This window comes from Sorangium sp. So ce834, assembly GCF_051521425.1.
Taxonomy (GTDB): Bacteria; Myxococcota_A; Polyangia; order Polyangiales; family Polyangiaceae; genus Sorangium; species Sorangium cellulosum_D.
This window is the reverse complement of sequence record NZ_CP150351.1, coordinates 10357777-10415447: the sequence shown is the minus strand read 5'-3', so window position 1 is coordinate 10415447 and position 57671 is coordinate 10357777. Positions and strand designations below refer to the sequence as shown.

Here is a 57671-nt window from a genome sequence, read left to right as displayed (position 1 = left end):
TGGTCGCCGCCACGAAGCGGAGATCGATCCGCCGGGGCGTGCGGCCTCCGATGCGGAGCACCTTCCGGTCCTCGAGGACGCGGAGCAGCTTCGCCTGGAAGGCGAGCGGCAGCTCGCCGATCTCGTCCAGGAAGAGCGTTCCGCCGTGGGCCGACTCGAGGAGCCCCGGGCGCGCCTGGCTCGCGCCCGTGAAGGCGCTCTTCTCGTGGCCGAAGAGCTCGCTCTCGAGGAGCGACGGCGGCAGCGCGGCGCAGTTCAGCTCGACGTAGGGGCCGCTGGCCCGCGGCGAGCGCGCGTGGAGGGTCCGGGCGAGCACCTCCTTGCCGACCCCCGTCTCGCCGAGGATGAGCACGCTGATGAGGCTCCGCGCGGCGCGGGCGGCCTGCTCGTACAGCGCGAGCATGGCCGGAGCCCGCACCACGACGCCCGCGGGCGCGCAGCAGTCGGGCGCCGCGGCGGCTTCCGCGGGCGCGCGGCCGACGACGATGGTCGTCGCGCCCAGGTTGAAGCGCTCGCCGATGCCGATCTCGGCGCTGTCCCGCGACAGGCGGCGCAGCCGGTGGGTCCGCGCCGTCATCCCCGGGAGCTGCTGCTCGCCGACGAAGGTGCCGTTGGCGCTCCCGAGATCCTCGATCCGGAGCGGCGGGCCGACGTGGAGGACGGCGTGCCGGCGCGAGACCGAGCGGTCCTCGATGCGCACGTCGCACCCCTCGTCGCGGCCGAGGACGACGCAGCCGCGGGGCGGCAGGGGGGCGAAGGCGATCGTGCTGCCCGCCACGATCGCGAGCCGGAAGGTCGCGCAGGAGCCCCGCGCATCGCCGCCGGGAAAACCTTCGTCCACGAACACATCCTACGCGGGGCCGCGCACCGAGCTGCACGAAGATCTGCACGAATCATGCAAATCCGTGCAGATCGTTCGGATCGTGCAGGCGGATGCACGACCCGCGCGCCGGTCGCCGGAGCGAACGGGCGCCACCGCCGCAAATTGCTGGGTTCGTCGCCCGGCACGCGTCCTGCTCTTCGCTCAGCGACCGCTGAGAGCGGCGATGGCGACCTCGATCCACAGCGCGCGGAGCGCCTCCGAGCGGCCTCTGCGGCGGCGCGGCTCGGCCCCCGCGGATCGCGGTTCGCCACCCCACGGATCAGGAGCGATCATGTGCACTGAGCATGGATCTTTGAATCGCAGGCGTCTTCTCCAGGGGCTGGGCCGCACGGCGGCGGTGGCTGCGCTCGCGCCATCGGTCCTGTCGGCCCGGGTGGCCGAGGCGCACGCGCCGATGCATGCGCCGATCTACGACAGGCTCGTTCACGGGCGGCCCGAGGGCGTGGGCCTGAGCTCGGAGCGCATCGAGGACGTCTTTGCGCGAATCCAGCGCCGCGTGAACGACGGTCTCTTCCCGGGCGCGGTCGCCCTGATTGCGCGGCGGGGGAGGATCGTGGGGCACCGGGCGTTCGGCACCCGGGTCCGCGGCGCGCGCGAGCCGGTCACGCTCGACACGCTGTTCGACCTGCTCTCGATCACGAAGGTCCTGGCGACGGCCACGTCGGCGCTGATCCTCGTGGAGGACGGCGTCCTGCGGCTGCACGATCGGGTCGCCGACTTCGTGCCGGGATTCGCGGCCAACGGCAAGCGCCGCATCACCGTGCGGGACATGCTCCGGTACGTGGCCGGCCTGCCGATGGACGCCCCGTTCATGGAGGATCCAGACGACGAGCGCGTCTGGCGGCGGATGGCCGAGTCGCCGCTCGAGTACGTGCCCGGCACGCAGGTGCTCTACAGCGATCTCACCTACCGGCTCCTCGGGCGGGTGATCGAGGCCGCCGCGGGCGTGGATCTCGACACCTTCGCGAAGGAGCGCATCTGGGGCCCGCTCGGCATGCGCGACACGACGTTCAACCCGCCGGCGTCGCTGATCCGGCGGACCGCGGCCACGGGCTACTCCGAGATCAGGGGCCGGTGGGTCCGCGGCGAGGTGCAGGACGAGCAGGATTATGCGCTCGGCGGCATCGTCGGCTGCGACGGCGTCTTCTCGACGGCGATCGACATGGCGGTCTTCTGCCAGATGATGCTGAACGGCGGCAGGTACGGCGGCGTCCGCATCCTGAGCGGCCAGGCCGCCGCGGCGATGGTGAGCAACCAGACGCCCGAGGTCTCGGCGGTGGAGACCGATGTGTCCCCGCTGTCCAACCTGCTGTCGACGCCCAAGGGCTATGGCTGGGAGCTCGCGACGCGTCGCTTCTCCAGCGGCGGGATGCGCCTATCGAGGGGCTCTTACGGGAAGGCGGGCGGCGCGGGGACCTTCATGTGGATCGACCGCAGCCGCGAGCTGTTCGGGATCCTGCTCACCAACCACGGCCTGCCGAACCCGTTCGACGAGATCGGGTGGAGCCGGATGCTCGACGCGGTCGGGACCGGGGAGTTCTTCGACGGGATCATCCAGGCGGTCATCGACGAGTGAGGGGCGCGGGAGCCCTCGCGGTGACCCGTCCAGCGCGCTCTCCACCTGGGCCGGGTCGCGGGCGCCCTGTCCCGGGCGAGCTTCAAGGCTCATCGGTGGAGAGCTCGAACAACCCGCCTTCGATTCGGCGCCGGGACGCGCATCGATTCTCCCGCTGCGACCGTCTCCCGTGGCGGCCGCGCGCCATCGCCGCCGCCGCGACGAGCGACGTGATCCCCACGACGCCCGCGAGCGTGAGCACCGAGGGCTGCAGCCGCCGATCCAGGAGCTGCAGCAGGAAGGCGACCAACGGCGACAGGGACGTGATGAGAGAGGCCGTGATCGGTTCGGTGTGCTCGATGCCGAGCTGGATGAGGTACAGCGGCAGCGCGACCCCGATCCCCGTGATGACGGTGGCCGGGAGGAGCGCCGCGGCGAGCGAGGCCATCTCGCTCGTACCCGCGATGGTCCAGGTCACGGCGATCGTAAGGAAGAATCGGATCGCCAGCACCGATTCCGGGCTCTGCCCGGCGTCGCTGAGCCGCTTCGAGTAGATGACGCTGATCGTCGAGGCCAGGCCGCAGGTCAAGGTCAGGAGGACACCGATGGCGGCGTTGCCTGCGCCGACGTGACCGACGCCGCTCCGTCCGGTGAACGTCCCCCAGACCAGCAAGGCGATAAAGGCGCAGATGCCGAGCGAGGCGACCATCTCGGTGACCAGCACCGAGCCCCTCCGACGCAGCAGCGCGCCCAGCAGCACCGTGAGTGCCGGCCCGATCGCGAGGCTGACCACGTTCACCACGGCCGGCTCCAGATGCTTCAAGGCGACGAGCATAGAAAGCCAACTTGCCGCCGTCGACAGGTTGATCGCGGCGACGTCGCGGCGGCGGGTGCGCAGCGGGAGACAGGCGGCGGCCGCGCCTCGACGAGCGATGAGCCCGCCGAGGAAGAGCGCGGCGACCAGCGTGAAGGAGATCGCAGCCACGAGGATCGGGCTGAGCGCCTGCAGTCGGTTCCCGGCATAGATCTCCAGCGCGGCGGAGAACGCCGCGAAGAGGAGCAGCGGGGTCACCCCGCGAGCGATGGGAGGCGCGCGCCTGGAGACCATCGATTCACCGGCCTTGCCGCCGTGCGATCGTCGTCGGCTTCGAATCTGCGTCCCATGTGCTTCGAGTCGTCATGCGACCTCGCTGTAGCTGTCGAACATGCCGTAGGCCTCGTCCAGGAGCACCGCCATGCCCCGCTCGCCGATCTCGATGCCGAAATGGATCTCCTCCTCCGAGCCGCCTTCGAGCGCCTCCACGGCGCGGTAGAGATCGTTCACGTGCTCTTCGTCGACAGCGATATGCATATCGCCACGGCCCGATGGTCGAGCTCCGGTGTGAGGCGGCCCTGAGCAGGCCTCATGCCAAGGGCCCGATCGTCGAACGGCGCGAGAAGAGGCTGCGGTGCAGGCTCCCGAGGCCCCGGCGACGCTGGTCGGCGCGCAGTCCGTTGCTCGAATGAGCAAGAGCGCATTGCCTCGTCAGCCCCCGCCTCGTCGCTGGCGCCGAGGCTGCGTGGCTCCCCTGGCCCCGGCCGTCAGGCGATGCGCGCCGCGCCGCGCCTTCCGGCGGCCGGGCGGAGGCCGCCTGTCGTCAGCTCGTGCAGGACTCCCGCCAAGGACGAGTACGTCGACAGATCGCCGAGCTCCACGTCCACGAGGCTCCTGGCGATCTCGGGGCGCATGCCGACCAGGATGACGCGCGCGCCGAGCAGGGCGACCGCGCGGCTGGTCTGGCCCAGCGCGTGGGCGACCTGCGCGTCCACGGCCGGCACGCCGGTGATGTCGAGCAGCACGAAGCGCGCTTCATGTCGACCCACGCCCTCGGTCACGGCCGTGAGCACCTGCAGGGCGCGGTCCCGGTCGATCGCGCCGACCAGCGGCACGAGCAGCACGCCGGGCAGGAGCGGGATGAGCGGGCAGCCGAGCTCGCGGACCGCGTCCGAGAGCGTGCGCTCGGTCGCGTAGGCGGTCTGCAGCTCCTCGTTCTTCGCCGAGAGCGACTGGACGAGCTCGTTGCGCTCGAGGGCCGCGGCGAGCAGCGACGCCCAGATCCCGACCGTGCCCTCATCGCCGGTCAGCTCGCGGAGGGTCGGCCCCATGAGCGCCAGGATCCCCCAGTCGCGTCGGGCGGTGCGGATCGGCAAAAGGAGCATCATGAGCTCACCGCTCGCGACCGAGGGCGGCAGCAGATCCGCAGGCGGAAACGCCTCCAGGCGGCAGCGGTCGCCGATCGGGGGCGTCGCGCTGCCGTCGCGACTGTAGGCGCCGGCGATGACCAGCGTCGTCGCGTCCTCGTGGAGCGCGAGGCAGCCCCAGAGCGCGGTCGTCTTTGCAAGCCAGGAGAGCGAGAGGGATTCCTGCTGCGAGCCGCTGAGCAGCGACAGGCCCACCTCGTAATTGGACCTCACGAGCATCCCGAGCTGCGCCACGGCGTCCGTCTCGACCGTGAGCCGAGCCCGGGCGATCGAGAGATGCGCGCTGTCCAGGAACGCCGCGACCCGCTGCGCGGACGCCGCATCTCCGCCCAGCCGCTCGCGGCGCCGCTCGTAGGACCGGCGGAGCAGGCGGACGCACGCCATCAAGGTGCCGATATCGGGCGCGATGCCGATGGCCTGCTGGTAAGCGTGCTCCAGCTCCTTCGCCGGAGGGGGCGCGGTGCCCTCGATCGCCGCGGAGTACCCCTCGAGCACCACGGCGACCCCTGGCCACACCGCGGCGGGCGACGCATCGGGCGCGAGGCGCTGGGGCGCGAGGAGCAGCTCGACCATCCGCCGGTCCAGGTCGCCGGCCTCGTCCTCCCCGGACGACGCGTCCTCGTCGAGGAGGCTCTGGATCACGTCGCATCCGCACGAGAGCCGCTGGATCAAGGTGGTCGGCGTGAGCACGAGATCGGGCGGGGCGGTCTGGCCGGCGAGCATTGACACGACGAGATTGCACGCGGCGCTCCCCATCATCTCGAACCGCTGGCGCACGGTGGTCAGCGGCGGGTCCGTCGCTTGCGCGTCCGGCACATCGTCGAAGCCGACGATCGCCATCTCCTCCGGGATACGGACGCCCGCCGCCTTCAACAAGGGGATCATCCCGAGCGCGTTCTTGTCCGTCCCGAAGACCGCCGCCGTGCACGCATGCCGTCGCGCGAGGAGCTGCGGAGCGGCGTTCTCGCCTCCGGTATACCAGTTGTCGTCGCTCCGGATGACCAGCTCGGGATCGAACGGTATCCCCGCCTCCGCGAGCGTCTCTCTGTAGCCTTCGAAGCGAACGAGCACATCGGATTCATGGAAGCAGCCAACGAACGCGATGCGCCGGTGCCCGTGCTCGATCAGATGGCGCACCGCGCTCCGGATCCCGCTGCGGTTGTCCGGGATCACGGACGGGCAGTTGCCCTGGTGGACATGGGTGCCGACGACGACGAGCGGGACCCGCTCGCCGGCGAGCTGCTCGATGCCGCTCACCCCGATCACGACGATCCACCCATCCACCTGTTCTCGGGCGAGCGAGGGGGCCTGGAGCGTGGCGGGCGTGCCGCGCAATACCAGCGTCCGACAACCGCGCTGCCGCGCTGCCTCGTGGATGCCCGTCAGGACCGGGTTCCAGAACGAGCCGTCGAGATAGGGGGTGATAACGCCGATGGTGTATGCACGGCGCGTTCCATGGACGCCCGCTCCGCGGAGCGGTGGCGCAGCGGGGCGACCCGCATTGCGCGTCGGGCGACCGGCCTCTTCTTCCGTGGTCAGTCCTCCGGCCGCGCCATCTCCCTGGTCCGAGCCGCCGGGTTGGCTGCCCGGCGGCTCCGGCGGCTCGACGTCACTGCTCCGGCTAGCTTGAACCATCGCCCGCTCTCCCTGCTCACCCGTCCCACGGCTGCGCTGCCTCGTGCATCCATACCATGATCTGGACGGGGGCTTCCGCTACGCATCGGCGTCGAGAGCGCCGCGCGTGTGGCCCTCAGGGGCCGTCAAGCGACCGAGCAGCAGGTAGAAGAGCGACGCCATTTCGATAGCGTATCGGTCCCACCGACGGCCTCGAAACGAGCAGCGCGCGCGTGGCGCTGGTCGATCTCTGGCCCTACGGCGCGCTCCGCCCCGCTCCCTGCTTCCAACGCTGCGCCTTGAAGAGGACGATCGCGACGACGACCGTCATCGCGCCCATGCCGACCCACACCGCGGGGGGCGCGCCGCGCAGCAAGTCGAAGACCTTTGGACCGAAATAGGCGGTCGCCAGGAGCGGCAGGACGTATCCGGCCAGCGAGCCCCAGAAATGGGTCCAGAACGGCACCCTGGAGACGCCGAAGAACACGTGGAGCATGGGCGGCATCCAGAAGACGAGGCGGAGCACGAACACCGTGAGCCAGGCCCGCTTCTCCAGCGCCTCGTCGTAGGCGCGGAAGCGCGCCGGCACCCGCCTCGCCACCCAGTCGCGCGCGACGAAGCGCGCGAACGAGAAGCCCACGACGCTCGCCGCCATCGTCCCTGCCATGGAGAGCGCGAACGCCGTCGGCCACGGCCAGATGAGCGGCGCCGCCACGATGAACACCGTACCCGGCACGCCGAACGGCTGCAGCGCGGCGTACGCCGCCACGAACGCGACGTACCCCCACGGCCCGAGCTCCACGAGCGCCTGCTTGATCCGCGCGGGCTCGCCGAAGGTCTCGAAAACGCCGGCGCGCTGCGCGACCACGAGGAGGGCGGCCACCGCCGCCACGGCGCCGAGCCTCACCCCGCGAAGGGCGCGGGCGGCGGCGTCGGGCGGCGCCGGCGAGGTCAGGCCCGCGGCGCGGGCGCCGCCCGGCTCGGGCGCGCGATCGGCCGGTGAATGGGACTGCCGCACGCGACAGAATTGACACTAAGGGTCGATTTTGTCAAATCCTGGAAGATCGACAAAGTGACCTTCCATTGTCGATCTTGTCGTCCGTGAGCGAGACGAGCGCCACCCCGCGCGGCGTCATCCGCGCGGCGCGGCCCTCACGGGCCGCAGCCGGCGCGCTCCGCCCCGAGCGCGAGATCGTCGTACCACATCGTCTTGGCGCCGCCGTGGTACTTCTCGAACCCGAACTTGAAGAACTTGTAATCGTACGGACCCCAGTCCGTGACGTGCATCGCGTCCACCTCTTTGTTGTCCACGAACACGCGCACCTCCCTGCCCGGGCCGTCGTAGTGGAACTCGAGGCAGTACCAGGTGTTCGCGACGAGCTTCACGCCGCCGGAGCACGTGTACATCCCGCCGTTCGAGAGCTTCTCGGCGTCGTCGCTCTTGCGGTTCAGCTCGAGCTGGCACTGGTGCTCGCCGATGCGGATAGCCTCGCCGTCGTTGGGATCGCCGGTGCCGGACACCGCCGCGACATAGGTGTTGTGGCCCATCTGGATGTCGGTATCGCTCTTGAGGTAGACCCTGCCCCAGAACTTGCTCGGGACGGGGACGGCGAGCATCTGGCTGAAGCCCGTGCCAGACACCTTCACCGAGCTCGACCCGCTGTGACCCGTGCTGTCCAGCTTGACGTAGTTGCCCATCTCGCCGCGCAGGTATTCGGGGAAGAACTGGAGCTCGGAAGGCAGCGAGCCCCCCTCGAAGTCGGAGCAGAAAATGCTGCACCCATCGGAACCCGTGCTGCCGGTCGACGTGCTGGTCGTGACGTCGCTGCCCCCGGTCCCGGTCGTGGCGCCGCTGGTGCTGGTGACGCTTGCGGTGGTGGTGCTTCCGGTGGTGGCGCTTCCGCTGGTGACGCCGCTGCTGGTGACGCCGCCGCTGGTGACGCCGGAGGTGGTGCTCCCCGGGCCCGCGGGGCCGCCGCCGGCGCCGCCGGCGCCGCCGCCACCGTCGTTTCCGGAGCTCGAGGTACCGCCGCACGCGGCCGCCGCGGACGCAAGCGTAAGCGCGGCAAGGAAGGCAAAGGAACGAGCCGAGAAGGACATACTGGAGATCTCCTCAAAAAAGGGCGCAGAATGGCCCAAGCGATGCTTGCGACTCTACCAGTGAACCCTGCGCGTGTCAGGCACAACCGGAGGAGTGGACCGCGCCAGCGCGGTTGCGGGCGTGCAGGCGAGGCGGCGATGCGCGCGCCCGCGCACGCACAAGCGGTCTTCGCCGGGCCCGGCCGGCCGGCGTATGCGATCTCGCGCGCGCCGCGCGGCGGCGCTCCTCCCCGGCCGAGCTGATCCGGCGGTCGCGACATGCCGCCTGCTTCCCGGCCCCCCTTCGAGCTCACGAGCCCGCGCGTCGCGTGGCGTTACGAGGCCGTGGGCCGCGTCCTCGGGGGCGTCGCGCTGCTCCCGATCGTGGTGCCCTTCATCGCCAGCACGGTGGCCGTCGTCCTCGCCGAGGTGCTGGACGACGGGGGCCTCAAGAAGACCGCGTTCGGCGCGCTGGCCCTGGTCCTGCTCGGCGTGCTCCTCGCCTTCGTCCTCGCCCTGGTGAGCGCCTTGCTCAGCACCACCGCCTTTGGCCCGAGGCGCCCGGTGCGCGTGTCCGCCGGGGCGGCCGGGCTGCGCCTCGCCCGCGGCGCGACGGAGCGCTCGATCCCGCGCGCCGAGATCGTGTCGGGCCTGGTCTTGACCGAGCCGCGCGTCCGGGTCGAGCTCCACCTGCGCGGCGGCCGGGTGCTCGAGGTGCAGGTCGCGCGGGAGCGCGATGGCGAGCGCCTGCTCGCGGCGCTCAGGATCGGCCCGGCGGAGCGGCGCGTCGCGGTCTCGCTGGGCGGCGTCAACCGCGAGCTCGTGGCCGGCTGCGTCGGCCTGCCGGTCTTCATGGCCCTCTGGGGCGCCGCGCTCGCGGCGATCTCCAGGCCGATCTTCGGCAGCGCCGCGCTGGCCGTGGCGTGGCTGGTCCTCAGCCTGGCGTCCACGTGGCTCTTCCGCCGCGCCGTTCGCCGCACCGAGGTCGTGGTGGGCAGCGACGGCGTGCGCGTCGAGCGCCCGTTCGCGAGCGTCTGGCTCCCCTACACCGAGCTCACCGCGGTGCAGGCGCGCGGCGATCGGCTCGTGCTCTCGCGCCGGCGCGGCGAGGCCGCGGTCGAGCTCGCGACCGGGGAAGACCTGACCGAGGCGCTCGCGCAGCGCATCCGCGAGGCGCACGCCTCCGCGGTCGGCAGCGCGGCGCCGCGCGGCGCGGAGGCGCTGGAGCGGCGCGGCCGCGACCTCGCGGCGTGGCTCGACGACCTCCGCAAGCTCGTCTCCGCCGGCGACTACCGGGCCACGGCCCTGAGCCCCGAGGACGTGCTCCACACCCTCGACGACGCCGACTCCCCGCCGGATCGCCGGCTCGGCGCGGCCCTGGTCCTGCGCATCGCCGGCTACCCCGAGGCGCGGGCCCGCATCCGCGTCGCCGCCGAGGCCACGGCCGACGACGCGCTCCGCGCGGCGCTGGAGCACGCCGCCGAGGAGGAGGTCGACGACGCCGCGCTCGCGCGCGCGCTGCGCCGACCTTGACCGCGCTCGCGCGCGCGTTGCGCCGAGCTCGCGCCGTGGAGCGCTGGGCCAGGGGCGTTGAGCCACTCTGGGCCAGGCGCGCCAGAGGCTCCGGGCCAGGGCCGCTAACAGCGCGAACTCCGGGGAGAACAGGCGCTGTGCGGATGGCACATGCCGTGCACGATGCAGGCGTGGAGGTGTTCATGTCACGGTTCTTTCTTGTGGACGATGCATCCTTGTTGTCGCCGCGGCCCACGCCCCCGCCCCGAACGGCGGCCCTGGTTCGTGGGGTATCCCGCGCTGCCGCTGCGGCGGCGGCCGTCTTCGTGGTTGCCTGCGGTGCGCCGGTCGTCGAGGAGGGGAGTCAGGGGGACCCGGGCACCAACGAGCCTCAGCCGGAGGAGGGGTGTGGCGACGGGGCGGCGATCCCGCCGATGCCTCCTCCTCGGGGCGACGAGGGCGAGATCATCCCACCGATGCCGCCTCCGCCGCCGGGCGGCGAGGCGATCCCGCCGATGCCGCCGCCGATGCCTCCGCCGTGCGGCGACGAGGGCGAGATCATCCCGCCGATGCCGCCGCCGCCGCCGGACGGCGAGGAGGGTGAGATCATCCCGCCGATGCCGCCGCCGGTGCCGCCGCCGGTGCCGCCGCCGTGCGGCGACGAGGGCGAGATCATCCCGCCGATGCACCCCCCTATCGAGGAGGAGGGCGAGATCATCCCGCCGATGCCGCCGCCGCCGGACGGCGATGAGGGCGAGATCATCCCGCCGATGCCGCCGCCCGCGCCGTGCGCGTGAGCCGTTCGCGGGTCGTGCCGGTGCATCCCTTCACCTGATGAGGTCGACGATGGGCGAACGCGATCGCGAGCTGGAAGTTGCGCCGGAGTGGTGGCGCTGGGCCACGGAGAACCTGCTCCGCGGCGTGTCGGAAGGTGCGGTGTCGGAGCAGCTCCAGGCAGCGGGCGTGAGCCGCGCGCAGGCCAGCGAGCTGCTCTCGGCCATCGTCCGTTCGCCCATCTTCCTCGCTGCCCGGCCGTTCGCCCGGGCGGCGCGGCAGCAGGAGATGGTGGTCCGGCTACAGCAGAGGATGGCGTCGAACGCCCTGGATCCGACGGGGATCCCGCGGCGCTCCGGCGTGTCTGCCGCGGAGTTTCGCGACGTCTATGTCGCCGGGAACATCCCGGTCATCTTGACCGACGTGGTGACCCGCTGGCCCGCGTTCGGCCGGTGGACGCCGGCGTATCTGGCCGAGGCCTTCGGCGACGTCATGGTCGACGTCACGACGGGACGCCTGAGCGATCCCGATTACGACATGCACGCGGCGAAGCACACGCAGAGCACGCCGCTGCGCGATTTCGTCGCGCGCATCGAGGCCGCCCGCACGGAGACGAACGACTTCTACATGGTCGCCAACAACCGCGTCCTGGAGCGGACGAGGCTCGGCTCGCTGCTCGGCGACGTGGTCCTCCCGGACGGGTACTGCGCCGCGCATCGGCTCCTCGGCAGCTCGGCGCTGTGGCTCGGTCCCGCCGGGACCATCACGCCGCTGCATTATGACACGTCCAACATCCTCTTCGGGCAGGTGTACGGCAGGAAGCGATACCGCATGATCGCGCCGTTCGAGACGTCGCTGTTCGAGGGGGCGCGCGCGATGTACGCCGACCGGGATCCGGAGCAGGACGCGATGAGCCCGGTGCTCGTGAAGGACGTCGTGCTCGAGCCGGGCGAGGCGCTCTTCATCCCCGTCGGCTGGTGGCACCACGTCCGCGCGCTGGACGTCAGCATCAGCCTCGGGATCAACAGCTTTCCGTTCCACAACAACTTCGACTGGTACCGGCCGAGCAGCGTGGCGTAGCGGAGGCGGCGGCGATCGGCTTGCGGAGGATCCGAGGATCGGGCTCCTGATCGTCGCTCGACGATGCGGGCCTCCTTTCACCTCGTCGGTCCGCGGCGCGCTAGCGAAGCGCCTCGCGCACCGCGGTGTCGAGCGTGTCGACCACGAGGCGCACGCGCGGCACCTTCCGGAGCTCTCGATGGTATGCGAGGAAGATGGACGACGACGGCAGCTCCGCGTCGACCTCGAGCCGCACGAGCCCCGCGATCGAGCGCACCGAGGGGTCGGACATGAGCGCGATCCCCTGGCCCTGGAGCGCCGCTTCGAGGAGCGCGTGGTGCGAGTTCGACCTCACGACGAAGCGCTTCGCCCCGTGGGCCATGAGCCACGAGCTCTTCGCGGTCTGCGCCAGCGTCCCCTCGTAGCCGACGAAATCGTGGCGCGCGAGCTCCGCCGTCCGCAGCCGCGCGCCCCGCAGCCGCCGCTCGACGTAGCTCGGCGCAGCGTAGAGCCCGAACGAGGCCCGCCCGACCAGGCGATGGACGACCGCGGGCGACGACGACTTGCTCCCGCGAATCGCGACGTCCGCCTCGCGCCGCGCAAGGTCGACGAGCCGCGTCTCCGAGAGGATCTCGAGCTCCAGCGCCGGATACAGCCGCCGGAGCTCGCAGAGGCGCTGCGTGACGGGCCGCACGACCTCATCGGCCAGCGACAGGCGCACCGTCCCGGAGAACGCCTCGTCCCCTTCGTCGCGCCGGATCGCGTGGAGCCCGCTCTCGATGCGCTCGGCGAGCGCCACGAGATCGAGCGCGTCGGGCTCGACCGACGTCCCCCCGTTGCTCCGGTGCACCAGCGGCCGCCCGAGCGCCGCCTCCAGCGCGTCGATGCGCCGCGCCGCGGTGGAGGTCGAGACCCCGAGCGCCCGGCCCGCGGCGAGGAAGCTGCGGTGGCGGTGCAGCGCGAGGAGCACGCGGAGATCGTCCCAGAGCGGAGCACCTGCGGTTTGCATCCGTGGAAATCGGATTACCACCGATGCCCATTGTCGACAAGCGGGCCGGAGGCCATCTTCCCGTCATGAATGCTTTCGACTTCAAGGGAAAGACGGTGCTCGTCACGGGCGCCTCGATGGGCATCGGCGAGGCGTTCGCCCGCGAGCTGTCGCGGCGCGGGGCGACCCTGGTCCTCGTCGCTCGCAGCGAGGCAAAGCTCGCCGCGCTGGCCTCCGAGCTCGGCAGAGCGCATGTCGTCGCCGTGGATCTCGCCGCTCCGGGGGGCGCGCGGCGCGTCTTCGACGCCATCACGGAGAAGGGGCTCGACGTCGATGTCCTCGTCAACAACGCGGCCTTCGGCGTCTTCGGCGCCTTCGGCGGCCTCCCCCTGGCGACGCACCGCGAGCAGATCGATCTCAACGTCGGCGCGCTCGTCGAGCTCACGCACCTGTTCCTGCCCATGATCGAGCGGCGCCAGGGGGGCGTGATCCAGGTGGCGTCGACGGGGGCCTTCGTGCCTTCCCCGTACTTCGCGATCTACGCGGCGACGAAGGCGTTCGTCCTCTCCTTCGGCGAGGCGCTCTGGGCCGAGTACCGCCCGCGCGGCGTGCGCGTCCTCACGCTGTGCCCCGGCGCGACGGATACGCCGTTCTTCCAGCGCTCGGGCGACATCCCGGGGGCCGAGAAGCGGGCGCGGCCCGAGGACGTGGTGCGCCTCGGCCTCTCGGCCTTCGTGGCCGGTCGCGCCTCGGTCATCCACGGCGCCGCGAACAGCCTGAGCGTGTTTCTCGTCCGCTTCTTCAGCCGTGAGCTCCTCGTGAAGACGATGGCGCGGCTGATGAAGCCGCGGACGGCGGAGCTCCCCGGCGCCGCGGGTCGCGCGGCGTGACCTCGACGCGCGCGGCGCCCCGGTCGCGCCGCCGGGGGCGCGGGGGCGCTGCCGGGGTCGATGCGCGTTCCCCGGACGCGCGGCCCGGGGCGGCAGGGCCTCAGTCGACGCTGACGGTGGTCACGGCGGTCCAGTCGTTGCGGCCGTCTGCGGAGACGACGTGGAAGCGGAGCGCGTCCTCGTGGCGCGAGGTCGAGACGAGGGCCGCGCTGGCGCCGACGAAGTCGTCGCCGCGGCAGGTGTCTCGGAGATCGCCGCCGTCGTCGAGCACGCCGACGCGCACGGGCGCCGCGTGCCCCTGCAGGTACGGGGCGGCGATGAGCTCGGCCAGGGTCGACGGGGCGGGGACGGGCGCGTCGAGGTCCCAGAGGCGGAGGTGCTTCGCGTCCGCGAGGTGGGCATAGAGCCGCTCGACCTCCTTGCCGGAGTCCTCCTCGACGGCGAGGACGAGGAGGAGGATACGGTCGTTCTCGCGGGCGCGAGCGCGGGCCTTGAACGAGAGAGGACCGCGGAGGGTGAGCACCGCCGGGAAGCGGCCCCGGGGCGCGCTGAAACGCACGAGGGTGCGGCCGAGGGGGCGAGGGGGCGCGAGGCCGGCCGGCGCGGCCGGGGCAGGGGGCGGGGCGCCCGGGTCGGGGGGGACGAGCAGGTAGGCGGCGACGAGGAGGACCGGCTCGGGCGCGCCGCGGAGGAGGCCGTCGTGGCCGGAGGCGAGCTCGAGGGCGGTGATGCCGAGGCGGAGGCGGAAGGAGCGCACGCGCGGCGCGGGAGGCGCCGCGGGGGCAGGCGACGCGGAGGACGCCGGGCGGGGCGCGGAGGACGCGCCGCCCTTGCGGGACCTGGCTTTGCGCTTTCGGGACATCGGGCGAGCAGGAGATATCATGACCGGCGGCGCACGGGCGATCGGCGCGCGCGGCCCCGCCGGAAGGCGCGCGTGAGAGGACCGCTCACGCCTGCCGGAGCCCCATCGCGCGCGCGACGCCGTCACGGTACGAGAGCCAGGCCGCGTGCGCGGCGGCCACCGCCGACACGACTGCGTCCGCCGCGGGGCCCTCGTCCGGCACGTGCCCCAGCACCATCTCCCACGCGTCCCGACGGTGCCCGCCCTCGACCGCCCGGTGCGCCCGCACGAGGCGCATGCGCTCGGGCGGACACCCGTAGTGGCGCACGATCGGGTGCGCGCGCAGCGCCTCCTCGATCGGCGGCACCTCGCGCTGGCCGAGGAGCTCGGCGCGCTCGTGCACGCTGCCCTCCACGAAGATCGTGAGCACCGCCGCGCCCACGACCCACGGCGGCGCCGCGCTCACGCGGTCGAGCAGCGTCCGGTAGGCGCCGGCCTCGGGCTCGAGCGGGATGGACTCGTCCTCGACGGCCGCGCGCGGGATGCCCAGGCCGTCGATCATCTCCAGGAAGAGCTCCGGGTGGGGCGCGCCCAGGGAGAGCTTGCCGGTCTGCTCCTCGAAGAGGTTCTCCGCCAGGGCGCTGCGCACCGCGGCCGGCGGCGACTGGCCGAGCACGCGCGCGAGCAGCACCGGGAAGTCGCGCACGTAGACCCGGTACTCGTGCCGGAAGTGGACGGTGAGCTGGTCGCGCGTGAGGCCAGGGCCGGTGAGGTGCGTCCAGGCCCAGTGGTTCTTGCGATCCATGATCGCGAGCAGGCGCTCCTGAAGGCGACTCGTCATGCGGCAGCTCCTCGGCAAGGGGAGCCTTGGTTGTACAGCACGGGGGAGCCGCGCGCCCACGTCCTCCGGGCGAGGGGGGCGCGCTTCACGGCCTGGGCGCGAACCTCGACCGCATCAGGGCGAACTACGCCTCCTCCGAGGTCTGTCACCGAGCGGCGACGAGCGGCGCGATGTTCTCCGACGGCCCGCTGCGCGAGCTGGCCGTGGCCGTCCCTCGCGGGACGCCAGGCTCAGCGGCGGGCGGCGTTCGCGTCGTTGCGTCTGGCTGCTCTTCGACGAGACGCGCCGAGCGCCGTCGTCGCGAGGAGCAGGAGAAGCGCTGCGGGCGTGCGAGGGGCGCCGGGCACCGCGCAGCCGCAGCCGCTCGGCTCGCCGCCGGTGTCGCTCGCCGCGCCGGCCGCTCCCCCGCCGCCGTTTCCGCCGGCGCCCACGCCCGCCGTTCCCGCGCCTCCACCTCCTCCAAGGCCGCCTCCACCTTCGCTCGTGCTTCCGCCTCCGCTCGAGCTGCTCGTGGAGGCCGCGCTCGAGGCCTCGCCCAGCCCGCCCGGCGGCGACAGCGTGTACATGAGCGCCGCGCCGGCGGGGACGCTGGCGGACAGCGCGTCGCTCATGCCGCTCACGTCGGCGCGGCGCCACAGATCGCGGATCACCGGCGTTCCCGTGACGCCAAGCTCCGAGAACTGCACGGACATCGCCGTGTCCTGGTCTCCGTGATTGAAGAACGCCACGGCCTTGCGGTCGCCGCTCAGGTCACGGACCCAGATCTCGCCGCCGTTCACCGTCGTGCGGTGGCCGCGCGCGCCGAGCGCGTCCTGGTTCACGGCGAGCACCTCCTCGTTGGTGAGCAGCGCGAGCGTCCACGCGTCCGAGCCGAGCCGCGCGGGGTTGCCGCCGAACATGAGCGGCGACGGCAGCATGGTCCAGAGCGACATGATCGTGACCTGCTCGTTCTTGGTGAACGTCGTCTGACCGGACGCGTGCCATTCGTTGCGTGGGCCGAGGTAGCCGAGCGGCAGCATGTCGAGGTCGGGCCAGTGACCCGGGGTGAGATCGCCGACGCCCTGCCAGGTGCTCGCAGCGCGGAGCACGCCGGGAAGATCGGTGAGCGCGTTGAAATCCCAGAAGTCGTTCACGACGCGCCACATGTTGGCGTTGCTGTTCAGGTGGCCGGACGAGGTGATCAGCCACGAGGGATCGTTGGGACCCGGCGAGAAGCTCAGCACGATCGAGCGTCCCGTCTTTTCCACGGCCCTGTGGATCGCGTCGGCCTCGGCCTGGTGATACCTGCGCGTCGTGTTGTTGAGCATGTCGTCGATCTTCACGAAATCGACGCCCCAGGACGCGTACTGCTGGAAGAGCGCGTCGTACCAGGCCTGCCCCGCCGGCGTGTCGCCGCGCACGCCCCACATGTGATCATCCCAGGGGCAGGGATCGTTCGGGTTGCCCGCGTCGCGCGTGGTGAAGCTCGACGCCGCGATGGGGAGATTCGCGTCGTACGATTTGCGCGGCACGCCGCGCATGATGTGGATGCCGAAGCTCAAGCCCATCGCGTGGATGCGGTCCGCGAGGCTCTTGAGGCCGTTGCTGCCCGTCGCCGATGGGTACTTGCTCGCGGCCGGCAGATAGCGGCCGTTCGCGTCGATCGGCTGTCCGGGCTCGTACCAGCGATAGTCGATGACCACGGTGTTCCAGCCGTACGGCTGGAGGTGCGTCCTCACCGCCTGGGCCTGGTCGATCATGTCCTGCTCGGTGACGCTCGCGCCGAACGAGTCATAGCTGTTCCAGCCCATCGGAGGCGTGAGGGCGAGCGTGCCGCCGGACTGCAGCGTGTACGTGGCGCTCGCGGTGCCGGCGGAGCTCGTGACGGTGACCGTGACCGGATAGGAACCGGCGGCCGGCGTCGTCCCCGAGATGATCCCCGTGGACGGCGCGAGCGTGAGCCCGGCGGGCAACCCCGAGGCAGAGAACTCGAGCGGCGCCCGGCCGGTGGCGGGGATGGCGAACAAGAACGGCGACGAGGGCGCGGCGCCGTACACGAATGGGCCCTGCAGCCGCGGCGTCGCGGGCGCCTCCGCCAACGAGATGTCGATGCTCGACTGCGCATGTGCGGCCCCGCTCAGGACCAGGGTCGCCGCGAGCGTGGCTCCAACCAGAAGAAAGGAGGTGCGAGGCAGTCTCATGAGCTCTCCTGAGTGTCGGAAGCATGCCGACGTCGTGCTCGGCGCACGAGCCTCAACGCCTCTGCGCAGAGCAGCGGCGGCAGCTGGAGCGGCGTTCACCCGCTTCGGATACGGGCCCATCTCGACGTTTTCGGTGCTCAGCGCACCGGAGTGCGCTTCCGCGCCGAAAACGCCGAGATGGACCCGTCTCCTGTGCGGGTGAACGCCGCTCTGGAACGCATGTGCCAGAGATGGGCGAAAAAGGATATCGCTGGGGTCGAATGTTAACGTTAACATTAGCGGCGTCAACTCAAATCGACGGGTCGGTGGGTATCGGCCAGCCCGAGAGAGGGGACGAGGCTGGCGGGGCTCCCCCGGAGCGCGGCGCCGCGAGGAGCGGGCGCGAGGCGCCGCGGGACATCTGCTTCGTCGAGTTCAACGATATCCCGGACGCGGCGTCATCCACGCCTCCCTCACTACCGTACTACCGTCCGGCATGATGGCTGCGAGATCGAGCTCCGCTGCCTCCATCTCCGGCTGGGGGTGGATCGAGAGAGGGACCAGCGCTGCTCGTCGCGCGTCGTGGTCGAGATCGCGCTGGTCCTGCGCAAGAGCACTGCGGTCCGGGCCGCCGCTCGGGCAGCGAGGTCTATGTTATTGTTATCGTTAACATTGAGGGCCAGCGCGACCTCGCGCCGCGGGGATGGCGACCACCCCAACGTGGGTCGGGTTCCCCCAACGCCCAACCTGGGTCGCCTTGGCCCAGCCGGGGCGACCTCGACATGGGCCACCTCGGGGCACCTCAACCTGGGGGCACCTCAACCCGGGATGGGCACCCGGCCACCTGAACCTGGGGCGGGTCGGCCCTGCCCTGTCACAGATCGCCCTCTCCGGACGAGGATGCGTCATGAGCTCACGAACCTGGGCTGTCCTCGCGGTGGTCCCCCTCCTGGCCTGTCGCTCGCGGGAGCTCGCTCCGCGCGAGGCGCGCCTCGCCCCGGCCTCTGCGCCTGCGCTGGCGATGACCCCCTCGCCAGAGCCGACCCCCGCGCCCGATGCTGCGCCAGCGCCTCTCGCCGGATCCACCTTCGTCCCCGCGACCTCGAGCCCGATCGTCGCCCGCGCTCGCCTCGAGGTCGCCCGTGCCGTCACGTACGACCCCGCCTGGGTCGCCATCGGCTACCCGAACGGAGATCCGGCCCCCGAGCGCGGCGTCTGCACCGATGTCGTCATCCGCGCTGTCCGCGCGGCGGGCATCGATCTCCAGAAGGTGATTCACGAGGACATCCTCGCGCGCCGGGCCGTCTACAGGACGATCGAGCGTCCCGATCGCAACATCGATCACCGCCGCGTCGGGCCGATGCTCACCTACCTGCGGGCCCATGCCATGTCGCTCCCGAGGACCTTCGACGCGGCCGCGGTGAGCACATGGGAGCCTGGAGATGTCGTCGTCTGGGCCTTCAAGCCGTGCCCTTCGTGCACGCCGGATCACGTCGGCATCGTCAGCGATCGCAAGGGCCCGCGCGGCATTCCGCTCGTCCTCCACAACATCGGGCCGACGCCGAGCGAGGACGACCACCTCGACGCGTGGACCGTGCTCGGCCACTTCAGGATCCGCGGGGCGGCGATGGGGGAGGGGGCCGAGGAAGCCCGAGGCGGTTCCGAGCCGTGAAGGCTCCGGAGCGCCGCCCCGACCTGGGTCGGGTGGGGTGGGGGCCTCAACCCGGGTCGGGTGGCGCAACCCGGGTGGGTGGCGCACCTCAACCTGGTTCCGGTCCGGACGGTCCGCGCGGATCCTCAACCTGGGTCAGGCCAGGTCAACCCGGGTCGGGTGGCGCAACCCGGGTGGGTGGCGCACCTCAACCTGGTTCCGATCCGGACGGTCCGCGCGGATCCTCAACCTGGGTCAGGCCAGGTCAACCCGGGTCGGGTGGCGCAACCCGGGTGGGTGGCGCACCTCAACCTGGTTCCGGTCCGGACGGTCCGCGCGGATCCTCAACCTGGGTCAGGCCAGGTCAACCCGGGTCGGGTGGCGCAACCCGGGTGGGTGGCGCACCTCAACCTGGTTCCGCTCCGGACGGTCCGCGGATCCTCAACCTGGGTCAGGCCAGGTCGCCGGGAAGCGGGCCTCCAGCCAGGCGCGCCATCGCGGCTCGAGCTCGGCGGCGGTCTCGGCCGCTCGATCGCCGTAGAAGAACAGGCTGACGGCGACGCGCGCCTTGTCGTCCCAGGGGTAGCTCCCGAGGAGCGCGACGCCCTGCGCCGGCTGCTCGAGGCGCAACAGGACCTCGCAGCTCTTGTCGCTCTGCTCGACGTGCTCGACGGTGCCGACGAGCGGCGGGGCCCCTGCCGGCGCTGACCGTCGCTCGCCCAGGTTGGGGCCGGAGACGCCGAGCGCGGTCGCGAGCTGCTTCCAGGCCTCGGCGTGCGCGCCAGGGTAGGCGCTCATCGCGCGCGCGGCGGCGGCGCGCTGGTCGGCGAAGTGACGCAAGTACAGGCGGAGGACCTGGAAGAAGCCGGGCCAGCCGCTCTCGAACCCCTCGATCTCATCGTCCCAGGAGTCCTTGGACGTGAACAGGCTGTGCACGAGCCGCACGAGGCACTCGTCGCCCGAGCGGCTGGAGACGACGAACTCCGTCGCGAGGGGCGGAGCGCCCTCGCTCCAGCCGTGCTCCTCGTACTCGAGGCGCGACGGGGGCTCCCACGCCGTGATCGTTCCCGACGAGGCGGCGCCTTCGCCGAAGGTGAACTCGATCTTGCCGCCGACGCGCTCGTCGGCGGTGGTGGGCGCGAACCAGGCGCTGATGCCGGGGCCGGTCGCGAGGGCGCGCCACACCTGCTCCGGCGTTCCGGGCACGACGAGCTCGAGCTCGACCCAGCGTCGTCTTGCGTCGCTCTTTATCGGCATGTGGGCTCCTTTCTAGGGGTCATCGCTCGGCTTCGGATAAGCCATCACGAGCAACCGGTGCTCGCGCCCGCCGGGGGCGGTCGCGTCGTGATATCGCGCCACGAGGTCGGTGACGGCCTTGCTGAGATCGGCGGTGAAGGCGGCGCGCTCTGCGGCCGACGCGAACCGGATCTCCGTGTCGATCGAGAGCGTCGCCAGGCGCTTCTGGGCGTTGAACGCGAGGCGCCACAGCCTGCCGACCTCGCGCACGACGCGCGCCGCGAGCGCGATGAGGTAGCTCGCGGACAGGCGATCCCTGGTCCGCTGTGGATCGGCGGCGGCGGGGCCGAGGGCGCTCGGAGATACGACATAGGCGCTCGCCGTCGCCACGAACAGGCGCTCCGTCAGGCCGCCCCATTTCCGCTCGCCGGCCGCCCGCACCAGCTGGTGTGCTTCGAGCGCGCGCAGGTGGTAGTTGACCTTCTGCCGCGCCAGGCCCACCCGCTCCGCGAGGCTCGCGGCGGAGGCCGGCTGCGCGAGCTCCGAGAGCAATCGGCTCCGGACCGGGTCGAGCGCGACGACCGCCGCGGCAGGGTCTTCGATGACCTCAACGTCCAGCACGCGGGTCATCGTAGTTTGACGAATTTTGTTGTCAAGGCTTGCGACCTGACCCGGGTTGAGGTGCCGCCGACCCGGGTTGGGGACGGCACGGACCCGACCCGGGTTGAGGTGCCGCCGACCCGGGTTGGGGGCGGCACGGACCCACGGACCCGTCCCGGGTTGAGGTGCCGTCGCCGACCCCGGTTGGGCGCGAGGGACCCGACCCAGGTTGAGGTGCGGCGGACCGACCCAGGTTGAGGTGCCGCCGACCCGGGTTGGGGGTGGCACGGACCCGACGGCGGCCCCGGGTCGCCCCTAACCCAGGTCGGGCCGCCTGCCGCCAACCCGGGTCAGCCCGTCGGTCGCCTCTTCCCCGCGGCTGGCCGGGTCGCCGCAACCCGGGTCAGCCCGCCGGTCGCCCATGCGGCGGCCGCGCGCTTCGCCGTCGGGCAGCCCTGCTCTTATGATGCGGCACATGGCGTCGTCTCCTGCCCGTGCATCGGGTCCGTCTCACCGCGCCGGCGCCGTGCCGCCGGCTCTCCTGCGGCTCCTCCTGGTCGCCGCGCTCGCAGGATGCGCCGTCGAGCAACGCACCTTCGTCGACAGGGGCCAGGGCGGCGCCGGCGGGACCGGCGCCGCAGGCGGGACCGGCGCCGCAGGCGGAGGCGGGGCGAGCAGCGACGGCGCTTCGACCACCGGTCCCGGCGGCGGCAGCTGCACGGGGCCATCGGATTGCCCTCCCCCCGCGGAGCCATGCCAGATCCCAGCGTGCGTCGACGGCAGGTGCGGCACGGCGCCGCTGCCGGAAGGTACCGAGATCGCGCCGACGATGGGCGATTGCCAGCGCACCGTCTGCAACGGTCGCGGCGCCCACGTCGTCATCGCTGCCGACGAGCCCGAGGATGACGACAACCCGTGCACGTCGGACTCCTGCGACGGGATAACACCTGTGCACGCGCCCCAGCCCGGACCGTGCCCAGGCGGACGATGCGACGATGCTGGCAAGTGCGCTCCGCTCCAGTGCGCGCAGGACATCGAGTGCGGCGCCTCGACGGAATGCTACCGATACTCCTGTGATAACGGCCTCTGCGCAGAGGGACCCGCGCCGGCAGGCACCTTGTGCAACGCGCAGCAGGATCAGTGCGACGGCGCGGGCCGCTGCGTCGACTGCGTGAACAGCGGCGGCTGCGGAGAGTGCTGCGTCTGTTCCACGAGCGGGGTCTGCGTCCCGGCGTGAGCCGTCCCCGGGCCCGCGATCCCGCCCCGCGCCCCGACCCCCGCGCCCCGACCGGGTCGGGGCCCGCGCCCACGGTCGCGGACCGCCCTCGCTTTCTTGCTCCGCCGGCGGCGCCTGCCGCTAGCATCGCGGCATCGTGCGCCCGCGCGCCACCACCGCCCGAGTCTGCCCGCGCGCCGCCACCGCCCGAGAAGGAGACCGCCCCGTGCACCGTCGACATGCGCTCTTGATCCTGATGCTCCTCTGCCTCGCCCCCCTGCTCGTCGGGTGCGGGCACCCCTGGAAGACCACCCGTCAGGCCGTGCCGAACCCGTTCTACGGCAAGGGGCGCTTCGCGGTCGTCCCGGTGGCGTTCCTCGGCACCACGGTCGGCGACATCTCCGAGGCCGACTGGATGGCCGACAAGGACGCCGAGCAGCGGCAGAGCTGGCAGGAGGACAAGTCGGCGATCAACGAGCAGTTCACCGAAGCCCTCATGGCGGAGACAGCGTCGGAGGACGCCGTCGTCGTCAGGGCGGTGAGCGCAGCCGACGCGCCGTTCTTCATCCGTGCGAACGTCACATCCTATGAGCCCGGCATCTTCACGGGCGTCTTCAACAGGCCCACCGTCCTCAAAGCGACGGTGCAGATCACCGATCCGGCCGGGACGGTGTTCGACGAGGTCCTGCTCGAGACGGCGGCGCCCGCGAGCTTGTTCAATCCGTCGAGCGGAGGGCGCGCGCGGGCAGCGGCGAAGGAGCTCGGAAAGCTGACGGGGATGTACGTGCTCCACCGCGTCCGCGGCGACGACTGAGCTGCCCTGGCGACCCGACCCGGGTCGAGGTCGCCCGCCCCACCGCAGCCGGGCCCCCGCGTCATGCCGCGCCTGGACGACGGGGGCTATCCGCCCTTGGCGAGAGACTTTCCCTGGGCCTCGAGGGCGGCTTTGAGGACTCCGATCGCCTTCGGCCCCACGCCATGAAGCGCCAGGAGCTGGGCCTCCGAGAATCGGGTGACCTGGTCCAGGCTGAAGACGCCGATCAGAGCGAGCGCTCGCGTCGCCGGCTTCCCGATGCCCTTCGGGAGCGAGGATTCTGGTTGTTCCTTCGGTTTGCTCGGTTTGCTCGGCATGGGCCCATCCAGATGTGGTGATTGGCCGCCCGGCGGCCAGCGCATTCCTATTCATCGGCAGCGCCAACCCCACGACCGCGTTCAGCATGCCAGGACGAGGGCCCGCTGGACAACACCGCGGTACGGTCAACGAGAGCCCCCGCGCGGTCGACGGCACGTTCCGCAACCTCACGCTGGTGAACGCGCGCGACAACACCTGCGACTAGCCCCCGAGCCGACGGTTCCCTTCCTCCCTCCGGTCGATGGGCGCGCGCGTGACCGTGCCGGAGCAGCGGATCACCACCGGCTGCTGCCACGGCAGCAACACGGGCGGCACAGCCGCGCCCTCACGGCACCGGAGGGGTGCCCGAGGCCGAGCGTGCGTCGCGAGGGCGGCTCGGCGGCGTCCGGCGAGCGACGCGGCGGCATGGGAGTTGTTTCTTCAGGGGCGCCATGGATCTCGGCTTGAAGGGACAGGTGGCCATCGTCACCGGTGGGAGCGAAGGCATCGGGAGGGCCGCCGCGCTTCGGCTCGCGGAAGAAGGGGCGCGGGTTGCGATCGCGGCGCGGCGGCCAGACGTCCTCGCGAGCGCGGAGCGGGAGATCCGGGACCGAGGCGGAGATGTGCTGGCGATCGTGGCAGACGTCACGAGGCCCGCCGACGTCGAGCGCCTCGTGGCGGAGACGGTCGCTCGATTCGGACGGCTGGATATCCTGGTCAACAACGCCGGCACCGGACGGGCAGCCCATTTCGAGGAGGTCGACGACGAGACCTGGCAGGCCGATCTCGACCTCAAGCTGCACGCGGCGATCCGTACGTCGCGCGCGGCCATTCCCCACCTCAAGAAGCAGCGCGGCGGGCGCATCATCAACGTGACGACGCCCGCCGGCAAGCAGCCCGGGGCGAGATCGCTGCCGACCTCGGTCAGCCGCGCGGCGGGGATCGCGCTCACCAAGGCCCTGTCCAAGGACCTGGCCGAGCACGGCATCCTGGTGAACACCGTCTGCGTCGGCGTCATCAAGAGCGGCCAGCAGCGGAGGAACGCCGAGCGCCGCGGGCTCAGCCCCGAGGAGCACTACGCGGCGCTCGGGAAGAACGTGCCGCTCGGCCGCGTGGGCGAGGCCGAGGAGGTGGCCAACGTGATCGCCTTCCTCGCCTCCAAGGCCGCGAGCTACGTGACCGGCACCAGCATCAACGTGGACGGCGGGACCTCCGGCGCGATTTAACCCGCGCCGCCGCGCTCGACGCACACGCCGAGCCTCTCGCCGAGGCGCTGGCACGGCCGCCCCGGACCGCAGTCCCGGTCGTCGCGACAGCGGCCCACCTCGACGCGGCACACACCGACGGTGCGCTCGCCTGCGCGCTCGTAATGGCAGGTGAAGCCGTCTCCGCACGGCGTCTCGCCGCACGCGTCCCCTTCGCGGGACCCTGGGCCAGCCGGATCGAGCCCGGCGCCCGGCGCCGCGCAGCCGACACCGAGCACCAGGAGACAACGCGCCATCCAGCACGGGAGCCGGTGCCACATGCCTCGGCGATCCCCGCTCGCCAGGCGGCAGCCGCTGCGCCGAGCAGGCCGCCGCCCAGCGCGGCTCCTCAGGGCGCGCCTCCCGCGGACGCCTGCGCCGCGCCGCGCGAGCGCGAGTCCGCCGCGGGCACGGGCTCGGGCACCGAGCCCGCCTCGCTCAGGCGCCGCTTCGCCTCGGCGAGCACGTCGGCCGGCAGGGGGCCCTTCCTCGCGAACTGCAGGTTGTCGCGCAGGTGCTTCGGATTCCGGGTTCCGACGATCGTGGTGCTCAGACCCGGGTGAGAGAGCGTGAAGCGCAGGGTGAACTCGATCCGGCTCAGCCCGTCGAGCAGCTCGTCGAGCCTGGCCCGCTCCCAGCGGTCTTGCATGGTGGTGCCCGGCAGCATGTAGTTCGTGCGCTGCCAGTCGGTGGGCGCGCCGCGCGCCACACCGCCGCGGATGATGGTGCCGGCGCCGGCCTGGGCCGCCTTGCCGATCACCTCCTCGTGCTCGCGCTGCAGCGCGGAGTAGGGGATCTGGAAGGCGTCGAAGACGCCCATCTCGATCTGCTCCACCAGGTTGGGCAGCGTGCCCGAGACGCCGAGGAAGCGCACCTTGCCCTCGCCCTTGAGCTTCAGCGCCTCCTCGAGCGCGCCGTCCTGCTCGAACTCTCGCCGGGTGAGGCTCCGGTGGAATTGCACCAGGTCGAGGTGGTCCGTCTTCAGCAGGCGCAGGCTGTTCTCCACGCCGTGCCGGATGTTCTGCGCCGTGTGCACATGCTCGCCCTGGGCCCCGCCGACGACGCAGCCGCACTTCGAGGCGAGGAAGTACTCGCCCCGGCGATGCGAGATGAAGCGGCCGATCCGCTCCTCGCTGCGTCCGTAATCGATGGAGGTGTCGATGAAGTTGATCCCGGCGTCGAGCACGTCGTTCAGGATGCGCTCGGCCTCCTGATCCGAGATCTCCGGGCCGCGCGGGGCGCCCCGCAGCTCCATGGCGCCGAAGCCGAGCGTGGTGACGCGGACGCCGGTGCGTCCGAGCAGGCGAGTGGGCAGATCAGTCATTGTCTTCCTCCGCGGACGCACGCGCGCCGCAGCTTGCAAGCCGTGAGAACGGGGCGAGCCCCGAGGGCCCGCCCACCTTGTGGAGATGAGCGCTGGCGCCGTCCGGCTCAGCTCTTCGGAGGCGCCGACTTGAGCGCCGCGTCGAACAGCGCGAGCAACGTCTGGTAATGGCGCTCGGACGCGGCCTGGTTGTACACCGCCGAATCGGAGGGGACCCAGCCGTGCTTCGCGCCCGCGTACGTCTCGACCGTGTGCCGCACCCCCGCCTGCTCGAAGGCGTCGATCAGCCGCTGCTTCTGCTGGTCCGGGAACGAGGCGTCCTCGACGGCGCCCGCGACGTACACGCGCGCCCGGATGCGCGGCGCCAGGAGGTGCGGGCTCTCCGGATCGTCGGTCGCCAGGTTGCCGCCGTGGTACGACGCCGCCGCGATCACGCGGTCGGGGAAATGGCCGGCGGTCGACAGCGACAGCCCGCCTCCCATGCAATAGCCCGTGGTGCCGATCGACAGCGAGCTGACGTCGGGGCGGTCGGCCAGGAAGGCGAGGAACGCCTCCGTGTCCGAGCGCACGTTGGCCTTGGTGGCCGTGGCCATGTATTTCTGCTGCCAGTGCTTGCGAAACTCGGGATCTCGGCTGAATGTCTCGGCGTCCGGCGCCTGGTAGGGGCCGCCGCGATAGAACAGATCGGGCAGCAGGACGAAATAACCGCCCTGCGCGATGCGCTCCCCCAGCTCGAAGAGCGCTGGGCGTATGCCGCGGCCGTCCTGGTAGACCAGCACCGCGGGCCAGGGGCCTTCACCGGAGTCGGGCCGGAAGATGGAGGCTTCGGTTTGCCCGTCCCGAGTCTTCAACGTGACCGTGGTTCGTGACATCTGTTCCTCGTGCCCGGCGTCCGGGCGGGTGGTCGTCGCTGCGAACGGGCGCGCCGAACGCGCTCAGCGCTGCGCGGCGCGCTCTGGAAAGAATCGATTCGCGGGCCGCGCGAGCCCCAGGTTCTCGCGCAGCGTGCTCCCTTCGTACTCGCGCCGGAACAAGCCCCGTCGCTGGAGCTCGGGGACGACGCGATCGACGAAGTCGTCGAGCCCGCCCGGCAAGTAAGGGAACATGATGTTGAAGCCGTCGCAGCCGTTCTGGACCAGCCACTCTTCCATCTGGTCCGCGATGCTGTTGGGCGTGCCGACGAACGCGAGCCCCCCGAAGCCGCCGAGGCGCTGCGCGAGCTTTCGCACCGTGAGCCCTTCCCGCTGCGCCAGCTCGATGGCGCGCTCGCGCCCGGACTGCCCGGCGTTCGTGGGCGGGATCTCCGGGAGCGGCGCGTCCGGATCGAAGCGCGAGGCGTCGCACCCGAGCACCACCGAGAGCGACGCGATGCTGCTGTCGAAATGCACGAGGCCATCGAGCCGCGCGCGCTTCTCCTGCGCTTCCTGCGCGGTCTCTCCCACGACGACCAGCGCGCCGGGCAGGATCTTGAGCGTGTCGGGATCCCGCCCCAGGCGCTCCCGCCTGCCCTTGACGTCGGCGTAGAAGCGCCGCGCGCCTTCCAGCGTGGATTGCGCCGCGAACACGACCTCTGCGGTCTCCGCCGCGAGCTGCCGGCCTGCTTCCGAGGCGCCCGCCTGCACGATCACCGGCCATCCCTGGACCGGACGCGCGATGTTCAGCGGCCCGCGCGCGGAGTAATACTTGCCCTTGTGGTTCAGGACGTGCAGGCGCTCCGGGTCGAAGTAGATCCCGGCCTCGACGTCGCGCACGAACGCATCGTCGGCGAAGCTGTCCCACAGCCCCGTGACCACGTCATAGAACTCGCGCGCGCGCCGATAGCGCTCGTCGTGCTCCACGTGCTCGGTGAGGCCGAAATTCAGCGCTGCGTCCGGGTTCGAGGTGGTGACGATGTTCCAGCCGGCGCGCCCGCCGCTGATGTGATCGAGGGACGCGAAGCGCCGGGCGACGTGATACGGCTGATCGAACGTGGTCGACGCGGTCGCCACCAGACCGATGCGCTCAGTGGCGCCGGCCAGCGCAGAGAGCAGCGTGAACGGCTCGAAGGACGTGACCGTGTGACTGCGCATCAGCGCGCTGAGCGGCATGTTCAGCACGGCCAGGTGATCGGCCATGAAGAACGCGTCGAAACGAGCCTGTTCCAGGCGCTGCGCGAAGCGCTTGAGGTGAGAAAGATTGAAGTTCGCGTCCGGGTAGGCCCCCGGATAGCGCCAGGCGCCCGTATGAATGCTGACAGGGCGCATGAACGCGCCGAGCCTCAGCGTGCGTGCGGCCACGTTCGGCCCCCACGCCGCGAGCGCGGCCACTCCAAGCGTCCCGTTGCCATGTGGGATGTCTACTATAACGGATGCCGAGGCGAAAGCGGAAAATATAACGGATGCCACGGCGCCGGCGGGGCCGGCGGGCGAGCTCCCTGGAGCCCCAGCCGCTTGCCGGGCGCTTGTCGTGCCGCGCATGGCAGGGCATGCCTGGTACCTCGACTTGCGCGCCGGAGCGCCCGGGGCGCTACTCCATCGAACGAGCGGCGGCCTGCGCGCTCGATGGTGCCGCGCGCGCCGCGGGGGCGCGATCGTGGATCAGCTCCTCCAGACGCTTCTTCGTCGCCAGGAAGTGCCCCGACAGGAGCTGCTCCGGCCCGCGCGGGCGCGCCACCGGCACCTCGATGATCTCGAGCACCCGGCCAGGGTTCGCCCCGAGGACGACGATGCGATCCGAGAGGTAGATCGCCTCGTCGAGGTCGTGCGTGATGAAGAGGATCGTGACGTCGACCCGCTCCCAGATGCGGAGCAGGTGCGCCTGCATGCTCGCCCGCGTCTGCGCGTCGAGCGCGCCGAACGGCTCGTCCATCAGCAGGATGCGCGGCTCGTTCGCGAGCGCGCGGGCGATCGCCACGCGCTGCTTCATCCCGCCGGAGAGCTGAGAGGGGTAGTGATCGGCGAAGCCCGAGAGCCCCACGACCTCGAGCCACTCGAGCGCGATCCGCTCGGCCTCGCCGCCGCCCGCGCCCCGCATCTTGAGGCCGAACATCACGTTCTTCTTCACGGTGAGCCAGGGGAACAGCGTGTAGCTCTGGAACACCATGCCCCGGTCGGCGCCCGGCCCCGCGACGGGGGCCCCGTCGATCCGCACCTCGCCCGCGCTCGGCGCGTCGAGCCCGGCCACGACGCGGATCAGCGTCGACTTCCCGCACCCGGACGGCCCGATCACGCTGATGAGCTCCCGCCGGCGCACGTCGAAGCTCACCCCGTCGAGCGCCGTGACCGGCCCGCGATCGCCCTCGAAGCGGCGCGTGAGCCGCTCGATGCGCATCACCACCGGGCGCGTCCGGAGCTCGGCGAGGCGCGCGGCGACCTCGGCCGTGTGGTGCCTGTAGCTGGGGAGCTCGATCCGATCGTCCGCTGTCATCGGGGGTCTCCTTGGAGCCGCGGCGCGAGCGCGGGCGCGCCGGGCGGCGAGCCGGTGCTCGCGCCGCGCGCGGGCGGGAGCAGCCGGCGGAGGCCGCGCGCCCAGCGCGCGAGCGCGGTGTTGCCGGTCTCCCAGGGGAACAGGTGACGCCCGAGGAGGGCGAGGAGCTGATCGGTCGCGAGCCCGATGAGGCCGATGATGACGATCCCGGCGTACACGTTGGCGAAGTTCCGGTAGCGCTGCTGCTGGTAAAGGAACGCGCTCAGCCCCGATTTCTCGCCGATCAGCTCGGCGACCACGAGGTAAGTCCACGCGCAGCCGATGAGGAGGCGCAGGTCGCGGAAGAGCGCCGGCAGCGCCGCCGGGAGCACGACGTGGGCGACCAGCTGGCGGGGGCGCGCGCCGAGCGTCTGCGCGGCCTGGAGCAAGGCCGGGTCGACCGAGCGCACCGTGTTCGCGACGACGAGGACCATCTGGAAGAAGACGCCGATGAAGATGATGGCGATCTTCGGCGCGTCCCCGAGCCCGAGCACGGCGACGGCGAGCGCGCCGAACACGGGCGCCGGCATGTAACGAATGAAGTCGACGAACGGCTCGACGAGCCTCGAGAAGAGCGCGAACGCCCCGCAGAGCACGCCGAGCGGGACGCCGAGGAGCGCGGCGCAGCAGAACCCCCAGAAGATGACCTGGCAGCTCTGGAGCAGGCTCTCGTGCAGCCAGGTGTCGCCCGTGCGCTGCGGGGGCGTGGTGAAGGCGGCGTAGAAGGCGCGGCCGACCTCGTGCGGCGCCGGCAGGAAGACGGGGTTCGCGCGCTCCCCGCGGGCGAGCGGCCGCCCGGCCTGCGCGAGCTCGAGGTTGCGCCTCTCGAACACCTCGCGATCGACGAGCTGGCCCTCCGCGATGTACGCATAGGCGCCGGGGGCGACCGCGTCGCCCGGATCGGTCACGCGCACCAGCGGGTGCCAGACGAACGGCACATAGCTGACGACGCACCACGCGGCGAGCGGCAGGACGAAGGCGAGCGCCGCGAGCGTGAGGCCCGCTCGCCGCGGGAGCGGCCTCTGCACCGCGAGCAAGCCGGAGAGCGCCCCGGGCCGCGCGCGCCTCGCGCCGCCGGCCGCCCGGGGGAGGGGATTCTCCGCGCTCACGGGGCCTGACCTGCCTTGAGGGCCTCGGCGGTGAGGCTTGGATCGATGTACCCGTCGACCGCGAGCGGCGCCTTGTAGACGCTGTTCTCGACGTTGAACTCGTCGACGACCCGGCTCGATCCATAGATCGAACCGAGGCCTTCGCCCTTCTCCAGGTGCTTCATGCCGCCGGCGAGATCGAGGAAGAACGTCCCCTTCATCAAGGGCCTGTACTGCTCCGGGGTGAGCCCGACGCGCGCGCTCATGATGCGCGCGGCCTCGTCGAGGTTCTTTTCGTCCTTGATGAACCGGGCGATGCGGTCCCACACCCTCACGACCTTGCCCCAGTCGGCGCGGCGCTCGGCGAGGCTCTTCGGGCTCACGGCGAGGACGTCGTAGATGATGCCCGGCACGTCCGCGCTGGTGAAGATCGCGGTCGAGCCCGGCAGCTCGCGCAGCGCCTGTCCGCTGTTGGGCTGCCAGGCGACGATGGCGTCGACGCCGCCGGATTTCAGGGTCTGCGGCGTCTGGTCCGTCGGCACATTGACGATCTGGACGTCCTTCTCGGTGAGGCCCGCGGACCTGAGCGCGTTCAGGAGCAGGAGGTGGCCGACGAAGCCGACCTCGACGCCGACCTTCTTGCCCTTGAGCGCGGCGACGGCGGTGATTCCGGGCCTCGCGACCACCATGTCGTTGCCGCTGCTGTAATCGTTGACGAGGATGGCGACGCTCGGCGCGCCGCCGTTGCCGGTGACGAGCGCGTCGCCGTTCGTGACGCACACCGCGTCGACCTTGCCGGCGGAGTAGGCCTCCATCGAGGGCACGTACTCGAACCACGCGAAGTCGACCTCCACGCCGGCTTCCTTGAACCACCCCTTCTGGATGCCGATCTCCCAGGCGACCCACCCGGGCCAGTCGCTGTAGGCGACGCGCAGCGGAGCGCCGGCGGGCTTCGGCGCGGGGAGCGCGCCGGCGGGCGCCCCGGCCTGCGCGGCGTCGTCGTTCGCGCCGTCCGCCGACCCCTTTCCGCACGAGGCGCCGAGCAGCAGCAGCGTCACCAGCCCGACCAGTCGAACAAGCCACGTCATGGTGCGACCCTTCCTCCGGCTCTTGGGGAGCAGAGGCGAGGGTGGCCGGGCGCCCGTTGCGCCAAGTTTTCGGAGCTGTTGCGCGAGCCATGTCGCGCGTTTTTTTTCGGCGCGCGCCCGCGCGTGGAGCGCCCCGCGAGCGGCCAGGGGCCGGCGGCGGCCCGCGGGGCGTTCCGCGCGACGGCGTCAGGGCTGACTGGCGCCCTGGCCGTCTCCCTCGTCGGAGCCGTCGAGATCCGGGCACTTCTGCACGATGAGATCGCACTCCGGGATGGTCGTCTGCAGCTCGCTCGCGGGGGAAGCGCACGTGAGCGCCCGGATCTTCGCGACGTGCGCGAGCAGGCACGCCTCGTACTCGGCCACGGTCGCGGTGCAGCCCGCGCGCGCGTCGGCCGGCGGCAGGCAGCTCGGCGGGGGGTCCGCGGCCTCGTCCGCCCGCGGCTGCTGGGTCTCGGACATGCATTTCTGCATCACCGCCTCGCACGTCTGCCCGACCGTGGACCACAGCATGCCGACGAACTCGCAGGTATCCTGCTTGGAGAGCTCGAGGCTCGGCGCGAGCGACTGGCACGTGGACTCGACGTCGGCGGTCGTGAGGTCCTTGAGGTGCTTGCTGCTCACATCGGCGGGTATCGGAGCGGCCGCCACGTCCTTGCCGCCCCAGAGGACGAGCGACAGGAAGGCCGAGAGTGCTCCGAATCGAATCAGTCGGTTCATTCGTTCTCTCCCTTGTACGAGCGGCCGCCTCGGCCGCGGTGGGGCTCGGGAGCAACCGACGTACCGGCGGCCTCGTTGTGCACGATGGGACCGCGCGCGCCCGGCGCGGCGGGGCGGGCGGCGATGGGATTCATTCGTCTTCCGAGCTTCCCGCCTTCCTGCTCGGTCGCGCTGACGATATCCCATGGGATCCACCCTCCCGGGCTGTCCTCCGGGCCGCGCCGGCCGGGCGGGCAGGATGGGCACAGGGCTCCTCGCCCGCTGGAGAGCCTCCGATCACCGCGGACGGCGCTCCGGGGCTCGGAAGAGAAGAAGATGGACCGCCGAGGCGCCAAGGACGCCAGGAAGAGAACTTCTGGCTCTCCTGGCGTCCTTGGCGTCTTTTTCTCTGGATCGCTGTACCCGGCGCGGCCGAGCGGCGCGTCGCCCGAGTTCGTCCCTGGTTCCACGGAGGCGGCAGCCCGTGGAGACCTCCCGTGGACAAGGAGGGGGAGACGCCGGGGGACGCGCTCCGGACCCCGGGAGAGGCCCGGAGCGCCGGCCGTCAGACGAGCTCGCGCTCGCCGCCCGGATACACGAACGAGTCGCGGGGCGAGTACCACGAGGCGCTCTTCACCACCTGGATCGGGCTCCCGGGCCGGAGCGCATACACCGGGTGATCCTTCGCGAGGAACTCGACGGACAGGAGCTCGTACGGGTCGGCCATGTCCGCGATGTAGGGGTAGTTGCCGGCGAAGAGCCGATCTCCGATCTTCGTCACGTAGGTGAGGTGGCCGCGCGCGACCACGCCGATCTTGTGGCCGACGTGCGCCCGCGTCCGGATGATGGGCACGCCGTCCACCGAGGTCGTCGCCACGAGCTCCTTGCCGTGCACCTCCAGCGTCGTCGACCCCGGCGACGCCGGCACGCCGCGCTCGCTCACGTACCGGCGCACCACGTCGGATGAGTTGAAGTAGTGCGTGAAGAAGCGGGCCGGGCTCGCGCCGTCCGGCGTGGTGTGACCCGCGAGATCGAGCCCCAGGTAGGTGAGCGAATACGCTCCGAAGCCGGACGTCTGCTCCGGCTTGTCGACCACGTACTGGTTCATGTAAATGGCCCTGTTCTCGGCCGGCCTGAGCCCGCTCGGCAAGAGCGCCGCCGCGGCCTCCGGATCGGCGGGTATCCAGCTCGAGTAGAGCATCCGGCTATCGATGACCATCTGCGGCGCGGCGAGCTTCGACTCCGACATGGTGCTGTCTTTCTCCCCCCCGGGAAGGACGAGCACTATCACAACTCGCCGCCCGGCGATCCGCGGCTGTCCGGGAGCGGACACGGCGATTGCCCGGCCACGAGGGTGAGAGGCTGTCGAAGGAGGGAGTTGGGCGGGCGACACCGACGCAAACAGCAGCGCTGGGCGGCGGGCGCGATCGCCGCTCGGCCGGGCGGCGCCGGCGCCCGAGGTGGCGAGACGGAGGCGATGCGCCTACCCGAGCGCCGGTGAGCGGACGACGCACCACCCCGAGCGCGCGCCCGCCGTCGGCGCGCTTCAGGCCGCGCCGACGAGGGGCCGGCGCGCAGGCGCCTTGCCGTCGCGCCCGCCGGCCGGAGCAGGCGCGGTCGGCCCCACCCGCCTCACCGCATCTCAGCGCCACTGCCCGGGCCATTCTCCACCGCCGTCGCCGGGCCCCCGATCGCCGAGCCCATTTGGGAAACGCTCCTGTTACCTTGGGCGACGCTCCGCAGCGCACTGCGGGCGCAGGTTCGCGGGCAGCGCCGGCACGCCGGCCTGCTGCCCCATCGCCAGCCGAGGTCCGGATCCAACATGCAGCAGGACACGAAGGGCGCGCGCGTCTCTTTCCGTATCGATAACCTCGAAGCCGCGCTCGAGCAGGGGATCGACAACGAAGCGGCCGCGCTCGACGTGCTCGTGGCCGCCGCGGCGAAGGGGAGCCCGCACCCCGAGCTGTGGGCGAAGCTCCACGAGTCCGCTGCGCGCCACGACAGGTTCTCCGAGCTCGCGTTCGCGTACGAGCGCTTCGCCAGCGAGCGACGCTTCGGGATGCTCCCGCAGGCCGCCCAGGCCGAGGTCCTCGTCCACGCGGCCGAGTTCCTCGCCGACTTCTTCGGCGACCCCGGCGGCGCTCGCCCCTACCTCGAGCGCGCGCTCTCCGTCCTGCCCTCGCACCCGGAGGCCTTCCTGCGCCTCGAGCGCATCCTCGTGGAGGCGAACGAGCCGCCGAAGCTCGCGGACCTCTACGCCCTCGCCGCGGGCTACCGCGCGGAGCGCGCCGAGCAGCTCGCGCTGCTCCGCCGCGCCTTCGCGCTCGTCGAGGTCAGCGGAAAGGAGGAGGAGCGCGCGGTCAAGCTGCTCCAGCAGATCCTCCGGATCGACCCCGGCGACGCCTCGGCGCGCTGGGCGCTCGAGGAGCGCTACGCGCGCGCTGGGCGGCTCCAGGAGATCGCGAGGATGCTCGAGCCGGCGCTCACCACGGAGCCGCCGCCGGCCGACGCGCTCGAGATCCGCTCGCGGCTCATCGACCTCTACAGCGGTCCGCTCAAGGAGATCGAGCGAGCCCTGCCGCACGTCGAGGAGGTGCTCGCGCTGAACCCGAGCCACGAGGCCGCCTACCGGGCGGCGGAGGCCCTGCTCGGGCGCAAGACGGCCGTCGTGCGCGCCGCCGCGGCGCTCGAGGCCGCCCACGCGCGCCGCGGGAGGCCGCAGGAAGCGGCGCGGATGATGGCCCTCCAGATCGAGAACCTCCGCGGGCCGCGCCGCGTCGAGGTGCAGAAGCGGCTCGTCGAGCTGCAGTTCCAGAGGCTCGGCGACCTCGCGGCGGCGTTCGCGCTGTCGGAGCAGATCCTCGCGGTCGACCCCTCGGACGAGGCCGTGCGCGACCGCTTCCTCCAGCTCGCGTCGGTGCTCGACCGCCGCGCCGACGCGGCGCGCGTGCTCGTGCGCGCGGCGTCCGGCGCCAAGGACAAGCCGCTCCGGGCGCACATCGCCGCCGACCTCGGCGAGCTGTACGAGGGCCTCGGGGACGTCCGGAAGGCGCGCGCGGCGTTCCAGCAGGCGCTCGACGGCGAGCCCGACGCCGCGGCCGTGCGGCGCGCGGCCCGCGGGCTCGCGAAGCTCTGCGAGCGCGAGCGCGACGCGCGCGGGCTCGCCGGCGCGCTCGAGCGGCTCGCCGAGGCCGAGCCGGAGGCCGAGGCGCGCGAGGCCGCGGCGGAGCGGCTCGCGCGCCTCTACGAGGAGGAGCTCAACGACCCGGCGGGCGCGATCGCGGCGTACCGCAAGCTCGCGGAGGCGGGCTCCTCGCGCGAGGCGCGCGCCCTCGCCGCGCTCGAGCGGCTGTACGAGGCCACGGCCGCGCACGAGGGGCTCGCGTGGGTCCTCGAGCGGCGCGCCGAGGCCGAGGCGGACCGCCGCGCGGCGCGGGACCTCGCCTTCCGCGCGGCCGAGCTGCGCACCCGGCTCGCCAACCTGCCGGCCGCCATCGCCGCCTGGCGCCGCTACCTCGCGGCGTTCGGGCCCTCGCGCGAGGCGCACGCGCGGCTCCTCCCGCTGCTCGAGCAGGAGCGGCGCTGGGCCGAGCTCGAGGCGCTCCTCGAGGCCGAGGCCGAGCTCGCGGCCGGGCAGGAGCGCGCCTCGGTCCTCGCCCGCATCGGCGCGATCCGCATGGCGCGGCTCGACGATCCGGCCGGCGCGATCGCCGCGTACCGCGAGGCGCTCGCGCTCGATCCGGCGGATCGACCGAGCCGGCTCGCGGTCGAGAAGATGCTCGGCCCGCCCCCGGCGAGCGGCGCCGGCGGGGCGGAGCCCACCCCGTCGCGGCAGAGCGCCCACCTCGTCTTGACCGACGAGCAGCGGCTCGCGGCCTGCGCGGTGCTGGAGCCGATCGCGCGCGGGGACGGCGCGGCGCAGCTCCTCGTGCGCGTGCTCGAGACCCGGGCGGAGATCGCGCCCGTCGCGTGGACCCCGGGCGCCGCCGCGCCGGCGCCGGCCGACGCGTCGGGCCGGCTCGCGGCGCTCGAGGAGGCGGCCGCGGTCGCCGAGCGCGAGCTCCGGGACCCGAAGAAGGCGCTCGACCTGGCGGCGCGCGGGCTCTCGATCGCGACCGCGTCCGCGCCGGAGCGCATCGCCCGGTGGGTCGCCGAGGTCGAGCGGCTGACCGAGCACGGAAGCGAGTCCGCGCGGCGCGCGCCGACGCTCGCCGGCGCCCTCGGGGATCGCGCGGTGGACAGCGCGCCGCTGTCGCACCTCGCGCGGCGGGCGGGCGAGGCGCTGCTCGCGAGCGGCGACGTGACGCAGGCGCTCGCGCTCTATCGGCGGGCGCTCGCCTTCGAGCCGTCGTCGCGCGAGCTCATCGCGCGGGTGGACGCGCTCCTGCGCGAGCAGGGCAGCCCCGAGGAGCGGCTCGCCCTCTACCGCGAGGCGCTCGCGCAGCCGTGCCCGCCCGCGCGGCGGCGCGAGCTCCTGCACGCGATCGGCACGATCCAGCGCCGCGACGTCGGCGACCTCGCCGGGGCGGCCGAGACGTACCGCGCCGCGATCGAGGACGACCCGGGCGACGACGCTGCGTACGAGGCGCTCCTGGAGACGTACGCGGCGGGCGGCGCGTGGGACGCGCTCTACGACGCGCTGGCCGAGCGGCTCCCGAGCGCGCCGCCCGACGAGCGCGTCGGGCGCGAGCTGCGCATGGCCGAGGCGGCGGCCAAGGGCGGGAAGGTGCCGAGCGCGGTCGCGCATTACCGCGCGATCCTGTCGGGCGGCGCGGCGCTCTCCGACGCGGCGCTCTCCGCGATGGAGGCGCTCGCGCTGTCGGCCGGCGACGCGGCGCTGCTCCGCGAGGTGCTCGAGCGGCGGGTCGCCGCCTCGGGCGATCCGCAGGACGAGGCGCTCTGGCTGGAGCGGCTCGGCGAGCTGTCGGCGTTCGGGATCGGCGGCGCGTCCGGCGCGGACGCCGCCCCGGGCGATCTCGACGCGGCGGTGGCGGCCTGGCTGCGCGCCGCCGCGCTCGCCGAGGGGCCGATCGCGGATCCGGAGCGGGCGCAGAAGCTCTACGAGCGCGTGCTCTCCGTCGCGCCGAAGCACCGCGACGCCGCCGGCCGCCTCGCCGCGCTCTACCGCGGGCAGGGGGCCTGGGAGCGGCTCGCCGCGGTCTGCGAGGTCCTGCTCGACACCGCGGAGGGCGACGACGAGGCGCTCGCCGCGCTCGCGGCGCTCGAGGACGCGGCGATCCGGGCGCGCGCGACGTCGCGCTTCGTCGACGCCGCGCTCGAGCTCCGCGATCGCATGAGGGGCGAGGGGGAGGAGAGCGAGGGGGAGCGGAGCGCGCCCGCCGGCAAGCCGGCCGCGGCGCGGCTCCGCGCGATCGACGCCGCGCTCGCGCGGGTGCTCGCCGCCGATCCCGACCGGCAGGACGACGCCGCGTCCGTCTACCGGCGCCTGCTCTCGCCGCCCGAGGGCGGCGACGCCGCGCAGGGCGCGCTCGACCCCGCCGCGCTGGAGGCGTTCCGCGCGTTCCTCGCGCAGAGCCCGGACACGCTCGCGCGCCGCGTGGACCGGCGCTGGCTCTTCACGCTCCTCATGGAGCGCTCGCGCGAGGGCGAACGCCAGCGGGCGCTCGCCGCGTGGGCCGCGTGGGAGGAGGAGATCGGCGAGCGCGCGGCGGCCGCGGCGCTCTACGCCCGGCTGCTCGAGGCGGATCCCGAGAACGACGACGCGCTCGCGGCGCGGGGGCGCCTCCTCGCCGAGCTCGGCGACGACGAGGGCGCGGCGGAGGTGCTCGCGATGCGCCGCGATCGCAGCGAGGGCAGCGCGCGCGTGGCGCTCGACGTCGAGCTCGCGACGCTCCTGCTCGATCGGCTGGATCGGCCGGCGGAGGCGCTCGACGCCGTCGCGCCCGCGATCGAGGCCGGGATCGTCGAGCCCGCGGTGCTCGAGATCGCCGAGTGCGCGCTGGGGCGGCCCGAGACGCAGGCGCGCGCCGCGCTCTTGCTCGAGCGGGCGTGCGACGCGCTCGACGACCCCGAGGCGCGCGTCGCGCTGCTCGAGACGCTGCTCGCGAGCTCGCCCGCGCCGCGCCCGCCGTCGGAGGCGAGCGCCGCGCCGGGCGCGCCGCGCGGCGCGCTCGACGGGGGCAGCCTGGCGTCCGCGCAGCGCGCCGCCGTCCGCCGCGGCTGGTTCGAGCGCCTGCTCGATCTCCACGAGGGCGACGCGGCGCGGGGCCTCGAGGTCGCCCTGCGCGCGGTCTCCGAGCTGCCTGGCGAGCTCGACCTCTGGGATCGGCTCGAGGAGCTCGGCCGCCGGGCGAAGCAGCCCGAGCGCGTCGCGGCCGCGCACGCCGCGGCGCTCGGCGACGCGGGCGCGGCGCTCCCGCCCGACGTCGTCGAGGAGATCGGCCGGCGCGCCGTCGAGCACCACGAGGAATGGTTCGACGCGCCGGAGGCCGCCCTCGCGCTGCTCCGCCGGCTCGTGGAGCTCGTGCCGGGCTCGCTCTGGGGCTTCGAGCGGCTGAAGCTCGCCTACAACGCGGCCGAGCGCTGGGAGGACCTCTTCGCCCTCTACGACGCGATGCTCGAGCGCACCTCGGCGCCCGACGAGCGCATCTTCCTCCTGGAGGACGCCGCGGCCGTGGCGCGCGATCTCGCGGGCGACGGCGAGCGCACGATGCGCTACCTCGAGCAACTCCTGCCGCTCCAGGACGACGCGCGCACCCGCGCCGCGCTCGAGCGGCTCTACGAGCGCCACGGCAGGCACCGGCCGCTCATCGATCTCCTGACGGCCGAGCTGCCGAGGCTCTCCGGCGAGGCCGCGGAGCGGCTCCGCGAGCGCGTCGCGCTCCTCTGGATCGAGGGGGTCGGCGACGCCGCGTCGGCGCTCCCCGTGATCGAGCAGCTCCTCGACGCGTGGCTCTCGTCCCGCGCGCCCGGCGCGCCCCGCGCCGCCTTCGCGCTGCTCGAGCGCGTCCTCGCGGCGATCCCGCCCGAGCAGGCGCCCGCCGGCGAGGCGGGCGCGCTCGCCTCGCGCGCGGCGCGGCAGCGATCGGCCGTCCTGCTCGCGCGGCGCTACCGCGAGGAGGGGCGGCCGGAGGACCTCGTGCGCGTGCTGGAGATCCAGCTCGAGGGCGCCGACGTGGACGACCGCCCGGCGCTCCTGCGCGAGATCGTGCGGCTCCGCCGCGACGCCCTCGGCGACGAGCCCGGCGCGTTCGCGCGGCTCGCCGAGCTCATCGAGCTCAGGCCGTCGGACCCCGGCGATCGCGCCGAGCTCGCCGAGCTCGCCGAGCGGCTCGGCCGGCACGACCGCCTGGCCGAGGTCCTCGCCGCGGCCGAGCCGCGCGCCGAGGGCCCGCAGCAGGCGCTCGCGCTCGTCCGCGACGCCGCGCTCCTCCGCCGCGACCGGCTCCGCGACGCGGACGGCGCGATCTCGCTCTTCCGCCGGCTCTTCTCGCTGGCCGAGCGCCACGGCGACGCCGCGGCCGCGCGCGACGCGGCCCGCGCGCTCGACCGGCTCTTCGCCGAGGGCGACCGCGTCGCCGAGCGGTGCGACGTGCTCGACACGCTCGCCGCGCTCGAGACCGACCCGGCGGCGCGGCGCGAGGCCCTCGGCGAGCTCGCGCGGCTCGCCGCGTCGCGGCTCCACGACGAGGCGCGGGCGATCGCCGCGTACTCGGCGCGCCTCGCCGACGACCGGCAGGATCTCGAGGCGCTCGACGGGCTCGCCGCCATCCTCGAGGAGGGCGGGCGCTACCGGGAGCTCACGGCCGTGCTGGAGCGCCGCGCGGCCGTGCGCGGCGGCGCGGGCGGCCGGCGCGATCTCGGGCGGGTCGCGCGGCTCTTCGAGCGCGAGCTCGGCGACGCCGAGCAGGCGATCGCCACCTGGCGCCGCATCCGCGAGGAGCTCGCGCCCGATCCCGAGAGCGGGGACGCGCTCGCCGCGCTCTACACGCGCGCCGAGCGCTGGGGCGACCTCGTCGCGCTGCTCGAGGTCGAGGCGTCCGCGGCCCGCGCGCTCCCCGGCGGGGCCGGCGCGGCGCGCAGCGCGGAGCTCTTCCGCCGCCTCGGCGACGCGCACCGCGATCGCACGCTCGCGTGGGAGCGCGCCGTCGAGGGCTACCGCCGCGCGCACGAGGCCGAGCGGGCCGCGCGCGGCGAGGGCGGCGAGGGAGGCGAGGGCGGCGAGGGGACCGCGCGCGGGTCGGCCACGGCGCGCGCGGGGCTCGAAGAGCTGCTCCGCCGCGTCGATCCGGCGTCGGCCGAGCACCGCCGCGCGCTGGTCGCCGCGGTGGGCGCGCTGCTCGAGATCTGCGCCGCCGCGGACGACTGGCGCGCCGAGGTCGCGCTGCTCGAGCCGCGGCTCGCCGCGGCCGAGACGGACGCCGAGCGGGTCGCCATCCTGAAGGCCTCCGCGGCGCTGCTCGAGGAGCGCGGCGGCGACCGGGAGGGCGCCTTCGAGCTCGCCTTCCGCGCGTTCCTCCTGTCGCCCGGCGAGGGGCAGCCCGAGGGCCTCCTGCGGCTCACCGATCTCGCGGGCCGCTGGCACACGATCGCCGACGCGCTCCCCGGGCTCGAGCGCCGCGGCGACGTGCCTCCCGCCACGCTCCGCGACCTCACCTTCCGCGTCGGCCGCTGGCACCGCGACGCGCGCGCCGACGCCGACGCGGCCGAGCGCGCGTTCGAGCGGGCGCTCCTCCACGACCCAACGAACAGCGCCATCCTGCTCGATCTCGCGGAGCTCCTGCGGCACCGGCGCGGTCCCTCGCTCGTCCCGACCCTGCTCCGGCTCGCGGCGGCGACTGGGCACGACCTCGCCCTCTACCGCGAGGCCGTCGAGACCGCGCGCGACGCGGGCGACGCCGCCCGGGCCCGCGACATCGCCGCAGAGCTCCTCGAGATCGCCGTGCGGCGCCTCGGCGACGAGGAGGGGCAGCCGCCGGTCCCCGGCGCGTGGCCCCCGTCGCGCGCCGCGCTCTGGGCGATCGACGCGCTCGTCGCCATGCTCGCGGACGCCGGCGACAGGCCGCAGATCGTCGCGCTCTGCCGGCGCGGCGCCGCGCTCCCGCTCGCGTCGAGCGAGCAGCGCCGGCTCCTGCGGATCGCGGCCGAGGCGGCGGAGCCCGAGGAGGCGATCGCCCTCTACGGCGGGCTCTTCGACGACGATCCGGCGGACGAGCCGGTCGGCGAGAGCCTCGCGGCGCTCCTCCGGAAGGGCTCCCGGTACGAGGAGCTCGTGCGCCTGCGCGAGCGGCAGATCGAGGTCTCGGGCGACGCCGAGCGCCGCGTCGCGCTCCGGTACGACGCCGCCGAGCTCCTCGCGGAGACCCCGCGCGCCGCCGACGCGATCGCGCTGCTCCGCAAGAACCTCGCCGAGCGCCCGGGGCACGCCGCGTCGATCGACAAGCTCGCCGCGCTGCTCGAGGCGGGCGGGCTGCACCGCGAGCTCATGCTGCTCCGCGAGGAGCAGGCGTCCGCGCGCGAGGCGGAGGGCGCCGGGCCGGCGGCGGCCGAGCTCTGGCTCCAGGCGGCGTCCCTCGCCGAGCACGAGCTCAACGAGCCCGAGCGCGCGATCGCGAGCTACGGCCGCGCCGCGGAGATCGGCTCGGTCGAGGCGCTCGACGCCCTCGCCCGGCTGCTCGCGCGCCGCGGCGAGCACGCGGCGGCCGCCGAGGCGCTCGAGCGGCTCTGCGCGGGCGCGCCGGCCGAGGAGCTCCACCAGGCCGCGCTGCGCCTCGCGGACGCGTACCTCGCCGCCGGCGAGCCCGACCGCGCCCGCGCCGCCCTCGAGCGAGCGGTGCCGCGCGCCGCCCAGCCCGCGCCGCTCCGCGAGCGGCTCGCGTATCTCTACCGCGCCTCGGGCGCGTGGGGCTCGCTGGCCGAGCTCATCGCCGGCGACGCCGCGCGCGCCGACGAGGCGCCGGCCCGGCTCTCGCTCCTCCGCGAGGCCGCGGAGCTCTACCTCACGCGCGCGAGCGCGCCGGCCGCCGCGATCCCGCTGTTCGACGACGCCATCGTCCTCGCCCCCGACGACCTCTCGCTGCGCCTCGCGCGGAGCCGCGCCCTCTCCGCCGCGGGCAGGACCGACGACGCGACCGCGGCCCTGCGCGCGATCGTCGCCGACTTCGGCAGCCGCCGCCCGAAGGAGCGCGCGTTCGTCCACTACGAGCTCGCCCGCGTCGCCCTCGCCGCGGGCGACCGCGCCCGCGCGATGGCGGAGTTCGATCTCGCGCTGCGCGTCGACCCCGCGCACCCGGACGCGCTCCACGGCCTCGCCGGCCTCGCCCTCGAGGACGGCCAGCTCGAGCGCGCGCACCGCGCCTACCGCGCGCTGCTGCTCGTCGCGCGCCGGCCCCGCGACGAGGGCGGCGAGGGGTTCGCCGGCGCGCGGCGGAGCACGATGCCGCCGACGCGCTCCAGCGTGGCCCTCCCGACGGCGACCTCGTTCAGCCGGGCCGAGGTCCTCCTCGCGCTCGGCGAGATCGCGCGGCGGCAGGGCGCGCCCGATCGCGAGATCGAGTACGTCGAGTCCGCCTTCGAGGCGGCGCGCGAGAGCGACGCCGAGCACGAGAAGCTCCTCGCCGCGCTGCGCGCCCGCGGGCGTCACGACCTGCTCGCCCGCGCGCTCGAGGCGCGGCTCGCCGGCCCGGCCCTCGAGCCCGCCGAGGACGCCGCCGCCGCGCTCGTCGAGCTCGCGTCGCTCTACGAGGGGCCGCTCGATCGCCCCGAGCCCGCGCTCGCGGCCCGCCTGCGCGCCCTGGATCTCGCGCCGGGCGCCGGCCCCGCCCACGACGCCGCCCTCGAGCTCGCGCGCCGTCTCGGCCAGACGCACCGGTACCTCGAGCTCGTCGAGCGGCTCTGCGCGCGGGCGGCCTCCGAGCCGCACGAGGTCGCGCTCCTGCTCCGCTTCGCCCGCGCCCTCGAGCTCGCGCCGGACGGCCAGGAGCGCGCCGCGGCCGTCTACCGCCGCGCCGAGGCGAAGATCGCGGCCGGCGGGCCCTCGGCCGGGCGCGAGGCGGGCGCCGACCTCGAGCAGCTGTGGCGCTCCCTCGGGGCCATCTACGAGCGCCTCGGCGACCGCCTGGCGCAGGCCGACGTCCTCCGCAAGCGCATCGCCCACGCCGACGCCGCGCGCGCCGCTGACCCGCGCGCGGACGACGCGCAGGCCGCCCCCGGGGGCCGCCTGGACCGCGCCGAGCCGCGGTACCGCCTGGCCGCGCTGCTCGCGTCGGACCCGGCCGAGGTCGATCCGGCGATCTCCCTCCTCGAGGAGGCGCTCGAGCTCTCCGCCGATCCGGATCGCGCCGAGGCGATCCTGCGGGACGCGCTCCGCGCGGATCCGAGGAACCCGCGCGCGATCCGCCTCTTCGAGCGCCTCGCCCGGCAGAGCGGGCGCCCGCGCGCCCTCGTGGACGCGCTGCTCCTGCTCGCCGAGATCGAGGGCCCGGGCGTCCTCGAAGAGGCGGTCCGCACCGCCCGCGCGCTCGGCGACCGCGAGCTGGCCGAGTCGATCCTGCTGCGCATCGTCGGCGCCGGCGCTGCGCCCTCGTCCGACCCGCCCGGCGCCGCGTGGGCGCTCGTCGCGCTGGCCGAGCTCCGCGAGGAGGCCGGCGATCTCGCGGCCGCCGCTTGGCTGAGCGAGCGCGCCGCGCGCGCCTCGGCGCCCGAGGACGAGCGCGCGCTGCTCCTGCACGCCGCGGAGCTCTCCGCGGGCCCGCTCGACGACCTCGCCCGCGCCGCGCGCCTCTACGAGGAGCTCCGCGCCCGCGAGCCCGCCGAGCGCGAGATCTGGATGCCCCTCGCCGGCGTGTACCGCCGGAGCGGCGACGCCGCGCGCCTCTCGACGCTGCTCGAGGAGACCGTCCCCCTCGTCGACGACCTCTCCGAGCGCTGCGCGCTGCGCCTGGAGCGCGCGCGCCTCCTCGCGCGGGAGTCGCCGGCCCAGGCGGCGCTCCTGCTCCGCGACATCCTCGACGAGGACCCGACCCAGGTGGAGGCCGCCATCCTCCTCGCCACGATGCTCGAGGAGGCCGGCCGCACCGAGGAGCTCGGCGAGCTCTTCGCGCTGCAGCTCGACGCCGCGAAGGACCGCGCGGACGTCGCCTCGATCGCGTCGATCTCGATGCGCCTCGGCGCCCTCCTCGAGCAGCGCGGCGACGATCGCGGCGCGCGCGACGTCTACCTCGGGGCCGTCGACTGGGACGCCACGAACCGCGACGTCCTGCGCGCCCTCGTGCGCCTCAGCCGCAAGCGCGACAGCGCGGACGATCTCGCCGACGCGCTCGAGAAGCTCCTGCGCATCGAGCAGGCCGACGAGGCGGCGCAGATCGCGCTGGAGCTCTCGGAGCTGCACGGCGCGCGCGGCGACGACGCCGCCGCCGAGGCCGCCCTCAAGGCCGGCTACGCGGTCTGCCCCGCGAGCGACCGGCTCCGCGAGGAGCTCGCGTCGCGCTACGCGGCCCGCGAGGCCTGGCACGCGCTCGCCGAGCTGCACGTGCTCACGGCGCGCGTCGCCGGCGCCGACGAGGCGCGCGTCGCGTCGCTCTGCCGCGCCGCCGAGATCCTCCGCGACCGCGCGGGCGACGCCGCGGCCGCGGCCGAGCTCCTCGAGCGCGCCCTCGGCGTCGCCCCCGGGGATCGCGACGTCCTGCTCGCGCTCATCGACGCGTGCGGCGCGTCGTCCGACCACGCCCGCGCGGCCCGCGCGCTCACGGCGACGCTCGAGGCGAGCCCGGACGACCCGTGGCTCTACCGCGCGCGGGCCGAGGTCCACGGGGCGCTCGGGCAGGACGACCGCGCGCTCGGCGATCTCGAGCGCGCCTACGCGCTCGGCGGCGCCGAGTACGCGCGCGAGCTCGTCGCCGAGCTCGAGCGGGCGCTCGCGCGCGCGGCGGCGCGGCCCGCCGAGGCCGAGCCCGCGCCGTCCGAGCCCGCGCCGGAGGCGGCGGGGGCCTCCTCGCCCCGCGCGCTCCGGCTGCGCCTCGCCGAGATCCTCGCGCGCTCGGGCGATCTCGAGCGCGCGCGCGCCCACCTCGGCGACCTGCTCCACGCCGACTCCAAGGATCGCGCGGCGCTCAAGGCGCTCGCCGGCCTCGAAGAATCGGCCGAGCGGTGGGACGCCGCGAGCGCCGTCTACCGGAGGCTCATCGCGCTCGAGGAGGGCGACGCGCTCGTCGCCACCGCGCTCCGCCTGGCCGGCGCCTGCGCGCGCGCCGGCCACCTGAGCGACGCCCGCGGCGGGCTCGAGCGCGCGCGCCGCGCCGCGCCCGGCAACGCCGAGATCCGCGATCGCCTGCGCGCGCTCTACGCCGAGATCGGCGCGAGCCGCGAGCTCGCCGCGATCACGCTGGAGGAGGCGGCGGCCGCCTCCGACGTGGCCGGCCGCTTCGCGCTGCTCGTCAAGGCCGGCCGCCTGCTCCTCGAGGTCGGCGACGCGGCGCAGGCGGCCCCGGTGCTCCGGGAGGCGCGCTCCCTCCGCCCGGAGGACCAGGATGTCGCCCTCCTGCTCGTCGACGCCCTGACGGCCGCGGGCAGCCCCAAGGAGGCGCGGGCGGTCACCTCGGAGCTCATCGTCGCCAGCAAGGGGCGCCGCTCGCGGCTCCTCGGCGCCGTCTACCACCGCCTCGCGCGGATCGAGGACGCCGAGGGGAATCCGCGCGAGTCGCTCACCGCGCTCTCGAGGGCGCTCGAGAACGACCCTCAGAACGGCGAGCTCGCCATGGCGCTCGGCGAGAGCGCGCTCGGGCTGGGGGAGCAGGACATCGCCGCGCGCGCCTACCGCGCGGTCACCCTGATGAAGATTGCCCCCGAGCCCGGCGAGGGCGGCACCACGCTCGCCGCGCGCGCTCTCGCCTATTACCACCTCGGGGCGATGGCGCTCGCCGCCGGCGACCGCCGCAAAGCGCGCCTGATGCTCGACAAGTCCGTCTCCGAGGACGGGTCGCTCGAGGCGGCCCGGGCGCTCCTCGACGAGCTGCGCGCCGGCTAAACCCCCCTCCCGCGCGTCTCGTCAGGTATGCCCCGGTCGCGGCGGCCGCCCTCGCGGCCGCCCCAGGCGGCGCGGCGGCCGCGGCGCGCGCCGGCGCGCCCGATTCCAGCGGTATTTTGCGGCTTTCGTGCCTCTCTCCGGCCCGCGGCGGCGCCGCGCCGCCGGCCCTCCCGGCGGCGCGTTCCCCCTCAGGCGCGCCGCTCCGGCGCGGCCTTTCAGGGGTCCGCGCGATGCCCGTTCTCAGAAATCGCGATTTCTCCCCGCATTTTTGTCTTTTTTTGTCCTGAGTCGTGTGTAAGGTTCACTAAGGCTGTGCGCGGCGAGGTGTCGCGCGCGAGCTCATGTCCGAGGAGAGTGCCATGGCAACTAAGAAGACGGCCGGGGGCGGCGCGAAGAAGACGTTGAGCAAGAGCGGCCTGATCCAGGCCATCACCGAAGCTGCCGGTGATGAACTGAGCCGCAAGCAGGTGAAGAACGTTCTCGAGTCCCTCATCTCGATCGGTCATCGCGAGCTGAAGAAGTCGGGCGTGTTCACGCTCCCCGGCTTTGCGAAGTTCCGGGTGGTCAAGCGCCCTGCGACGAAGGCGCGCCAGGGGATCAACCCGTTTACCAAGCAGCCGATGACCTTCGCCGCGAAGCCGGCGAGCAAGTCCGTCCGCGCTCGGCCGATCAAGGCCATCAAGGACGCGCTCCTCTAGGCAACCGGATCTCCCAGCGGAGCGCAGGGCGGCCACGGCGACGTGGCCGTTCTTGCTCCATGGCCCCGCGCCGGCCCCCTTCGGGTTCGTGGCGGGGGCGGGGCCTCCCCGCGCGCCGCCGGACCGCGCGCCGGCCGGACGCCGGCTCTCGGGGCCGGGAGGCGCGGGGCGGCCAGCGCCGCCCGCGCCGCCGCTACGTCATTTCTTGCGGCTGTAGGCCTGCGCCGCCACCGGACCCGAGCCGGTGCGCGCCTTGACGACCAGCTTCACCGTCGCCGGCAGGGGGAACGGCCATTGGTAGCAGCTCTGCTTGGCGCCGATGGCGGCTGTCGGGCCGGTGTCCGAGTCGACCGCGAGCACCGGTTTCAGGTTGAGCGCGGCGAGCCCCGGCTGACCTCCGGCGTTGAGATCGAGCTCCAGCTGGAGATCGACCTCGGTGACGGTGGGGAGCGCCTGCGCCAGGAACGTGTAGCAATAGCCCGGTTGGAGCATGAAGGTCTGCCCCGACGCCGCCTGCCCCTCGGGGACCACGTTGCACACCGGCGCCCCTTCCGGCTGCATCTTCGGCGCCTCGCCGGACGCGCGGCCCTGGAACATGGTGGTCATCGCCAGCGACTGGACTCCATCGCAGGGCGCCGCCGTGGGCACCGCGACCGGGGGCAGGCCGGTGTCCGGGGGCGGGGCGGACACCGTCGGCTGCGGGGGCGGCAGCGCCCCCGCGTCCGGGGGCTCGTCCGCGAACTCCGACTCCTTGCTGCCGCCGCCGCAGCCCAGCGCTGCCGCCGAGAGAGCCAAGAGCACTGCTGAACCCAACGACCTACCCGTCACCGTCATCTGCGGCCTCCTCGCGCACAGCCCTGCCGCACGCCGCGGCTCCTCGTTCGGACAGCTGCGCTCGCGGGCGCTCATACACCCGAAGGAGGCCGGGGGCTACGAGCGAGGCGCGTCCGCCCGGGCGGGCCAGCGCAGGCGCGCCCGCGGCGGCGGCCCTGCTCGTGCGCCCCTCGCGCCGCTCAGCCGGACCCGCCCACGAGCTCGCGCAGGACGCACATGCGCGCGACGAGGAGCGCCTCGGGCCGGATCGCGTCGTCGAGGTACGCGGCCGAGTTCGCCTCCGCCAGCGACTCGCGCAGCATCCCCTGCTCCAGGAAGGTGACCGCGCGCCCGAGGTGCAGCCGCGCCCTGTCGGCCGCGATCCCCATGCCGGCGCTCGCCAGCATCTCTCGTTCCAGGAACCACCGCGAAAACTCTCCGGGACGATCGAGCTTCGCACGGGAGCCTTGGTCGGTCATGACGTAGGCTACCTCACTTTTTGGACCCCGGCCAGCCGAGCCCGGCGGCGGTGACGCTGGAAATCATGGCAGAAGCAGCATCAATCCGCCGGGCCGGCGCGATGAAAGCCAGGGCGTGACCCGTCCAAAGCGACATCCGGCGAACGGCCCTGAAGCCCGATGGATCGGGCCTCGGGGCTCGCTCCGCGGAGCTCCCGCGAGCGACCCGTTGCGTCGCGAGCCCGTCAGTGAGATTGAACGCGGCGTTCTGCCGGAATTCGAGGAGGTTCTTTTGCTCCGTACGTTGGGCGTCCTGCCAGCCATGGTCCTCACCGCCGCCCTCGCTGCTGGTTGTCAACAGCGAGAGGCCTCCCCGCCGCCGAGCTACGCGAACCAGCCCCCGCCCGGCTACTACCAGCAGCCCGGCTACCAGCAGCCTGGCTACCAGCAGCCCGGCTATCAGCAGCCTGGTTATCAGCAACCCGGCTATCAGCAGCCCGGCTACCAGCAGCCCGGTTATCAGCAGCCGGCGCCGACGCAGCCCGCGCCGACGCAGCCGGCGCCGACGCAGCCCGCCCCGACGACCTCGGCGCAGCCCGGCGGCTTCCCGTGGCCGTTCCCGTTCCCCGGCCAGACCGGTGGCGAGCAGACCGGCGGCCAGCAGCCCGCCCCGAGCGGCGGCGGGACCAGCTCCGGCAGCGCGTCGCCGATCGACCCGAACTTCGCCACTGCCGCGACCATCCCGCTGAACAACCTCGCCGCGACCGAGGCGCCGGGCATGACGAAGGAGGGCGGGCCGATCGCGGGCCAGTTCAGCGCCGGACAGACCCTCGAGCAGCAGATCCAGCTGATGCCCGGCAAGTGCTACACGATCCTCGGCGTCGGCGCGGGGATCACCGAGCTCGACATCAGCCTCGTCGCGCTGACCCCCATCCCGATGGGCTCGTCGGTGCTGGCGCAGGACAACCTGACCGGCGCGAACGCCGCGCTCGGCGGCCGGGGCAATTGCTACCGCTGGTCGCTGCCCGTGGGCATCAACGCCAAGTACATCGTCAAGGCCACCGCCGGCTCGGGCGTGGCCGCCGCGCAGCTCTACGTGAAGTGACGCCCCGAAAGCGCCGAGGACGCCGGGAGAGCTCTCTCCGGGCGTCCTCGGGGCTCGCCGTGAAGTGACGCCCCGAAAGCGCCGAGGACGCCGGGAGAGCTCTCTCCGGGCGTCCTCGGGGGCTCGCTCCGTCGATCGGTGTTAGACGCGGATCCCGGGCGCCGGGAAGCCGCGGCAGAGCTCCGCGACCTCGGCGGCGATGCGCGCGATGCGCGCCTCGTCGTTGATGTTCTGCGCCACGTCATCCATCCACGCCGCCAGGCGCTCCATCTCGGCGACGCCCATGCCGCGCGACGTCACCGCCGGCGTGCCGATGCGGAGCCCCGACGGATCGAACGGCTTGCGCGGGTCGAACGGGATCGAGTTGTAGTTGGCCACGATGCCCGCGCGATCGAGCGCCTGCGCATAGGGCTTCCCGCCGATCCCCTTCGGGGTCATGTCGATCAGCAGCAGGTGGTTGTCGGTCCCGCCGGTGATGAGCCGGAAGCCGCGCGACTCCAGCGCGCGCCCGAGCGCCTGCGCGTTCTCCACGATCTGCTTCGCGTAGGCCCGGAACCCGTCCTCCGAGGCCTCCTTCGCCGCGACCGCGATGGCCGCGGTCGTGTGGTTGTGCGGCCCGCCCTGGAGGCCCGGGAACACCGCCTTGTCGATCGCGCTCGCGTGCTCCTTCTTGCAGAGGATCATCGCGCCGCGCGGGCCCCGGAACGTCTTGTGCGTCGTCGACGTCACCACGTCGGCGATGCCCACCGGCGACGGGTGCACCCCGCCGGCCACGAGCCCCGCGATGTGCGCGATGTCCGCCGCCAGGATCGCCCCGACCTCGTCGGCGATCGACCGGAACGCGGCGAAGTCGAGCGTGCGCGGGTACGCCGTCGTCCCGCACCAGATGAGCTTCGGCCGGTGGGCGCGCGCCAGGTCGCGGACCTGGTCCAGGTCGATGCGGTGATCGCTCTCGCGCACCCCGTACGGGACGCTCTTGAAGTACTTCCCGGTGATGCTCACCGACCAGCCGTGGGTCAGGTGCCCGCCCGCGGGCAGGCCGAGGCCCATGATCGTGTCGTTCGCCTGCGCGAACGCGAGGTAGACGGCCAGGTTGGCCGGGCTCCCGGAGTAGGGCTGCACGTTCACGTGGTCGGCCCCGAACAGCTTGGCCACCCGCGTGCGCGCGAGCTCCTCGACCACGTCGATCTGCTGCTGGCCCTCGTAATACCGCTTGTGCGGGTAGCCCTCGGAGTACTTGTTCGTCAGCACCGAGCCGGTCGCCTCGAGCACCGCCCGAGACACGTAGTTCTCGCTGGCGATCAGCCGGAGCGTGTCCGCCTCGCGGCGCTCCTCCAGGCGGATCTGCTCGGCGATCTCCGGATCGACCTCGCTCAGCGGCCGCAGGCCCTTCACGTCGTTCTTCACGCTCATACCTCGAACTCCCCGCGTGAAAGGATGTCGGTGACCCGCCAGAGGAACGAGTTCGCCAGCACCCCGTCGATGATGCGATGATCGTAGGACAGCGCGAGGAACATGACCGGATGGATCGCGATCGAGTCCTCCTTGTCCTTCGTGACCACCACGACGCGCTTCTTGATCTCCCCCATCCGCAGGATGCCGACGTTCGGCTGTGAGATGATCGCGCCGCCGAACAGGTTGCCCTTGAGGCCGGGGTTGGAGACCGTGAAGGTCGTGTTCGCCAGGTCGTCGGCGGTGATCTTGCCCGACTTCGCCCGCCCGGCCAGCTCGTCGATGCTCCGCGCGATGCCGCGCAGCGACAGCTCGTCCGCGTGCTTGATGCTCGGGACGATGAGGCCGCCGGGCGTGTCCACCGCCACGCCGAGGTTGACGTCGCGCAGCACCACGTACGAGTTCTCGAGCACGCGCGCGTTGAACTCCGGGTGCTCGCGCAGCGCGCGGACGGCCGCGGCGCAGATGAAGGACAGGAACGTCAGCGACACACCCGCCTTCTTGAACTCGTCCTTGTGCGCGTCGCGCAGCTTCGACGTCTCGTGCAGGTCGACCTCGGCGACCGTCACCACGTGCGGGGAGGTCACCTTGGAATAGACCATGTGGTCGGCGGTGATGCGGCGGCGCCGGCTGAAGGGCACCACCTTGTCGCCCGGCCTGGGCGTGTAGGGCGGCACCTTGTACGCGCCGTACCCGACGCCGGGCACCGGCGGCACGAACCCGCCGCTCGACTGGATGAGCTGCGACAGCTCGGCCGCCTGGCTCGCCGCGACCGCCGGCGGGGGCGCCGCGCTCGCCGGCGGCGCCGGCTCGGCCGCCGCGCCGTGGGCCGCGCGCATCACGTCGTCGCGGGTGATCCGGCCGTGCTCGCCGGTCCCCTGCACGCCGCGCAGATCAACGCCCGCCTCGAGCGCCAGCTTCTTCGTCGACGGGCTCGACAGCGGACGGGCGCTCTCGTCATGCCCGTTGCTGCCCGGAGCGGGCGCGGGCGCCGGCGCCGGGGAGCTGGCCGCGGCCGCGGCCTGCGGGCGCTGCTCGGCTGCGCCCTGCGCCTCCGACGCAGCCTCGTCGATCTGGCAGAGCAGACCCTCCTTGGCGACGACGGATCCCTCGGCCGCCGCGATCCGCGTGACGCGACCGGCGGTCGGCGCCGGGATCTCCGTGTCTGCCTTGTCGGTCGCAACCTCGAGCAGCGGCTGCTCGCGCTTGACGAAATCGCCCTCGCGCACGAGCCACCTCGAGACGGTCCCCTCGAGCACGCTCTCGCCGAGCTGTGGCATGCGAACATCGACCATCGCTTCTCGCTCCTCCAACGCGCGCCGCCGTGAGCGCCCGTTTCTCGGGGCAAGGCGGCACGGTCGTATACGCCGCCCGCCCTTCGAGAGCAACGACACAGTGTTCGTCCGCTGCGCATCCTTTTCGTGATTCACCCGCCGCTGCCTGGGCCGGCTCGGCGACGGCGAGCCGCGCTCGCCGACACGCCCGGCGCAGGAGGGCTGGAATCGTACGTGGAATCGCACGTCGACGCACGTAGACGCTGGCGCGCCCGAGCCGGTAAAAGGGCGCGGTGCGTGACGCCGCGCCGGATGTGACCGCGGTCCCTCGTCCCCGGGCCGCCTCGACCGAGATCGCGCGGGAGCGCCCCGACGCCGGGCCGGCGCGCGTCGCGGGGGCGCGGGCGATCTGCGCGGTCTCGCTCGGCGCGATCGCGTTCCTGCTGCTGCAGATCCTGACCTACGGCTACGGCCGCGATCAGGGCATCTACGCCATGGTCGCGCGGGCGGTGCTCGACGGCGGCATGCCGTACCGCGACGCGTTCGACTTCAAGCCGCCGGGCATCTTCTTGATCTACGCGCTCGCGCGCGCGCTCTTCGGCCCGGCGCAGTGGGGCGTCCGCGCCCTCGAGGTCGCCGGCCTCGCCGGCATGTGCCTCGCGATGACGTCGCTCGCCGGCCGCACCTTCGGCGATCGCCGGATCGGGATCGTCGCCGCCGCGCTCGCCGTGCTCGTGCACGCCCAGCTCGATTTCTGGCACACGGCGCAGCCCGAGTCGTTCGGCGGCATGCTCACCGTCGCCGCCCTGCTCGTGGCCGCGCCGCGGGGCCGCGCCGCCGGCGCGCCGCGCGCCGCCGCGCTGGTCGCGTCGGGCGCGCTCTTCGGCGCCGCCGGCCTCCTCAAGCCGCCGCTCGCCGGCGGCGGCGTCGTGCTCGCCGTCGCGCTGGCCGCGCCCGCCCTCGCCGAGCTCGCGCGGCGCGGCGTGGCGCTCGCGCGGCGCGGCTCGGCGAGCGCCGCGGCCGTCCGGCCCGCGATCGAGGGCGAGCCGGCGCGCTCTCTTCCGGGCGCGCCCGCGCGCTCCTCCGCGGCCGCGCTCGTCTGGGCGGCGCTCCGGCCCGCCCTGCTAGTCGCGCTCGGCGGCGTGCTCCCCGTGCTCGCTTGCGTTGCGTGGTTCGCCGCGCAGGGGGCGCTCGGCGACCTGTGGGAGGTCCTCTTCGTCTTCACGCCGCATTACACCGCGCTCGGATGGCGCGGCGTCGGCGTGCTCGAGATGGCGTGGCACGGCGTCAGCGAGTGGCTCGTCGGGTACTCCGGCCCGATCGCGCTCGGCCTCGCGTGCCTGCTCGCGCTGCACCCCGATCGCCGCGAGCGCGCGGGCGTGGCGCTGTTCGCGGGCGTGATCGCCATGCACCTCGTCGGCGTGGTGATGCAGGCGAAGTTCTTCCCGTACCATTACGGCGCGACCTGGCCGCTCACCGCGATGCTCGCCGCGCTCGGCCTCTGGAAGGCGTGGCAGCGCTGCGTCCAGCGCGGCGCGCGGGCGGCCGCCGCGCTCGTCGCGGCGCTCGTCGCGGCCGCCTTCGCCCGCTCCGCGACGAAGGACGTGGCCGACGGGTACCTCGATCGCTGCGCCGAGCGGCTCGCGCTGCTCGCCGCGGGCGCGCGGGACCAGGGCCGCCTCGACCGCCTCGCCTCGGTGGCCGACGTCAACGCCGCGGCGAACCGCGCGGTCGCGGCGTGGCTGCGCGATCGCGTCGCGCCGGGGCGGCCCGTGCTCGTGTGGGGCTTCGAGCCGGTGATCTACGACCTCGCCGATCGCCCGCCGGCGACGCGTTACCTCTACAACGTCCCGCAGCGCGCGGCGTGGGCCCGGCAGGAGGCGCGCGACGCGCTGATGCGCGACCTCGCCGCGAGCCCGCCGGCGGCGATCGTGGTCGAGCGCCGCGACGTCTTCCCCTCGGTGACCGGCGACGCGCTCGACTCGCGCGACACGCTGGACGGGTTCCCTGCGCTCGCGGGGCTCATCGACGAGCGCTACGAGCTCGCCGCGCTCATCGAGGATTTCGAGATCTACCTGGAGCGCTGAGGGCCGGGCTGGCGTGGGGCGGCGGCGCGGCCCGGAGGGCCGCGCGCGCGCCGGGATCAGGGGCAGGCGTTGTCACGGCCCGGGGTGGGCGCGGCCGTCACGAAGCGGCGGCCGTCGCGGGCGCCGTCGGCGCAGCGCTGGATCGACTGCGTCGCCGGCGCGGCCGTCGCACCCTCGTTGACCTGAACGCGCTCCGGGGCCTCCGGATCGCTGGAGATCAGCGCGTCCAAGAGCTCCTCGTCGTCGGCGTCGTTCGTGTCGTAGACCAGGGCATCGAGCAGGCGCGCGCTGGTGGCCGGCGTGCCCGAGGGGAAGTCCGCGGGCAGCCCCTGGTACAGGGCGACCGCGTCCGCGCCGTTCTGCAGGGTGTCGTTCGGGAAGACGAGGGCGGGCGCCGGCATGACGCCGCTGTTGCCGACGAGCAGGAGGCCGAATCGGTCGGTCGTGGCGTTGAGCTCGATCGCCCGGTAGGAGGCGTCGTCGGCGGACCCGTTGAAGAACACGAGCGTGTAGCCGGCGAGGCTCGTGGACCGCCAGCCCGTGCTGATCTCGACGAACTCGAGCGCGTCGACGTCCGGCGTGTCGGCGTCGAGCTCGTTGATCTGGAGCCGGAGCACCGTCACCCGGAACGACGTGCGCCGCGCGCCCGGGCGGCTCACCACGATGTCCCCCGGGCCGATCGGCGTCGCGCCCGAGAGCGCGGGGATCGTGATCCGCGTGTCGGAGTCGACCCTGAAGGGTTGCGGCGCGTAGCTCACGGTCACCTCCGTCGCTCCGGTGAACCCCGTGCCGGTGAGCACGAGCGCGCCTCCGACGGCGATGACCGGGTAATCGACCGAGGTCACCTGGGCCGGCGGCCCGCACGGCGGGCACGCGGAGCCGCCGCAGTCGATGCCGCCCTCGTCGCCGTTGAGGCGGCCGTCCTCGCACGTGGGCGTCTGGCACACGTAATCGAGGCACACCTGGGACGGGCAGTCCGTGTGGACCAGGCACTCCACGCAGGTCCCGGCGGCGTTGCACAGCCCGCCGTCGCCCAGGGCGCACGCGGTGCCGACCGCCTTCGGCTCGTGGACCGGGGAGCCGTCGCGGCAGGCGTCGATCGTGCACTCGCTGCGGTCGTTGGGCACGTCGTCGTCGTCGTCGACCTCCACGACCGCGCCGCCATCGTTGCAGACGCGCTCGCTGCAGTCGCCGGCCATCTGCTTCTCCGCCGGTGTCCCTGCGGCCACGGGCTCGGTGACGCACCCGCCGTCGACGCACCTCGCGATCGCGCACTCGCTCGCGGGCTCGGCGCAATCCGCGTCGACGGTGCAGGTGTCGCCGCCGCCGCTGCCGCCGGACCCGCTGGCTCCGCCGCCGCTGCCGCCGACTCCACCCTCGCCGCCGTCACCCCCAATGCCACCGACTCCGCCGGATCCGCCGTTGCCATTCCCGGCGCCGCCGTCGCCGCCGCCGGAGCCACCGTCGCCGCCGCCGGAGCCACCGTTGCCACCGCCGGAGCCACCGTTGCCACCGCCGGAGCCACCGTCGCCGCCGCCGGAGCCGCCGTTGCCACCGCCGGAGCCACCGTCGCCGCCGCCGGAGCCGCCGTCGCCACCCCCGCCGCCGTCATTGCCGCCGGAGCCGCCGTCGCCACCCCCGCCGCCGTCATTGCCGCCGGAGCCGCCGATGCCGCCCCCGCCGCCGTCATTGCCGCCGGAGCCGCCGGCTCCGCCAAGTCCTCCTGCGCCCCCTTGCTCGCCGCTCCCGCCGTCGCCGATCAGGCTGCGATCGGGCATCGTGATCAGCTCGCAGCCCGAGGTGGCCACCAGCGAAATGCTCAGCGCGAGCGCGGATCCGTATCGATTCGATCTCCAAGTCATGAGCACACCTGGTTGCAGGTTGGGCTGGGCGCGCAGGCCGTCGACGCCGCCTGCGCTGCCCCGCGGCAGGGACGAGCGGGCGGCCATCCTAGACGCACGGGACGCCCGTTGAAAGCGCGCCGCGCAGCCCGCCGCGGGGCCGACCCGCGCTGGCCGCGGCGGCCCCGCTGGCGCGCAGCCGCGGCCGCTCCCGCGCGCTCCCTCGCCGGGGTGGCGGGATCCACCTGCTGGCATGTTCGTTGATGCGTCGATCCGCCGGCATGCGCTCCGCCTCGGGCGGGGTCGAGCATGACGCCCCGGTTGCGGCGCGGCGACGCAGCGACGCAGCGACGCGGCGATCGAGGAGCAACGAGCATGCGAGTCGCGATCATCTCCACCCCGTTCATCCGGGTGCCGCCCTCCGGATACGGAGGGACCGAGCTGTTCTGTTACGAGCTCGCCGAGGGGCTGTCGGCGCGCGGACACGAGGTGACGCTCTTCGCGACGGGCGATTCGTCGGTCGCCTGCCGCCGCCGGTCGCTCTACGCGAGCCCGTGCTGGCCCCCTACGCCGGAGGACGAGGTCAACCACGTCGCGTGGGCCGCGTCGGAGATCGCGCGGGAGGACAGGTTCGACCTGGTCCACCTGAACAGCCCGATCGCCGTCCCGTTCACCCGCTTCCTCCGCGTCCCGGCCGTGCACACCCTGCACCACGCGTCGTGCGTCGAGAGCTCGCGCATCTACGCGCAGCACCCGGAGGTCGCGTACGTGGCCATCAGCGAGCGGCAGCGCTCCCTCGAGATCGCGCTCCCGCGCTCGTGCGTGATCCATCACGGCGTCGCGCCGGCGCGCTACCCGACGAGCCTCTCCGACGAGGGCTACCTCGCGCACCTCGGCCGTTACGCCGAGGAGAAGGGGACCCACCTCGCCCTCGACATCGCGAGGGCCGCGGGCATGCAGCTCAGGCTCGCCGGCCGCGCGCACCCCAAGGATCATCTCTATTATCTCCGCGAGGTCGCCCCGCGCCTCCGGGAGAGCGGCGCGTCGGAGCTCGGGGAGATGGATCACGAACGCAAGGTCGCGCTCCTGCGCGGGGCGCGAGCCCTCCTCTGCCCGCTCCAGTGGGAGGAGCCGTTCGGGCTGATCGCCATCGAGGCCATGCTCTGCGGCACCCCGGTGCTCGGCTTTCGCCGCGGCTCCTTCCCCGAGATCGTCGACGAGGGGATCACGGGCTTCCTGGCCGCGCCGGGCGACGCCGCGCGCCTCGCCGCGCTCGCGGCGGGGCTCGCGCGCTTCGACCGCGCCGCCTGCGCGCGCCGCGCGCGCGAGCGCTTCAGCAGCGCCGTGATGGTGGGGAGGTACGAGGCGCTCTACCGCGCCGTGAGCGGCCCGTGGCGCGCCCGGGGCTCCCGCGCCGCATGAGCGCCGCGGGGGCTGCCCCGCGCGCGCGGCCGCGGCGGTGATAAGAGGCGGCCATGAACGAGCTCTTGCACGCCCTGCTCCGGCGCCCGCCGCTCGGGCGCGCGGCGCGGGCCGCGTCGGACTGGGTGGATCTCCAGCTCACCCACGTCGTGACCTCGCTCGCGCGCCTCGCCCCGCGGGCGCGCGGGCGGCTGCTCGACGTGGGCTGCGGCGACAAGCCCTATGAGCACCTCTTCCTCCCCCACGTCCGCGAGTACCTCGGCGTGGAGCACGAGGCGACCTTCGGCGCCACGGCCGCGCGCGCGCGCGGCAAGGCCGACGTGCTCTATGACGGCGAGCGGCTGCCCTTCCCGGACGCGAGCTTCGACACCGTGCTCAGCGTGCAGGTCCTCGAGCACACCCC

General features: G+C 73.6%; 41 protein-coding genes (2 of these 41 only partly in view). 15 read left to right on the top strand and 26 right to left on the bottom strand.

The features are described 5' to 3' along the window. Positions 1-841, bottom strand: the 5' portion of a protein-coding gene (locus WMF20_RS38265; RefSeq protein WP_437606712.1) for a sigma 54-interacting transcriptional regulator. Its footprint begins 797 nt before the window's first position; 841 of the gene's 1638 nt are visible here — the first part of the coding sequence; the start codon lies at positions 839-841; the stop codon falls past the left edge of the window. A 334-nt stretch (positions 842-1175) separates the two neighbouring features. Between WMF20_RS38265 and WMF20_RS38260 the strand changes: the two genes are divergently transcribed. Continuing rightward, positions 1176-2459 carry a serine hydrolase domain-containing protein gene (locus WMF20_RS38260; protein ID WP_437606710.1) on the top strand — a complete coding sequence of 428 codons (1284 nt, stop codon included), beginning with the start codon at positions 1176-1178 and terminating at the stop codon, positions 2457-2459. Positions 2460-2541: 82 nt separating this feature from the next. On the opposite strand, the gene WMF20_RS38255 is transcribed toward WMF20_RS38260, so the two are convergent. The 5 genes from WMF20_RS38255 to WMF20_RS38235 all read right to left on the bottom strand — a co-directional run bounded on the left by WMF20_RS38255 (position 2542) and on the right by WMF20_RS38235 (position 8393). Next, the gene (locus tag WMF20_RS38255; protein ID WP_437606709.1) at positions 2542-3510 is read right to left on the bottom strand and encodes an EamA family transporter; all 969 of its coding nucleotides are present in this window, start codon (positions 3508-3510) and stop codon (positions 2542-2544) included. Positions 3511-3615: 105 nt separating this feature from the next. Beyond that, a complete protein-coding gene (locus WMF20_RS38250) occupies positions 3616-3789 on the bottom strand; it encodes a hypothetical protein (protein ID WP_437606708.1) in 174 nt (57 codons plus the stop codon). A gap of 230 nt (positions 3790-4019) precedes the next feature. Beyond that, on the bottom strand, positions 4020-6314 hold the full coding sequence (locus WMF20_RS38245) for a substrate-binding domain-containing protein (protein WP_437606707.1): 2295 nt from the start codon (positions 6312-6314) through the stop codon (positions 4020-4022). Between the two features lie 235 nt (positions 6315-6549). Further along, positions 6550-7311 carry a TVP38/TMEM64 family protein gene (locus WMF20_RS38240; protein WP_437606706.1) on the bottom strand — a complete coding sequence of 254 codons (762 nt, stop codon included), beginning with the start codon at positions 7309-7311 and terminating at the stop codon, positions 6550-6552. 134 nt (positions 7312-7445) lie between these two features. Beyond that, positions 7446-8393: a hypothetical protein gene (locus WMF20_RS38235; protein ID WP_437606705.1), complete on the bottom strand. Its 948-nt coding sequence runs from the start codon at positions 8391-8393 to the stop codon at positions 7446-7448. Between the two features lie 258 nt (positions 8394-8651). Between WMF20_RS38235 and WMF20_RS38230 the strand changes: the two genes are divergently transcribed. From WMF20_RS38230 to WMF20_RS38220, 3 genes are all read left to right on the top strand, one after another. Further along, complete coding sequence (locus WMF20_RS38230; RefSeq protein ID WP_437606704.1) at positions 8652-9905, top strand: hypothetical protein; 1254 nt, start codon at positions 8652-8654, stop codon at positions 9903-9905. A 305-nt stretch (positions 9906-10210) separates the two neighbouring features. Beyond that, positions 10211-10681: a hypothetical protein gene (locus tag WMF20_RS38225; protein WP_437606703.1), complete on the top strand. Its 471-nt coding sequence runs from the start codon at positions 10211-10213 to the stop codon at positions 10679-10681. A gap of 49 nt (positions 10682-10730) precedes the next feature. Continuing rightward, complete coding sequence (locus tag WMF20_RS38220) at positions 10731-11738, top strand: cupin-like domain-containing protein (protein WP_437606702.1); 1008 nt, start codon at positions 10731-10733, stop codon at positions 11736-11738. Between the two features lie 100 nt (positions 11739-11838). Here the strand turns inward: WMF20_RS38220 and WMF20_RS38215 are convergent, their stop codons facing one another. Continuing rightward, positions 11839-12726 (bottom strand): LysR family transcriptional regulator, encoded by an 888-nt coding sequence (locus WMF20_RS38215; RefSeq protein WP_437606701.1) that lies wholly within the window; start codon positions 12724-12726, stop codon positions 11839-11841. A 65-nt stretch (positions 12727-12791) separates the two neighbouring features. On the opposite strand from WMF20_RS38215, the gene WMF20_RS38210 reads away from it, so the two are divergent. Continuing rightward, the gene (locus tag WMF20_RS38210) at positions 12792-13595 is read left to right on the top strand and encodes an SDR family NAD(P)-dependent oxidoreductase (RefSeq protein WP_437606700.1); all 804 of its coding nucleotides are present in this window, start codon (positions 12792-12794) and stop codon (positions 13593-13595) included. A 100-nt stretch (positions 13596-13695) separates the two neighbouring features. Here WMF20_RS38210 and WMF20_RS38205 read toward each other — a convergent pair whose 3' ends face one another. The 3 genes from WMF20_RS38205 to WMF20_RS38195 form a co-directional block, all read right to left on the bottom strand. Further along, positions 13696-14352 (bottom strand): hypothetical protein, encoded by a 657-nt coding sequence (locus WMF20_RS38205; RefSeq protein ID WP_437606699.1) that lies wholly within the window; start codon positions 14350-14352, stop codon positions 13696-13698. Positions 14353-14542: 190 nt separating this feature from the next. Then, on the bottom strand, positions 14543-15277 hold the full coding sequence (locus tag WMF20_RS38200; RefSeq protein ID WP_437606698.1) for an iron-containing redox enzyme family protein: 735 nt from the start codon (positions 15275-15277) through the stop codon (positions 14543-14545). A 230-nt stretch (positions 15278-15507) separates the two neighbouring features. After that, entirely contained in the window at positions 15508-17457 is a 1950-nt protein-coding gene (locus tag WMF20_RS38195; protein WP_437606697.1) for a putative Ig domain-containing protein, read from the bottom strand. Positions 17458-18343: 886 nt separating this feature from the next. Between WMF20_RS38195 and WMF20_RS38190 the strand changes: the two genes are divergently transcribed. Further along, entirely contained in the window at positions 18344-19108 is a 765-nt protein-coding gene (locus WMF20_RS38190) for a DUF1287 domain-containing protein (protein ID WP_437606696.1), read from the top strand. Between the two features lie 420 nt (positions 19109-19528). Here WMF20_RS38190 and WMF20_RS38185 read toward each other — a convergent pair whose 3' ends face one another. Continuing rightward, complete coding sequence (locus tag WMF20_RS38185) at positions 19529-20344, bottom strand: SRPBCC family protein (protein ID WP_437606695.1); 816 nt, start codon at positions 20342-20344, stop codon at positions 19529-19531. Between the two features lie 12 nt (positions 20345-20356). Continuing rightward, positions 20357-20944 (bottom strand): helix-turn-helix domain-containing protein, encoded by a 588-nt coding sequence (locus WMF20_RS38180; RefSeq protein ID WP_061624597.1) that lies wholly within the window; start codon positions 20942-20944, stop codon positions 20357-20359. A gap of 454 nt (positions 20945-21398) precedes the next feature. Between WMF20_RS38180 and WMF20_RS38175 the strand changes: the two genes are divergently transcribed. Further along, on the top strand, positions 21399-22160 hold the full coding sequence (locus tag WMF20_RS38175; protein ID WP_437606694.1) for a hypothetical protein: 762 nt from the start codon (positions 21399-21401) through the stop codon (positions 22158-22160). Positions 22161-22365: 205 nt separating this feature from the next. Next, positions 22366-22953, top strand: a complete 588-nt coding sequence (locus WMF20_RS38170; protein WP_437606693.1) for a hypothetical protein — start codon at positions 22366-22368, stop codon at positions 22951-22953. 86 nt (positions 22954-23039) lie between these two features. Here the strand turns inward: WMF20_RS38170 and WMF20_RS38165 are convergent, their stop codons facing one another. Beyond that, a complete protein-coding gene (locus tag WMF20_RS38165; protein ID WP_437606692.1) occupies positions 23040-23270 on the bottom strand; it encodes a DNA-binding protein in 231 nt (76 codons plus the stop codon). Positions 23271-23612: 342 nt separating this feature from the next. On the opposite strand from WMF20_RS38165, the gene WMF20_RS38160 reads away from it, so the two are divergent. Next, the gene (locus WMF20_RS38160) at positions 23613-24476 is read left to right on the top strand and encodes an SDR family NAD(P)-dependent oxidoreductase (RefSeq protein ID WP_437606691.1); all 864 of its coding nucleotides are present in this window, start codon (positions 23613-23615) and stop codon (positions 24474-24476) included. A gap of 367 nt (positions 24477-24843) precedes the next feature. On the opposite strand, the gene WMF20_RS38155 is transcribed toward WMF20_RS38160, so the two are convergent. The 8 genes from WMF20_RS38155 to WMF20_RS38120 all read right to left on the bottom strand — a co-directional run bounded on the left by WMF20_RS38155 (position 24844) and on the right by WMF20_RS38120 (position 33383). Next, positions 24844-25818, bottom strand: coding sequence for an aldo/keto reductase (locus tag WMF20_RS38155; protein WP_437606690.1), 975 nt, complete (start codon positions 25816-25818; stop codon positions 24844-24846). 107 nt (positions 25819-25925) lie between these two features. Next, the gene (locus tag WMF20_RS38150) at positions 25926-26690 is read right to left on the bottom strand and encodes a dienelactone hydrolase family protein (protein WP_437606689.1); all 765 of its coding nucleotides are present in this window, start codon (positions 26688-26690) and stop codon (positions 25926-25928) included. 63 nt (positions 26691-26753) lie between these two features. Beyond that, a complete protein-coding gene (locus WMF20_RS38145) occupies positions 26754-28061 on the bottom strand; it encodes an LLM class flavin-dependent oxidoreductase (protein WP_437617207.1) in 1308 nt (435 codons plus the stop codon). A gap of 262 nt (positions 28062-28323) precedes the next feature. After that, complete coding sequence (locus WMF20_RS38140; protein WP_437606688.1) at positions 28324-29223, bottom strand: ABC transporter ATP-binding protein; 900 nt, start codon at positions 29221-29223, stop codon at positions 28324-28326. Then, a complete protein-coding gene (locus WMF20_RS38135; protein WP_437617206.1) occupies positions 29220-30299 on the bottom strand; it encodes an ABC transporter permease in 1080 nt (359 codons plus the stop codon). The genes WMF20_RS38140 and WMF20_RS38135 overlap by 4 nt, the downstream gene beginning before the upstream one ends. Before the next feature lie 68 nt (positions 30300-30367). After that, entirely contained in the window at positions 30368-31438 is a 1071-nt protein-coding gene (locus tag WMF20_RS38130) for an ABC transporter substrate-binding protein (RefSeq protein WP_437606687.1), read from the bottom strand. Positions 31439-31624: 186 nt separating this feature from the next. Continuing rightward, on the bottom strand, positions 31625-32155 hold the full coding sequence (locus WMF20_RS38125) for a hypothetical protein (RefSeq protein WP_437606686.1): 531 nt from the start codon (positions 32153-32155) through the stop codon (positions 31625-31627). A gap of 544 nt (positions 32156-32699) precedes the next feature. Continuing rightward, a complete protein-coding gene (locus WMF20_RS38120) occupies positions 32700-33383 on the bottom strand; it encodes a hypothetical protein (RefSeq protein ID WP_129578888.1) in 684 nt (227 codons plus the stop codon). Between the two features lie 573 nt (positions 33384-33956). Here WMF20_RS38120 and WMF20_RS38115 point away from each other — a divergent pair. Together WMF20_RS38115 and WMF20_RS38110 are read left to right on the top strand one after the other, a co-directional pair. Continuing rightward, on the top strand, positions 33957-46118 hold the full coding sequence (locus WMF20_RS38115) for a tetratricopeptide repeat protein (protein ID WP_437606685.1): 12162 nt from the start codon (positions 33957-33959) through the stop codon (positions 46116-46118). A 359-nt stretch (positions 46119-46477) separates the two neighbouring features. Next, positions 46478-46816, top strand: a complete 339-nt coding sequence (locus WMF20_RS38110) for an HU family DNA-binding protein (RefSeq protein WP_129578885.1) — start codon at positions 46478-46480, stop codon at positions 46814-46816. Positions 46817-47014: 198 nt separating this feature from the next. Here the strand turns inward: WMF20_RS38110 and WMF20_RS38105 are convergent, their stop codons facing one another. Together WMF20_RS38105 and WMF20_RS38100 are read right to left on the bottom strand one after the other, a co-directional pair. Continuing rightward, complete coding sequence (locus WMF20_RS38105; protein WP_437606684.1) at positions 47015-47617, bottom strand: hypothetical protein; 603 nt, start codon at positions 47615-47617, stop codon at positions 47015-47017. 212 nt (positions 47618-47829) lie between these two features. Further along, positions 47830-48108 carry a hypothetical protein gene (locus WMF20_RS38100; RefSeq protein ID WP_129578883.1) on the bottom strand — a complete coding sequence of 93 codons (279 nt, stop codon included), beginning with the start codon at positions 48106-48108 and terminating at the stop codon, positions 47830-47832. A 271-nt stretch (positions 48109-48379) separates the two neighbouring features. Between WMF20_RS38100 and WMF20_RS38095 the strand changes: the two genes are divergently transcribed. Next, positions 48380-49192, top strand: a complete 813-nt coding sequence (locus WMF20_RS38095) for a hypothetical protein (RefSeq protein ID WP_437606683.1) — start codon at positions 48380-48382, stop codon at positions 49190-49192. 141 nt (positions 49193-49333) lie between these two features. Here the strand turns inward: WMF20_RS38095 and glyA are convergent, their stop codons facing one another. Then, complete coding sequence (glyA, locus tag WMF20_RS38090; RefSeq protein WP_437606682.1) at positions 49334-50605, bottom strand: serine hydroxymethyltransferase; 1272 nt, start codon at positions 50603-50605, stop codon at positions 49334-49336. Further along, positions 50602-51939: a dihydrolipoamide acetyltransferase family protein gene (locus WMF20_RS38085; RefSeq protein ID WP_272826511.1), complete on the bottom strand. Its 1338-nt coding sequence runs from the start codon at positions 51937-51939 to the stop codon at positions 50602-50604. Before WMF20_RS38085 ends, glyA begins: the two co-directional genes overlap by 4 nt. Positions 51940-52211: 272 nt before the next feature. Between WMF20_RS38085 and WMF20_RS38080 the strand changes: the two genes are divergently transcribed. After that, a complete protein-coding gene (locus WMF20_RS38080) occupies positions 52212-54005 on the top strand; it encodes a glycosyltransferase family 39 protein (protein ID WP_437606681.1) in 1794 nt (597 codons plus the stop codon). A gap of 56 nt (positions 54006-54061) precedes the next feature. On the opposite strand, the gene WMF20_RS38075 is transcribed toward WMF20_RS38080, so the two are convergent. Next, positions 54062-55813, bottom strand: a complete 1752-nt coding sequence (locus WMF20_RS38075; protein ID WP_437606680.1) for a hypothetical protein — start codon at positions 55811-55813, stop codon at positions 54062-54064. A 408-nt stretch (positions 55814-56221) separates the two neighbouring features. Between WMF20_RS38075 and WMF20_RS38070 the strand changes: the two genes are divergently transcribed. Then, positions 56222-57268: a glycosyltransferase family 4 protein gene (locus WMF20_RS38070; protein WP_437606679.1), complete on the top strand. Its 1047-nt coding sequence runs from the start codon at positions 56222-56224 to the stop codon at positions 57266-57268. 53 nt (positions 57269-57321) lie between these two features. Continuing rightward, positions 57322-57671 carry the start of a class I SAM-dependent methyltransferase gene (locus WMF20_RS38065; RefSeq protein ID WP_165374394.1) on the top strand. Its footprint extends 454 nt past the window's final position, so 350 of the gene's 804 nt are visible here — the first part of the coding sequence; the start codon lies at positions 57322-57324; its stop codon lies beyond the right edge, outside the window.

What these genes read in the sequence shown, in the direction of transcription:
- WMF20_RS38200 (WP_437606698.1), bottom strand. Translation starts at nt 15,277, where the DNA reads ATGACGAGTCGCCTTCAGGAGCGCCTGCTCGCGATCATGGATCGCAAG.
- WMF20_RS38215 (WP_437606701.1), bottom strand. Translation starts at nt 12,726, where the DNA reads ATGCAAACCGCAGGTGCTCCGCTCTGGGACGATCTCCGCGTGCTCCTC.
- WMF20_RS38245 (WP_437606707.1), bottom strand. Translation starts at nt 6,314, where the DNA reads ATGGTTCAAGCTAGCCGGAGCAGTGACGTCGAGCCGCCGGAGCCGCCG.
- WMF20_RS38210 (WP_437606700.1), top strand. Translation starts at nt 12,792, where the DNA reads ATGAATGCTTTCGACTTCAAGGGAAAGACGGTGCTCGTCACGGGCGCC.
- WMF20_RS38155 (WP_437606690.1), bottom strand. Translation starts at nt 25,818, where the DNA reads ATGACTGATCTGCCCACTCGCCTGCTCGGACGCACCGGCGTCCGCGTC.
- WMF20_RS38140 (WP_437606688.1), bottom strand. Translation starts at nt 29,223, where the DNA reads ATGACAGCGGACGATCGGATCGAGCTCCCCAGCTACAGGCACCACACG.
- WMF20_RS38190 (WP_437606696.1), top strand. Translation starts at nt 18,344, where the DNA reads ATGAGCTCACGAACCTGGGCTGTCCTCGCGGTGGTCCCCCTCCTGGCC.
- WMF20_RS38110 (WP_129578885.1), top strand. Translation starts at nt 46,478, where the DNA reads ATGGCAACTAAGAAGACGGCCGGGGGCGGCGCGAAGAAGACGTTGAGC.
- WMF20_RS38235 (WP_437606705.1), bottom strand. Translation starts at nt 8,393, where the DNA reads ATGTCCTTCTCGGCTCGTTCCTTTGCCTTCCTTGCCGCGCTTACGCTT.
- WMF20_RS38185 (WP_437606695.1), bottom strand. Translation starts at nt 20,344, where the DNA reads ATGCCGATAAAGAGCGACGCAAGACGACGCTGGGTCGAGCTCGAGCTC.
- WMF20_RS38175 (WP_437606694.1), top strand. Translation starts at nt 21,399, where the DNA reads ATGGCGTCGTCTCCTGCCCGTGCATCGGGTCCGTCTCACCGCGCCGGC.
- WMF20_RS38085 (WP_272826511.1), bottom strand. Translation starts at nt 51,939, where the DNA reads ATGGTCGATGTTCGCATGCCACAGCTCGGCGAGAGCGTGCTCGAGGGG.
- WMF20_RS38120 (WP_129578888.1), bottom strand. Translation starts at nt 33,383, where the DNA reads ATGTCGGAGTCGAAGCTCGCCGCGCCGCAGATGGTCATCGATAGCCGG.
- WMF20_RS38195 (WP_437606697.1), bottom strand. Translation starts at nt 17,457, where the DNA reads ATGAGACTGCCTCGCACCTCCTTTCTTCTGGTTGGAGCCACGCTCGCG.
- WMF20_RS38220 (WP_437606702.1), top strand. Translation starts at nt 10,731, where the DNA reads ATGGGCGAACGCGATCGCGAGCTGGAAGTTGCGCCGGAGTGGTGGCGC.
- WMF20_RS38070 (WP_437606679.1), top strand. Translation starts at nt 56,222, where the DNA reads ATGCGAGTCGCGATCATCTCCACCCCGTTCATCCGGGTGCCGCCCTCC.
- WMF20_RS38250 (WP_437606708.1), bottom strand. Translation starts at nt 3,789, where the DNA reads ATGCATATCGCTGTCGACGAAGAGCACGTGAACGATCTCTACCGCGCC.
- WMF20_RS38230 (WP_437606704.1), top strand. Translation starts at nt 8,652, where the DNA reads ATGCCGCCTGCTTCCCGGCCCCCCTTCGAGCTCACGAGCCCGCGCGTC.
- WMF20_RS38150 (WP_437606689.1), bottom strand. Translation starts at nt 26,690, where the DNA reads ATGTCACGAACCACGGTCACGTTGAAGACTCGGGACGGGCAAACCGAA.
- WMF20_RS38100 (WP_129578883.1), bottom strand. Translation starts at nt 48,108, where the DNA reads ATGACCGACCAAGGCTCCCGTGCGAAGCTCGATCGTCCCGGAGAGTTT.
- glyA (WP_437606682.1), bottom strand. Translation starts at nt 50,605, where the DNA reads ATGAGCGTGAAGAACGACGTGAAGGGCCTGCGGCCGCTGAGCGAGGTC.
- WMF20_RS38145 (WP_437617207.1), bottom strand. Translation starts at nt 28,061, where the DNA reads ATGCGCCCTGTCAGCATTCATACGGGCGCCTGGCGCTATCCGGGGGCC.
- WMF20_RS38125 (WP_437606686.1), bottom strand. Translation starts at nt 32,155, where the DNA reads ATGAACCGACTGATTCGATTCGGAGCACTCTCGGCCTTCCTGTCGCTC.
- WMF20_RS38115 (WP_437606685.1), top strand. Translation starts at nt 33,957, where the DNA reads ATGCAGCAGGACACGAAGGGCGCGCGCGTCTCTTTCCGTATCGATAAC.
- WMF20_RS38130 (WP_437606687.1), bottom strand. Translation starts at nt 31,438, where the DNA reads ATGACGTGGCTTGTTCGACTGGTCGGGCTGGTGACGCTGCTGCTGCTC.
- WMF20_RS38165 (WP_437606692.1), bottom strand. Translation starts at nt 23,270, where the DNA reads ATGCCGAGCAAACCGAGCAAACCGAAGGAACAACCAGAATCCTCGCTC.